Origin of the sequence: Streptomyces sp. NPDC015032 (assembly GCF_043080425.1) — a bacterium.
Taxonomy (GTDB): Bacteria; Actinomycetota; Actinomycetes; order Streptomycetales; family Streptomycetaceae; genus Streptomyces.
In genome coordinates, this window is record NZ_JBIBVN010000012.1 from 1 (window position 1) to 56869 (window position 56869).

The 56869-nt window shown below is 70.2% G+C and carries 52 protein-coding genes (1 of these 52 cut by a window edge); 22 read left to right on the forward strand and 30 right to left on the reverse strand.

The features are described 5' to 3' along the window. Positions 1 to 95: 95 nt before the first annotated feature. Entirely contained in the window at positions 96 to 395 is a 300-nt protein-coding gene (locus ACF08M_RS18755; RefSeq protein WP_327162597.1) for a DUF6342 family protein, read from the reverse strand. 337 nt (positions 396 to 732) lie between these two features. Between ACF08M_RS18755 and ACF08M_RS18760 the strand changes: the two genes are divergently transcribed. Beyond that, entirely contained in the window at positions 733 to 1365 is a 633-nt protein-coding gene (locus ACF08M_RS18760; RefSeq protein WP_392186355.1) for a hypothetical protein, read from the forward strand. Between the two features lie 199 nt (positions 1366 to 1564). After that, a complete protein-coding gene (locus ACF08M_RS18765) occupies positions 1565 to 2788 on the forward strand; it encodes an amidohydrolase (protein ID WP_392186546.1) in 1224 nt (407 codons plus the stop codon). A gap of 70 nt (positions 2789 to 2858) precedes the next feature. On the opposite strand, the gene ACF08M_RS18770 is transcribed toward ACF08M_RS18765, so the two are convergent. After that, positions 2859 to 3197, reverse strand: coding sequence for a hypothetical protein (locus ACF08M_RS18770; RefSeq protein ID WP_392186356.1), 339 nt, complete (start codon positions 3195 to 3197; stop codon positions 2859 to 2861). A 1112-nt stretch (positions 3198 to 4309) separates the two neighbouring features. Here ACF08M_RS18770 and ACF08M_RS18775 point away from each other — a divergent pair. From ACF08M_RS18775 to ACF08M_RS18800, 6 genes are all read left to right on the forward strand, one after another. Beyond that, positions 4310 to 5359, forward strand: a complete 1050-nt coding sequence (locus ACF08M_RS18775; RefSeq protein WP_392186357.1) for a BMP family protein — start codon at positions 4310 to 4312, stop codon at positions 5357 to 5359. A gap of 249 nt (positions 5360 to 5608) precedes the next feature. Continuing rightward, positions 5609 to 7195, forward strand: a complete 1587-nt coding sequence (locus ACF08M_RS18780) for an ABC transporter ATP-binding protein (RefSeq protein ID WP_392186547.1) — start codon at positions 5609 to 5611, stop codon at positions 7193 to 7195. After that, on the forward strand, positions 7192 to 8310 hold the full coding sequence (locus tag ACF08M_RS18785) for an ABC transporter permease (RefSeq protein ID WP_383853076.1): 1119 nt from the start codon (positions 7192 to 7194) through the stop codon (positions 8308 to 8310). The genes ACF08M_RS18780 and ACF08M_RS18785 overlap by 4 nt, the downstream gene beginning before the upstream one ends. After that, positions 8307 to 9575: an ABC transporter permease gene (locus tag ACF08M_RS18790; protein WP_392186358.1), complete on the forward strand. Its 1269-nt coding sequence runs from the start codon at positions 8307 to 8309 to the stop codon at positions 9573 to 9575. The genes ACF08M_RS18785 and ACF08M_RS18790 overlap by 4 nt, the downstream gene beginning before the upstream one ends. Further along, a complete protein-coding gene (locus ACF08M_RS18795; RefSeq protein WP_392186359.1) occupies positions 9572 to 9970 on the forward strand; it encodes a cytidine deaminase in 399 nt (132 codons plus the stop codon). Before ACF08M_RS18790 ends, ACF08M_RS18795 begins: the two co-directional genes overlap by 4 nt. Before the next feature lie 133 nt (positions 9971 to 10103). Beyond that, positions 10104 to 11381, forward strand: coding sequence for a thymidine phosphorylase (locus ACF08M_RS18800; protein ID WP_392186360.1), 1278 nt, complete (start codon positions 10104 to 10106; stop codon positions 11379 to 11381). A 182-nt stretch (positions 11382 to 11563) separates the two neighbouring features. Here ACF08M_RS18800 and ACF08M_RS18805 read toward each other — a convergent pair whose 3' ends face one another. Beyond that, the gene (locus ACF08M_RS18805) at positions 11564 to 14836 is read right to left on the reverse strand and encodes a S8 family serine peptidase (RefSeq protein ID WP_392186548.1); all 3273 of its coding nucleotides are present in this window, start codon (positions 14834 to 14836) and stop codon (positions 11564 to 11566) included. A 316-nt stretch (positions 14837 to 15152) separates the two neighbouring features. On the opposite strand from ACF08M_RS18805, the gene ACF08M_RS18810 reads away from it, so the two are divergent. After that, entirely contained in the window at positions 15153 to 15521 is a 369-nt protein-coding gene (locus ACF08M_RS18810; protein ID WP_392186361.1) for an STAS domain-containing protein, read from the forward strand. Between the two features lie 113 nt (positions 15522 to 15634). On the opposite strand, the gene ACF08M_RS18815 is transcribed toward ACF08M_RS18810, so the two are convergent. The 3 genes from ACF08M_RS18815 to ACF08M_RS18825 form a co-directional block, all read right to left on the reverse strand. After that, positions 15635 to 16624 carry a sigma-70 family RNA polymerase sigma factor gene (locus ACF08M_RS18815; protein WP_392186362.1) on the reverse strand — a complete coding sequence of 330 codons (990 nt, stop codon included), beginning with the start codon at positions 16622 to 16624 and terminating at the stop codon, positions 15635 to 15637. Positions 16625 to 16730: 106 nt separating this feature from the next. After that, positions 16731 to 17450, reverse strand: a complete 720-nt coding sequence (locus tag ACF08M_RS18820) for a L,D-transpeptidase family protein (protein WP_392186363.1) — start codon at positions 17448 to 17450, stop codon at positions 16731 to 16733. Between the two features lie 83 nt (positions 17451 to 17533). Continuing rightward, on the reverse strand, positions 17534 to 18850 hold the full coding sequence (locus tag ACF08M_RS18825; protein WP_392186364.1) for an MFS transporter: 1317 nt from the start codon (positions 18848 to 18850) through the stop codon (positions 17534 to 17536). 62 nt (positions 18851 to 18912) lie between these two features. On the opposite strand from ACF08M_RS18825, the gene ACF08M_RS18830 reads away from it, so the two are divergent. Then, positions 18913 to 19866, forward strand: a complete 954-nt coding sequence (locus ACF08M_RS18830; RefSeq protein WP_392186365.1) for a LysR family transcriptional regulator — start codon at positions 18913 to 18915, stop codon at positions 19864 to 19866. Between the two features lie 102 nt (positions 19867 to 19968). Here ACF08M_RS18830 and ACF08M_RS18835 read toward each other — a convergent pair whose 3' ends face one another. The 4 genes from ACF08M_RS18835 to ACF08M_RS18850 all read right to left on the reverse strand — a co-directional run bounded on the left by ACF08M_RS18835 (position 19969) and on the right by ACF08M_RS18850 (position 24892). Beyond that, positions 19969 to 20514, reverse strand: a complete 546-nt coding sequence (locus tag ACF08M_RS18835) for a hypothetical protein (protein ID WP_392186366.1) — start codon at positions 20512 to 20514, stop codon at positions 19969 to 19971. A 365-nt stretch (positions 20515 to 20879) separates the two neighbouring features. After that, complete coding sequence (locus tag ACF08M_RS18840; RefSeq protein ID WP_392186367.1) at positions 20880 to 22649, reverse strand: RICIN domain-containing protein; 1770 nt, start codon at positions 22647 to 22649, stop codon at positions 20880 to 20882. Between the two features lie 283 nt (positions 22650 to 22932). Beyond that, a complete protein-coding gene (locus ACF08M_RS18845) occupies positions 22933 to 23895 on the reverse strand; it encodes a helix-turn-helix domain-containing protein (protein ID WP_392186549.1) in 963 nt (320 codons plus the stop codon). 235 nt (positions 23896 to 24130) lie between these two features. Continuing rightward, positions 24131 to 24892: an alpha/beta hydrolase family protein gene (locus tag ACF08M_RS18850; protein WP_392186368.1), complete on the reverse strand. Its 762-nt coding sequence runs from the start codon at positions 24890 to 24892 to the stop codon at positions 24131 to 24133. 103 nt (positions 24893 to 24995) lie between these two features. On the opposite strand from ACF08M_RS18850, the gene ACF08M_RS18855 reads away from it, so the two are divergent. Both ACF08M_RS18855 and ACF08M_RS18860 read left to right on the forward strand, forming a co-directional pair. Continuing rightward, a complete protein-coding gene (locus ACF08M_RS18855) occupies positions 24996 to 26150 on the forward strand; it encodes an adenosine deaminase (protein ID WP_392186369.1) in 1155 nt (384 codons plus the stop codon). Between the two features lie 144 nt (positions 26151 to 26294). After that, the gene (locus tag ACF08M_RS18860; protein WP_392186370.1) at positions 26295 to 26612 is read left to right on the forward strand and encodes a hypothetical protein; all 318 of its coding nucleotides are present in this window, start codon (positions 26295 to 26297) and stop codon (positions 26610 to 26612) included. A gap of 74 nt (positions 26613 to 26686) precedes the next feature. Here ACF08M_RS18860 and ACF08M_RS18865 read toward each other — a convergent pair whose 3' ends face one another. The 5 genes from ACF08M_RS18865 to afsQ1 form a co-directional block, all read right to left on the reverse strand. Beyond that, a complete protein-coding gene (locus ACF08M_RS18865; protein ID WP_392186371.1) occupies positions 26687 to 26887 on the reverse strand; it encodes a PspC domain-containing protein in 201 nt (66 codons plus the stop codon). A 94-nt stretch (positions 26888 to 26981) separates the two neighbouring features. Next, on the reverse strand, positions 26982 to 27530 hold the full coding sequence (locus ACF08M_RS18870) for a VanZ family protein (RefSeq protein WP_392186372.1): 549 nt from the start codon (positions 27528 to 27530) through the stop codon (positions 26982 to 26984). Positions 27531 to 27626: 96 nt separating this feature from the next. Continuing rightward, positions 27627 to 28250, reverse strand: coding sequence for a GerMN domain-containing protein (locus ACF08M_RS18875; protein WP_392186373.1), 624 nt, complete (start codon positions 28248 to 28250; stop codon positions 27627 to 27629). Beyond that, the gene (locus tag ACF08M_RS18880) at positions 28247 to 29794 is read right to left on the reverse strand and encodes an ATP-binding protein (protein ID WP_392186374.1); all 1548 of its coding nucleotides are present in this window, start codon (positions 29792 to 29794) and stop codon (positions 28247 to 28249) included. The genes ACF08M_RS18875 and ACF08M_RS18880 overlap by 4 nt, the downstream gene beginning before the upstream one ends. Further along, positions 29791 to 30468, reverse strand: a complete 678-nt coding sequence (gene afsQ1 / locus ACF08M_RS18885) for a two-component system response regulator AfsQ1 (protein WP_206433404.1) — start codon at positions 30466 to 30468, stop codon at positions 29791 to 29793. Before afsQ1 ends, ACF08M_RS18880 begins: the two co-directional genes overlap by 4 nt. A 192-nt stretch (positions 30469 to 30660) precedes the next feature. Here afsQ1 and ACF08M_RS18890 point away from each other — a divergent pair, with 192 nt between their 5' ends. Then, entirely contained in the window at positions 30661 to 31431 is a 771-nt protein-coding gene (locus ACF08M_RS18890; RefSeq protein WP_392186375.1) for a SigE family RNA polymerase sigma factor, read from the forward strand. Positions 31432 to 31613: 182 nt separating this feature from the next. On the opposite strand, the gene ACF08M_RS18895 is transcribed toward ACF08M_RS18890, so the two are convergent. The 4 genes from ACF08M_RS18895 to deoC form a co-directional block, all read right to left on the reverse strand. After that, entirely contained in the window at positions 31614 to 32321 is a 708-nt protein-coding gene (locus tag ACF08M_RS18895) for a uridine kinase (protein ID WP_392186376.1), read from the reverse strand. 219 nt (positions 32322 to 32540) lie between these two features. Next, positions 32541 to 33458 carry an aldehyde dehydrogenase family protein gene (locus ACF08M_RS18900; RefSeq protein ID WP_392186377.1) on the reverse strand — a complete coding sequence of 306 codons (918 nt, stop codon included), beginning with the start codon at positions 33456 to 33458 and terminating at the stop codon, positions 32541 to 32543. Next, positions 33448 to 34902, reverse strand: a complete 1455-nt coding sequence (locus ACF08M_RS18905) for an aldehyde dehydrogenase family protein (RefSeq protein ID WP_392186378.1) — start codon at positions 34900 to 34902, stop codon at positions 33448 to 33450. The genes ACF08M_RS18900 and ACF08M_RS18905 overlap by 11 nt, the downstream gene beginning before the upstream one ends. 7 nt (positions 34903 to 34909) lie before the next feature. Further along, entirely contained in the window at positions 34910 to 35857 is a 948-nt protein-coding gene (deoC, locus tag ACF08M_RS18910; protein ID WP_392186550.1) for a deoxyribose-phosphate aldolase, read from the reverse strand. Between the two features lie 123 nt (positions 35858 to 35980). On the opposite strand from deoC, the gene ACF08M_RS18915 reads away from it, so the two are divergent. After that, positions 35981 to 36658: a PH domain-containing protein gene (locus ACF08M_RS18915; RefSeq protein ID WP_392186379.1), complete on the forward strand. Its 678-nt coding sequence runs from the start codon at positions 35981 to 35983 to the stop codon at positions 36656 to 36658. A 72-nt stretch (positions 36659 to 36730) separates the two neighbouring features. Here ACF08M_RS18915 and ACF08M_RS18920 read toward each other — a convergent pair whose 3' ends face one another. From ACF08M_RS18920 to ACF08M_RS18940, 5 genes are all read right to left on the reverse strand, one after another. Then, positions 36731 to 37744, reverse strand: a complete 1014-nt coding sequence (locus ACF08M_RS18920; protein ID WP_392186380.1) for a DMT family transporter — start codon at positions 37742 to 37744, stop codon at positions 36731 to 36733. Then, the gene (locus tag ACF08M_RS18925; protein WP_392186381.1) at positions 37744 to 38379 is read right to left on the reverse strand and encodes a TetR/AcrR family transcriptional regulator; all 636 of its coding nucleotides are present in this window, start codon (positions 38377 to 38379) and stop codon (positions 37744 to 37746) included. The genes ACF08M_RS18920 and ACF08M_RS18925 overlap by 1 nt, the downstream gene beginning before the upstream one ends. 169 nt (positions 38380 to 38548) lie before the next feature. Then, the gene (locus ACF08M_RS18930) at positions 38549 to 40198 is read right to left on the reverse strand and encodes a phospho-sugar mutase (RefSeq protein WP_392186382.1); all 1650 of its coding nucleotides are present in this window, start codon (positions 40196 to 40198) and stop codon (positions 38549 to 38551) included. 173 nt (positions 40199 to 40371) lie between these two features. Continuing rightward, complete coding sequence (locus ACF08M_RS18935; RefSeq protein ID WP_392186383.1) at positions 40372 to 41196, reverse strand: purine-nucleoside phosphorylase; 825 nt, start codon at positions 41194 to 41196, stop codon at positions 40372 to 40374. A gap of 101 nt (positions 41197 to 41297) precedes the next feature. Further along, positions 41298 to 41735 (reverse strand): gamma-glutamylcyclotransferase, encoded by a 438-nt coding sequence (locus ACF08M_RS18940; RefSeq protein ID WP_392186384.1) that lies wholly within the window; start codon positions 41733 to 41735, stop codon positions 41298 to 41300. Positions 41736 to 41995: 260 nt separating this feature from the next. Between ACF08M_RS18940 and ACF08M_RS18945 the strand changes: the two genes are divergently transcribed. Further along, entirely contained in the window at positions 41996 to 43435 is a 1440-nt protein-coding gene (locus ACF08M_RS18945; RefSeq protein WP_392186385.1) for an NAD(P)H-quinone dehydrogenase, read from the forward strand. A gap of 219 nt (positions 43436 to 43654) precedes the next feature. Beyond that, positions 43655 to 44632 (forward strand): DeoR/GlpR family DNA-binding transcription regulator, encoded by a 978-nt coding sequence (locus ACF08M_RS18950; protein ID WP_392186386.1) that lies wholly within the window; start codon positions 43655 to 43657, stop codon positions 44630 to 44632. A gap of 141 nt (positions 44633 to 44773) precedes the next feature. On the opposite strand, the gene ACF08M_RS18955 is transcribed toward ACF08M_RS18950, so the two are convergent. Together ACF08M_RS18955 and ACF08M_RS18960 are read right to left on the reverse strand one after the other, a co-directional pair. Beyond that, positions 44774 to 45373, reverse strand: coding sequence for a TetR/AcrR family transcriptional regulator (locus tag ACF08M_RS18955; RefSeq protein ID WP_392186387.1), 600 nt, complete (start codon positions 45371 to 45373; stop codon positions 44774 to 44776). Positions 45374 to 45547: 174 nt separating this feature from the next. Continuing rightward, the gene (locus tag ACF08M_RS18960; RefSeq protein ID WP_392186388.1) at positions 45548 to 47302 is read right to left on the reverse strand and encodes an acetyl/propionyl/methylcrotonyl-CoA carboxylase subunit alpha; all 1755 of its coding nucleotides are present in this window, start codon (positions 47300 to 47302) and stop codon (positions 45548 to 45550) included. Between the two features lie 410 nt (positions 47303 to 47712). Here ACF08M_RS18960 and ACF08M_RS18965 point away from each other — a divergent pair, with 410 nt between their 5' ends. Continuing rightward, positions 47713 to 48186, forward strand: coding sequence for a hypothetical protein (locus tag ACF08M_RS18965; RefSeq protein WP_392186389.1), 474 nt, complete (start codon positions 47713 to 47715; stop codon positions 48184 to 48186). 83 nt (positions 48187 to 48269) lie between these two features. Here the strand turns inward: ACF08M_RS18965 and ACF08M_RS18970 are convergent, their stop codons facing one another. From ACF08M_RS18970 to ACF08M_RS18985, 4 genes are all read right to left on the reverse strand, one after another. Beyond that, positions 48270 to 48881 carry a nucleoside triphosphate pyrophosphatase gene (locus ACF08M_RS18970; RefSeq protein ID WP_392186390.1) on the reverse strand — a complete coding sequence of 204 codons (612 nt, stop codon included), beginning with the start codon at positions 48879 to 48881 and terminating at the stop codon, positions 48270 to 48272. 111 nt (positions 48882 to 48992) lie between these two features. Further along, positions 48993 to 49121: a morphogenic membrane protein MmpB gene (gene mmpB / locus ACF08M_RS18975; RefSeq protein WP_018519111.1), complete on the reverse strand. Its 129-nt coding sequence runs from the start codon at positions 49119 to 49121 to the stop codon at positions 48993 to 48995. A 156-nt stretch (positions 49122 to 49277) separates the two neighbouring features. Next, entirely contained in the window at positions 49278 to 49487 is a 210-nt protein-coding gene (locus tag ACF08M_RS18980; RefSeq protein ID WP_392186391.1) for an acyl-CoA carboxylase epsilon subunit, read from the reverse strand. Positions 49488 to 49517: 30 nt separating this feature from the next. Further along, positions 49518 to 51110: an acyl-CoA carboxylase subunit beta gene (locus ACF08M_RS18985; protein ID WP_392186392.1), complete on the reverse strand. Its 1593-nt coding sequence runs from the start codon at positions 51108 to 51110 to the stop codon at positions 49518 to 49520. 156 nt (positions 51111 to 51266) lie between these two features. Here ACF08M_RS18985 and ACF08M_RS18990 point away from each other — a divergent pair, with 156 nt between their 5' ends. From ACF08M_RS18990 to hutH, 5 genes are all read left to right on the forward strand, one after another. Further along, a complete protein-coding gene (locus ACF08M_RS18990; protein ID WP_392186393.1) occupies positions 51267 to 52133 on the forward strand; it encodes a biotin--[acetyl-CoA-carboxylase] ligase in 867 nt (288 codons plus the stop codon). A gap of 343 nt (positions 52134 to 52476) precedes the next feature. Beyond that, on the forward strand, positions 52477 to 53649 hold the full coding sequence (locus ACF08M_RS18995; protein WP_392186394.1) for an adenylate/guanylate cyclase domain-containing protein: 1173 nt from the start codon (positions 52477 to 52479) through the stop codon (positions 53647 to 53649). Between the two features lie 127 nt (positions 53650 to 53776). Beyond that, a complete protein-coding gene (locus tag ACF08M_RS19000) occupies positions 53777 to 54589 on the forward strand; it encodes an enoyl-CoA hydratase/isomerase family protein (protein WP_392186395.1) in 813 nt (270 codons plus the stop codon). Positions 54590 to 54674: 85 nt separating this feature from the next. Then, entirely contained in the window at positions 54675 to 55838 is a 1164-nt protein-coding gene (locus tag ACF08M_RS19005; protein WP_392186396.1) for a diguanylate cyclase domain-containing protein, read from the forward strand. Between the two features lie 123 nt (positions 55839 to 55961). Next, positions 55962 to 56869, forward strand: partial view of a histidine ammonia-lyase gene (gene hutH / locus ACF08M_RS19010; protein ID WP_392186397.1) — the 5' portion only. Its footprint extends 643 nt past the window's final position; 908 of the gene's 1551 nt are visible here — the first part of the coding sequence; the start codon lies at positions 55962 to 55964; its stop codon lies off the right edge, out of view.

Below are 56869 nucleotides of genomic sequence, written 5' to 3' on the forward strand. Positions count from 1 at the left end.
AACAGGACCCTAGACAAGTCCCATCGTTGCAGGTCAGGAGCACTCTCCACTTATTTGATCAAGCGTCGAACACCGCACCTCGTGAAAGCGCGAGGCTAGTAGCCGAGGTCCTTCTGCTCGGTGATCAGGCGGCCGGCGATGTGCAGGTTGCCGTCGGAGTCGAGCACCGCGATGATTTTCTTAGTGGAGCCGTGGTGGGTCGTGAAGTAGATCTTGTCCGCCTCCTGCGAGGAGGAGTGGTTCGTGTTCACGGACAGCTCGATGCTCACCGGGGAGCTGATGAGCACGTCCTTCTTCGGCGAGGTCGGGTAGACCTGGTTCTGCCGCAGCTTGACGCGGCCGTGGGTGTCCCCCTCGTCCCAGTCGGACGCCACGCCGAGGTCGATGTCAGCCATGCGATTTCCCCTCCGGTTCCAGTGGACGAACTCTGCGGCCGGGCGTCACAGGACCTCCCGAACCGAGCCCAGAACCTACACAGTTCGTTCACATGGCGGCATCGCATCGCGGGACTATGGCTGATTTTCGTCCCGCTTCGTCGCGAAGTGGCATCAAGGTTCCGGAGCCACCAAAAAGCCCGAAAAGAGCTGTGACAGCTCCCCGGGATGACAGCTGGACCGACTCTCTCGGATCACCCGGCTGACCAGATGATCCGAAGGAAACGGCCTAGAACCAGGGTTTGTTGGGGGGAAGCCCCGATGGTGGGCAGGGTCGGCGGGGCACGAGCATCGACGGATGAAGACGATGCGGATGGCGACGGAGCGGCAGGGCGGGACGGCCGACACGGGCGGGGTGACGGTCACAACGACCCTCCTCGCGGGACCCGCCCTGATGGCGGGGTACGGAGTGGTGCGGCTGACCGGGCGCGCTGTCGGCGGTTACGGGCCCGGGGTGTGGTGGACAGCGGCGCATCTGCTGTTCCTGGCCGGGGTGCTCGCGTTCGTGCCGGTGTTCCTGGGGCTGCGGAGACTCGCCGGGGAGCGTGGTGGCAGGCGGGTCGCCGTCGAGGTGGCGGCCTGGGTTGGGCTGCTCGGGGCGGCGGCGGTGGCCGTCCAGGCGGTGATCGACCTGGCGGTCGGGTTCGTCGCGGCGGACGAGCAGGCCATGAGCGACCTGTTCGGGCGGGTGCAGGGCGTCCCCGGGGTGATGCCGTTGATCTACACGGTGGTGCCGATGCTGTTCTGGTTCGGGCTGCTGGGCCTCGTCACCCTGCTCGCGTTCTTCCGCCGGGACCTGGTCCGGGCGTGGGCTCCCGTGGCCGTGCTGGCCGGGACCGTGCTGATGGCCATGAGCCTGGATCTGCTGACGGCCGGAGCCCTGTGCATCGGGCTGGCGCTGTTCCCGGTACGCCGGGGACTGCCCGACTGACGGAGCCCCTCCGGGATGTCGTGCGGGTGGCGGGCGGCCGGGGTGACGGGTCAGGGAGCGAAATGGGCGAGTTTACCCACCCCGCCGTCACCTCACACGCCACGACGCAGTCATTTATTCGTCTATGTGGCTGAACTTTTCTTGTTTCATGGTCAGTTGACGAGGGAACGGGCTTACCCTTCACCAGGTGAACCAGTTGATGTCCCGTGATTCCGACGCCGAGCCGACTCCCCGCACCGAACCGCTCCCCGGCACCCTGCCCGAGGCCCTGCGCGCCGAACTGATCGCCTTCCGGCGCGATTTGCACATGCACCCCGAGCTGGGCAACCAGGAGTTCCGCACCACCGCGGCCATCAAGGCCCGACTGGAGAAGGCGGGGCTGGAACCACGGGTACTCGACACGGGGACGGGGCTCATCTGCGACGTGGGAAGCCGGGGCAGCGACACCCGGCCCATGCTCGCCCTGCGCGCGGACATCGACGCACTGCCGATCCCGGACACCAAGGCGGGCGTCGCGTACCGCTCCACCGTTCCCGACCGGGCGCACGCCTGCGGGCACGATGTCCACACCGCCTCGGTCCTCGGCGCCGGGCTCGTGCTCGCCGAGCTGGACCGGCAGGGGATGCTCCCGAACCCGGTGCGGCTGATCTTCCAGCCGGCCGAGGAGGTGCTGCCCGGCGGTGCGCCCGACACGATCGAGTCCGGGGCGCTGGAGGGTGTCGGGCGGATCATCGGGGTGCACTGCGATCCGAAGGTGGACGTGGGGCGGATCGGGCTGCGGGTCGGGGCGATCACGTCGGCCTGCGACCGGCTGGAAGTGTCGCTCGACGGCCCCGGCGGACACACCGCGCGGCCGCATCTGACCACCGACCTGGTCACCGCCGCGGCCAAGGTCGCCACCGAGGTGCCCGCACTGCTGGCCCGCCGGGTCGACGCACGGGCCGGGCTCGCCGTCACCTGGGGGCGGCTGGAGTCCGGGCACGCCTGCAACGTGATCCCGCAGCACGCCGAGCTCTCCGGCACCGTGCGCTGCCTGGAGCTGGCCGCCTGGCGGGAGGCGCCGGACCTGGTGCACGCGGCGATCGACGAGGTGGCGGGGATGTATGGCGCCAAGACGGTGATCGATTACGTCCAGGGTGTCCCGCCCGTCGTGAACGACGCCGCCGTGATCGAGCTGCTCGCCGCGGCGATGACCGCACGCCGCGGTTCGCCCGCGATTGAGGGCACCGAGCAGAGCCTCGGCGGCGAGGACTTCTCCTGGTACTTGGAACACGTCCCGGGAGCCATGGCCCGGCTCGGGGTCCGTACGCCCGGCGACACCGCCCGGCTCGACCTGCACCGTGGCGATTTCGACGCGGACGAGGAGGCGATCACGGTCGCCGTCGAGCTGTTCACTGCGGCCGCACAGCTGGACAGCCTCTGAGCCGGGATGGGCGGGAAGGTGCCCGCAATTTCGCGGGCACCTCCTATTCTTCAACCGCTCTCAACGGGCCTTAGATGCGAGTCCTGTTGACGCCGACCTTGAGGATGCCGACGTTGGTGTCGGTCGAGCACTTCGCACTGGACGTCTTCCCATTGCCCTTCCTCGGACCGTAAACAAACCATTGCTTTCCGTGAGGGTCGATGCAGGTGAGCTTCACCTGGGCACCTTCAAGGGGCCAAGGGAGCATTCCGGTGCACTTTGCATATCCCACGTTGGGAGAGGTTTTTGTGTACCACGTGTCGCAGTCGATGTCCTGAGTGCCGACTTCAGCTGCCGAGGCGCTGGGCGCGGTAATCAAGGATGCTACTGCGATCGCAGCGCCGAATGCTGAGACGAGTGCCTTTTTCAAGGTTGCCCTTCCATTTGTTTCGAACGCCTAGCGGGCCTGGCTAGTAATGGATGCGGGTGCTGAGCACTAAAGCCCTCATGATCGCCGGGGTATGCTCGAATGCCGCCCGCTTTCCACTCATTGCGTTCCCTGAGTGGTTCGCCCTGCCAGAGAGGTCGCGGTAGCCAGGGAGAGAAATTTAGCCGCTGTAGCTGACGCCGACCTTCAATACGCCAACATTCGTGTCGGTCGAGCACTTCCCCTTGGAAGTCTCGCCGTTCTTCTTCCAAGGGCCGTAGGCGAGCCACTGCTTCCCGTGGGGGTCAATGCACGTGATCTTCGCTCGGAACTTGTCGAACATTGCAATGTTGGTGCAGCGGGCGTTTCCGTAGTTGGGTGAGCTGTACGTGATCCACGTGTCGCAGTTCCCGACACTGCCGCCGGCGGAGGCGGCTGGCGCGAAACCGAATGACGCGGTCGCGAAAGTGAGGGCGAGGCAGGATGTGGTGAGTGCTCTTTTCACAGTTCCCCTTTGTGAAAGGGAGGCGCAGCGCGACTGCAGGAATCATCCGGAGTCCCCGTTCGGTCGGTCCGGTCGCGCAGGCAGGATTCTCGGAAAGTTGATTCCTGCTGCTCTGCGCATTCAGGATGATTGGCGCTGCGGCACCCCGAGTTGATCAGCTGGCGATCGATTTATATCAACTCTTTGCCGTCCATGGCAAGAAACTTTACCTTCGCACGCTTGCGGCATCTGCGGAATTTAGAATTCCGATTTTCCTGCCCGTTCGTGTTTCGAAACGCCCCCGGTTCGACGGTTCGCCCCTGATGTCCTCGGTCGGCCAGGAGTGCCCCCCGCGGTGACATGCGGTGGCCGGGCGGACCTCTGAGTGCCGTACCCCTGTCCTGGTCGGCCGATCAGTGCCTTCCGCGCCACGGGGTACCTTGTCGTAGAGCCGTTCATCGCCTCCGTGTAACTCGATGGCAACCACCTGTAGCCGGGCAGGTCGCCCCTCGTACGCGACGATCCGATAACAGCTTCCGTACAGGGCTTTATCTGACATCTACGCGCGTTACGATCGCCGCGAAACCAGCGCCGGAAGAGGCGCTTCGGTCAGGTTTGAAGGAGCCTTCCCTTGCGCCGGATCACCCGGATTGCCACCGTGGGCCTTGCGTCCGCGGCGCTTGCGCTCAGTGCCACCGCCTGCGGCGGTAAGTCCTCGTCGGATGCCGGTTCCGACTCCAAGGGAGCCAAGACCGCCCTCGCGTACGATGTCGGCGGTCGCGGTGACCAGTCGTTCAACGACGCCGCCTACGCCGGCCTGGTCAAGGCCGAGAAGGAGCTCGGCTTCAAGGGCACCGAGGCCGAGCCGTCGGACGGCGAGTCGGACGCCGACAAGGTGCAGCGCCTCACCACGCTGGCCCGCGCCGGCAACAACCCGGTGATCGGCGTCGGGTTCGCGTACGCGCCCGCCATCAAGAAGGTCGCGCCGAAGTTCCCGAAGACCACCTTCGGCATCATCGACGACGCCTCGGTGACCGGCAAGAACATCGCCAACCTGGTCTTCAACGAGGAGCAGGGCTCATACCTCGCCGGTGTCGCCGCCTCCAAGGTCACCAAGACGAAGACGGTCGGCTTCATCGGGGGTGTGGAGACCCCGCTGATCAAGAAGTTCCAGGCGGGCTTCGAGCAGGGCGTCAAGGACACCGACCCGTCGGTGAAGGTGCTGTCGCAGTACCTGACCCAGCCGCCGAACTTCGACGGCTTCTCCAAGCCCGACCTCGGCAAGGCCGCCGCCCAGGGGCAGCTCGACAAGAAGGCCGATGTCGTCTACTCCGCGGCCGGTCTCGCCGGCACGGGCTCGATCGAGGCCACGGCCAAGGCGGGCAAGTGGGCCATCGGTGTCGACTCCGACCAGTACGGCCAGAAGGGCCTGGCGGCCTACAAGGCGCAGATCCTGACCTCGGTCACCAAGGACGTCTCGGATTCCGTCCTCAGCCTGATCAAGTCGGTCAAGGACGGCAAGCCGCAGACCGGTGAGATCCGCTACGGCCTGGACAAGGAAGGTGTCGGCCTGGCCGGCTCCAACCCGGCCTTCACCAAGATGACCGAGGTCACCGCCGCTGTTGACAAGGCCAAGAAGGCCATCGTCGACGGCACGGTCACGGTCAAGACCACCCCGTAACAGCAACTGCCGTACGGCTGGCTTCCCGGGGCCCGGAGCGCGCAGTCCTGCCGCTCCGGGCTCACGGGGTGTTCATCGAAGAAGTTCCGCCCGTCTCAGCGTCCTGGGGCTCCCGGCAACAGCCGTACGGGCCCGGGACCGAGTCCTTCGCGATGCAGAGTGTGCTGTCTTACGATTCAGCAGTACTACGCGTGTAGACGGCCCTCCGGCGCGATAGCTTCACCCCGCCCCTGCCCCTCCGCCCCGCTCCTGTCCGGCCAAGGAGAGTGCGTCATCAACGCGTCCACCAGCCCCCCCGCCGTAGAACTGCACGGCATCACCAAGCGCTTCCCCGGCGTCGTCGCCAATCACGACATCGACATCACCATCCGTAAGGGCACGGTTCACGCCCTCGTCGGTGAGAACGGTGCCGGCAAGTCCACCCTGATGAAGATCCTTTACGGCATGCAGAAGCCGGACGAGGGCACCATCACGGTCGACGGGGCCGAGGTGGCGTTCGGTAGCCCGGCCGACGCCATCGCGCGCGGCATCGGCATGGTGCACCAGCACTTCATGCTCGCCGATAACTTCACCGTCCTGGAGAACGTGGTTCTCGGCGGCGAAAAGCTGCACGGCATCGGCTCCGCCGCACGCAAGAAGATCATGGAGATCTCGGACGCGTACGGTCTGGGGGTCCGGCCGGAAGCCCTCGTCGAGGACCTCGGCGTCGCCGACCGGCAACGCGTGGAGATCCTCAAGGTCCTCTACCGGGGCGCCCGCATCCTGATCCTGGACGAGCCGACGGCCGTGCTCGTTCCGCAGGAGGTCGACGCGCTCTTCGACAACCTGCGCGAGCTCAAGGCGGAGGGCCTGACCGTCATCTTCATCTCGCACAAGCTGGGCGAGGTGCTGTCCGTCGCCGACGACATCACGGTGATCCGCCGCGGCACGACGGTCGGCACCGCCGACCCGGCGAACATCACCACCAAGCAGCTCGCCGAGCTGATGGTCGGCAGCGAACTGCCCTCGCCCGAGACCCGGGAATCCACGGTGACGGACGTTCCGATGCTCCGTGTCGAGGATCTCGCGCTCGGCGTCACCGACCCGGACGGCGTGGTACGTGACGTGCTGGCCGGCATCGACTTCACCATTCACAAGGGTGAGGTGCTGGGCATCGCCGGGGTCGAAGGCAATGGCCAGACCGAGTTGATCGAGGCACTGATCGGCATGCGGGCCCCCGACAGCGGGGCGATCACCCTCGACGGCGACGACATCTCGCACGCCCCCACGCGCAAGCGCCGCGAGAGCGGTATCGGTTACATCCCCGAGGACCGGCACCGGCACGGTGTGCTGCTGGAAGCCTCGCTCTGGGAGAACCGGATCCTCGGCCACGTCACGGAGAAGCCCAACAGCCGAGGCTGGCTGCTGGACACCAAGGCGGCCCGCGCCGACACCGAACGGATCGTGCGCGAGTACGACGTCCGTACCCCGGGCATCGAGGTCACCGCGGCCTCCCTCTCCGGCGGCAACCAGCAGAAGCTGATCGTCGGCCGGGAGATGAGCCACGCTCCGAAGCTGCTGATCGCCGCGCACCCCACCCGCGGAGTGGATGTCGGTGCACAGGCGCAGATCTGGGACCAGATACGGCAGGCGCGCCGCGAGGGCCTCGCCGTCCTGCTCATCTCGGCGGACCTGGACGAGCTGATCGGGCTCTCGGACACCCTGCGCGTCATGTACCGCGGCCGGCTGGTCGCCGACGCCGACCCCGGCACCATCACCCCGGAGGAACTGGGCTCGGCCATGACCGGCGCCGCCACCGGTCATCTCGAGGCAGCACCGGAGGACGAGGCCCGATGAAGAAATTCGACAAGGACCGGCTGATCCTGGGCTTCGCCGGCCCCGTTCTCGCCCTGGTCGTCGCCTTCGCGCTCACCACCGTGGTGCTGCTCGCCTCGGGCAAGAACCCGTTCGAACCGTACAGTCTGATGTTCGACTCGGCGACGTACGCCGACGTACAGGTACTGATCATCAACCAGGCCGGTACGTACTACCTCGCCGCCCTCGCGGTCGCCATCGGCTTCCGCATGAACCTCTTCAACATCGGCGTCGACGGCCAGTACCGGCTCGCCGCGATGATGGCCGCGCTGGTCGGTGCGAGCGTCCATCTGCCGGGGCCGCTGCAGATCGCGCTGATCGTGATCGTCGCGATGCTGGTCGGCGCCTTCTGGGCGGGCATCGCCGGTTTCCTCAAGACCACCCGCGGGGTGAGCGAGGTCGTCTCGACGATCATGCTCAACTCCATCGCGACCGCCCTGATCGCCTGGCTGATCCTGCCGAAGAACTTCGGCGAGCAGCCCGCCGGCTCCAACAATCTGACCACCGGCGACATCCCGGAGTCCGCCTGGTTCCCCGGTCTGTCCATGGGCGCCGAGGCGGGAGAGATCTACGGGTTCACCTTCGTCGCGGCCGCCTGCGGTGTCGTCTACTGGTTCGTCCTGAACCGCACCCGCTTCGGCTTCGACCTGCGGGCCACGGGCGAGAGCGAGAGCGCTGCCCAGGCCTCCGGAGTGGACGCCAAGAAGATGGTGCTCACCTCGATGCTGATCTCCGGAGCCGTCGCCGGCCTCGCCGGCATGCCGACGCTCCTCGGAGACACGCACACGTACAGTCTCGACTTCCCGACCGGAATCGGTTTCACCGGCATTACCATCGCCCTGCTCGGCCGGAACAACCCGATAGGCATCGCGTTCAGCGCGCTGCTGATCGCCTTCCTGGACAAGACGTCCGCCTCTCTCGACCAGTTCGGGTACGAGAAGGAGATCGCCACGATCATGCAGGGCCTGATCGTGATCTCGGTCGTCGTCAGTTACGAACTCGTCCGCCGTTACGGAACCCGCCGCCAGCAGCAAAAGGTCGGCGAGGAGCTCGCCGCCGGTCATGCCCTCACGACCGAGAAGGAGGCCGCACTGTGAGCGCCAGCAAAGTCGCCGCCGCAAGCGTCGCCCCCAAGAAGGGCGGCGGTCGCCGCAAGCTTCTCACCCTGCCCGTCGTCCTGCTGATCATCGCGGGCGGGCTCGCCCTGGTCTCGCTGGTCCGCCTGATCAGCGGTGCCAACGACGTGACCTCCGTCGGCCAGGTCGCGGGCGCCCTCGAACTGGCCGTCCCCATCGGACTGGCCGGACTCGGCGGTCTGTGGGCCGAGCGAGCCGGCGTCGTCAACATCGGCCTCGAAGGCATGATGATCCTCGGCACCTGGTTCGGCGCCTGGGCCGGATTCCAGTGGGGCCCCTGGGTGGGCGTGCTGTTCGGCATCCTCGGCGGCGCCGTCGGTGGTCTGCTGCACGCGATCATCACCGTCACTTTCGGCGTGAACCACATCGTCTCCGGTGTGGCCATCAATATCCTCGCCGCCGGCCTCACCCGCTACCTCTCCAACTTCGCCTTCGACGGCGTCGAAGGCGGTTCCTCCAAGCAGTCCCCCCGCATCGACGCGATCGACAGAATCACCATTCCCGGACTGTCGGACTGGCTGATCGATCTCCAGCAGAAACACTGGTTCCTCGTCTCCGACATCGCCGGAGTCGTCGGTGGCCTGATCACCAACCTGTCCTGGCTGACCGTGGTCGCACTGCTGCTGATCCCCGGCACCTGGTGGGTGCTGTGGCGTACGTCGTTCGGTCTGCGGCTGCGCTCCTGCGGCGAGAGCCCCGTCGCCGCCGAGTCGCTCGGCGTCAACGTGTACAAGTACAAGTACATCGCCGTCGTGATGTCCGGCGGCATGGCCGGACTCGCCGGTGCCTTCCTCGCGATCGTCTCCACCGGCATCTACCAGGAGGGCCAGACGGGCGGTCGCGGATACATCGGTCTCGCCGCGATGATCTTCGGTAACTGGATGCCGGGCGGCATGGCGCTCGGCGCCGGCCTCTTCGGCTTCACCGACAGCCTCAAACTGCGCGGCGGTGCCGAGAACGTGCACGCGATGCTGCTGCTGCTCGCCATCCTGCTGGTCGTCGTGGTGTTCTGGCAGCTGTACCGGAAGAAGTACGTGGCCGCGGTGATCTCGGCAGCTGTCTCCGCGCTGCTCTTCACCTGGTACGCGCTGACGGACCAGGTGCCGAGCCAGTTCGTCGACGCCGCTCCCTACGTCACGACACTTCTCGTCCTCTCGCTCTCGGCGCAACGGCTGCGCATGCCGAAGGCGGACGGCCTCGTCTACCGCAAGGGCCAGGGCAAGTGACGGCCGCCGAGGAGGTCGACTGGGCGGCGCTGCGGAGCGCCGCACGGTCCGTGATGACCCGCGCGTACGTCCCGTACTCGCACTACCCGGTCGGCGCCGCGGCGCTCGTCGACGACGGGCGCACGGTCTCCGGCTGCAACGTCGAGAACGCCTCGTACGGCATCGGGCTGTGCGCCGAGTGCGGCCTGGTCTCCCAGCTGCACGCCACCGGGGGCGGCCGGCTGACCCACTTCACCTGCGTGGACGGGGCGGGCGAGATCCTGGTGCCGTGCGGCCGGTGCAGGCAGCTGCTGTACGAGTTCGGCGGCCCCGAGCTGGTCCTGGAGACGCCCGACGGACTGCGCACGCTCGACGAGATGCTGCCGCAGGCGTTCGGACCGGACCACCTGAAGTAGAGACCATTCGCGACAGCACCACCGTGGCCCTCCCGCCCGTCGGGAGGGCCACTCCCGTCTTCACCCTCTATGCGCGTAGAGTCATTCGGGACTCTTGCGTACCGTACGTACCGGCCGGAAGGACTCCCAGGACATGGACGCCATCTCCGTCATCCGCACCAAGCGGGACCGAGGCGAGCTGACCCCCGACCAGATCGACTGGGTCATCGACGCGTACACCCGCGGTGAGGTCGCCGACGAGCAGATGTCCGCGCTGGCCATGGCGATCCTGCTGAACGGCATGAACCGCACCGAGATCGCCCGCTGGACCGCCGCGATGATCGCCTCCGGTGAGCGGATGGACTTCGCGTCGCTCTCCCGGCCCACCACCGACAAGCACTCCACCGGCGGCGTCGGCGACAAGATCACCCTGCCGCTCGCCCCGCTGGTCGCCGCGTGCGGCGCCGCCGTGCCGCAGCTCAGCGGCCGGGGCCTCGGCCACACCGGCGGCACGCTCGACAAGCTGGAGTCCATCCCCGGCTGGCGCGCCCACCTCACCAACGAGGAGATGCTGAGCGTTCTGGACACCACCGGCGCGGTGATCTGTGCCGCCGGTGACGGGCTCGCCCCCGCCGACAAGAAGCTGTACGCGCTCCGCGATGTCACCGGCACCGTCGAGGCCATCCCGCTGATCGCCAGCTCGATCATGTCCAAGAAGATCGCCGAGGGCACCGGGGCGCTCGTCCTGGACGTCAAGGTCGGCTCGGGCGCCTTCATGAAGACCATCGACGACGCCCGCGAACTGGCCTCCACCATGGTCGCGCTGGGCACCGACAGCGGGGTGCGGACCGTCGCGCTGCTCACCGACATGGCCACCCCGCTCGGCCTGACCGCGGGCAATGCCCTGGAGGTGCGCGAGTCGGTCGAGGTGCTGGCCGGCGGCGGCCCGAAGGACGTCGTCGACCTGACCCTGGCCCTCGCCCGCGAGATGCTGGACGCGGCCGGGCTCAAGGACGCCGACCCGGAGAAGGCCCTCGCCGACGGCTCCGCGATGGACGTCTGGCGCCGGATGATCTCCGCCCAGGGCGGCGACCCGGACGCCACGCTCCCGGTCGCCCGTGAGCAGCATGTCGTGACGGCCCCGTCCACCGGCGTACTGACCCGCCTGGACGCGTACGACATCGGCGTCGCCGCCTGGCGCCTCGGCGCGGGCCGGGCCCGCAAGGAGGACCTGGTGCAGGCGGGGGCGGGCGTCGAACTGCACGCCAAGCCCGGCGACACGGTCACGGCCGGACAGCCGCTGCTGACGCTGCACACCGACACCCCGGAGAAGTTCGACTACGCGCTGAAGGCACTGCCCTCCTCGTACGACATCGCCCCGGCCGGTACGGACTTCACGGCCACCCCCGTGGTGCGGGAACGTATCGCCTGACCTGCGGCTCAGAGCGCCCGGCAGGAGACAGCCCCGCGGAAGCCTTTCCGGTGAGCTGAGAAGCGGCGCCGCGCCGGTCCCGGGCGTGCGCGAGCGGCCCGCCGGGGCGGAGGAATCCGTCCCGGCGGGCCGCTCTCGTGCGGTCGGTGCGCCCACTGGATCAGCGGCTCACCGGTGATCGCCTACTTGCCGAAGCAGGCGTTGTAGATCGTCACCGAGGACTTGTTGCCCTTCTTGTCCGTGACATCGGCCTTGTAGGAGAGGGACTTCCCCTTGGCCGGGTTCTTCACAGAGATCTTGCCCGACTTGACCGAAACCTTCTTCCAGGTCTTGCCGGAGTTGTAACTGACGTACACCGTCAGCGACTTGAGGTTCTTGCCGGCGGCGGAGCCCTGCACCTTCACCGGCACCGACGCGGTCCTGCCCGCGGTGACCTTGCCGTCCAGCGTCACATCGGGGGTGAAGCGGACCGTGGAGGCCGGCAGCGCGGTCAGGGCGCTGGTCTTCTTCGACCGGAAGGTCCAACTGGCGTCGATCCGGCTGGAGACGGCCGACACCTTGGGGGAGAGCCGTACGGAGGTCGTCAGCCGGTAGTCGGCCGCGCCGGACGGCACGGTGATGGGCTCGCCTTCCAGCGGGTTCGTGTTCTGGACGAGCTTGGCACCGTTGCGGTACAGCACGGTCTTGACCGAACTGTATTCCATGGCACCGAAGTTGCCGCTGCCGTCGGTCGAGAGCGGCAGGTCCGGGACGAGGCTGTTGCCTTCGCGGGAGATCCCCAGCTCGGGGTCGAGCGCGGGGCCGAACACCGCGGTGTTGGCCTTCTTGGCGTAGGTCTTGCCGCCCTTGAGCCCCCGCAGCATGTCGAGGTTGTACACCCCGTCGATGTCCGGGATGCCGTCCGCGTCCACCGCGCCTTCCTGCATGAAGTCGAAGCTCCACTTCACGTTGTCGGCGGTGGACACATACGCGGCGACGGTGCCCGGCAGCTTGTGCATGGACCCGATACCCCAGGCGCCGGACGAGCCGGGAAGCAGGCCGAACCCCGTGATCTCACCGGTCTTGCCCTTGACGGACGCGCCGAGACCGAGGTTCACCCTGGCCATCTGACCGGCGGTGAACTTCCGCTTGTACCCGGTCGCGGCCTGGGTCACCCGACCGCCGACCGAGATGTCGTACCGGGTCGTGGCCCCCTTGGTCCAGGTGCCGACCCACTGCTGGGTGAGCGAGCCGTCCGTCACCTTCGGGCCCAGGTGCGCGGTGCGCATCCCCCGGTACGACGTCAGGTACCAGCCGTAGCCGAAGCTGGCGTCCTTGTTCTCGGACTGGATCTCGGGCGCGGCCAGGAGGTCCTTCGTGCCGGTGGTGGGCAGGGTGATCTCCACCGGCTTCGTCGTGCGCGCGTCGAGGGTCACGCTGGTGTTCTTGGTGATGTCCAGCTTCGGCTGGGACAGCCAGTCGGTGCCCTTGGTGCTGTCCTCGGGGTCGGTGTAGACGGCCGTGTTGAGCATGTAACCGCCCTTGGGCACACGGATCTTCGCTGTGCCGCCGTCGCCCGTCGGGTGGAGCAAGGTGCCGAGCGCCGGGCCGGAGAGGCCGGCCAGGTCGTTCTCGTAGAACGTGGCGGGCTTGCCGTCGCGTCCGATGACCTTGAGGGTGAGGTCGTACGACTCGATCTCGCGCTCGACCGCGGCCGCGGTGCGGACGGTCTGGCCGCCACCGGTCCCGACGACGTACGCGGAGTAGGAGCCGTCGGCCGTGCCGCCGAGCTTGGTGTTCACGGTCAGCGGTACGTCGGCGGTGCCGCCCGCGGGGACGGTCACCTTGTCGGCGCCGAGGGTGAAGAAACCGGCCGGGGCGGGCTTGCCCTTCGGGCCGGTGGCCGTGACCGCGAGGTCGAGGGTGATGTCCGTCGTGCCGAGGTTGCGGTACGTCACCGTCTTGGTCACCGGGGCGTCATCGGTGTGCGGCCACTGCTGCACGCCGAAGTTCACCGAGACCGGGTCCGCGACCACCGTCTGGGCGATCGCCCGGTCGACGGCGATCCGGCCCGAGCCCTGCTCGAACGGGGTGTACGCGCCCGGCTTCGTCGAGGCCGTGAGTGCGCCCTTGAGCTCGGCGTACTTCCACTCCGGGTGCTGCTGCTTGAGGAGCGCCGCGGCGCCCGCGACATGCGGGGTCGCCATCGACGTACCGGAGATCGACAGGTAGCCCGGCGGGTTCTGCCCGACCTCCTGGTCGATGGCGGAGCCGGGTGCGGCCGCCGCCGTGATGTCCACGCCGGGTGCGGTCACATCGGGCTTGATCGCGCCGTCGCCGATGCGCGGGCCGCGGCTGGAGAAATCGGCCAGCTTGTCGTTGTCGTCGACCGCGCCGACGGTCAGCGCGGCGTCCGCGCTGCCCGGGGAACCGACCGTACCGGCATCGGCGCCCTCGTTGCCCGCCGCGATGGCGAACAGGACGCCCTTGTCGGCCGACAGCTTGTTGACCGCCTCTTCGAGCGGATCGACCTCGGGGGTGTCGCTGCCTCCGAGGCTCAGGTTGATGACGTCGGCGCCCTGCGCGACCGCCCACTCCATCCCGGCCAGGATGCCGGCGTCGTCGCCGAAGCCGGTGTCGTCGAGAACCTTGCCTTCCAGCAGCTTGGCGTCCGGCGCCACGCCCTTGAACTTCCCGCCCGACTTGGCGCCGGTACCGGCGGCGATCGAGGACACGTGCGTGCCGTGCCCGACCCGGTCCTTGGTGTCGGGCGAGGAAGTGAAGTTCTTCGCCTCCAGGATCTGGCCCTTGAGATCCGGGTGGGTGGCGTCCACACCAGTGTCCAGGACGGCGATCTTGACGCCCTTGCCGGTGTAGCCGGCCTTCCAGGCGCTCGGCGCGCCGATCTGCGGCACGCTCTTGTCGAGGCTCGCCCTGCGTACACCGTTCAGCCAGACCCGGTCGATACCGGCGGCCGTGGTGCGCTGGGCACCGTGCGAGGACTTGCTGGTGAGTGCCTGCCAGATGTCCTTCGCGTCGCGCGTCGGGGTGGTCACCGACTCGGCGTTCAGGGTTTTCAGGGTCTGGTCGACCCGGGTGGCGCCCGCGTCACGGACCTCCGCCTTCGCCGCCGTGGCACGGGCGCCCCGGTAGGCGACGATCAGCTTCAGGCCGGCCTGCTGGGCCCTGCGGTTCTCCGCGCGGTTCAGCTCGGTGACGTCGAACAGCCGGCGGTCCAGCTTGCCGGAGCTGATCAGCCGGTGTGCGTCGGCCGGGATGAGCAGGGTGTGCCCGTCCCGCATCTGACGCTGCACGGGTATGTGTTCGCGCCCCTTGGCGGGCTGGAAGGCCATGACCCGGCCCTTGGCGTCCATCAGGACGCGGTCGCCGGTGATCAGCGTCAGCTGGTGCCGGTCCACGGACTTGGTGCCGGTGGACCGGGCGGCATCGGGCTGTGCCACGGCCGGCGTGGTCATACCGGCTGCGAGCGCCACGGCGGCTGCCGTGGCGATGGTCGAAACACACGCGTTTCTCACGTGTTTGCGCAACTCTCCCCCTGGAGAATCAGGCGGCCCGCCGAGGGGCCACTGGTCAGTCGGCACCGACGGGACGCCGGTGCGGACCGGTTCATCTACCTAGAGGGGGAATTGATCGAGGGGGTTCACAAGAAGATCACAGGCGACTGGAGTTGACGGATATTCACTGGTGAACGCGAGAGGCCGATGGCGGCCGAGGGGCGTGTGCGGCGGGGACGACGGGGCACGCACCGGGAAACCATGGAACCAGCCAGCGATGAGTTTCGGCCGCCGGACCGGTCTCCCTGATGTGGAAGCCATGATCCCGATCGTTCTTGTCGTCACCGGGCACGTCACACGGGACACCGTGCCGGGACTCTGTGCCGAGCTGGAGTCACTGCTGTACGGCCCCGACGGCGCCGTCCGCGATCCGGACGCCGAGGTGGACTGCGATGTGGGCGGGGTCGCGCAGGTGGATCTGGCCCTGGTCGAGGCGATAGCCCGGCTGGGGCTCGTCGCGCGCCGGGCGGGCGGCAGACGGCTCCGGCTGCGCAAGGCACCGCCCGAACTACGGAGCCTGCTCGACCTGGTGGGGCTGGCCGATGTGGTGGACGTACGGTGCGTGGCCGGGGACGGCGGAGCCTGAGCGGGAATGCGGCCCCTCCGTTCCTCGACGACCAGGACGACCAGGGCGTGGTGGGCCGGGCCGTTCGGGGGCTGGACGTACGCCGCGCCTCACGCCGCGCCTCACGCCGCGCCTCACGCCGGGTCCGCGTCGAGGTGATCCGGCAGACCGAACAGCGGGAACCAGCGCGGTGTGTCCAGGAAGCAGTGCATCCCGGTGATGGTGCCCTCCGAGATGTCGATGACCTGTACCGCCCACGGCACGAACCCCGGTCCGTCCGGATTCGGCTTGTAGTGCGCGAACGCCGGGGCGCCGTTCGCCTCCGTCGCCACCAGCCGCGAGCCCGCGCAGCCGGCACCGAGGGAGAGCATGAAGCCGGTGATGTCGTCGTGCCCCCGGAGCCAGAGGTCGAACGGCGGCATGGTCATCACCGCGTCCTCATGGAGCAGCGCGGTCAGCGCCGCCATGTCGTACCCCTCGAAGGCCGCGACGTAGCGTTCGAGGAGCTTGCGCTGCTCCTCGTCGAGAGGATTCGTGGTGTCGACGGCCTGGCCCTCGTGTTCCCTGAGGGTGGCCCGCGCCCGCTGGAGGGCGCTGTTGACCGAGGCGACGGAGGTGTCGAGCAGCTCGGCGACCTCGCTCGCCCTCCAGGCCAGCACCTCGCGCAGGATCAGCACGGCCCGCTGCTTGGGCGGCAGGTGCTGGAGCGCGGCCACGAACGCGAGCCGCACCGACTCCCGGGCCACCGCGGCCTCCGCCGGGTCGGCCGGGGTGGGCAGGATCCGCCCGTCCGGCATCGGCTCCAGCCAGGTGTTCTCCGGGAGCGGGCTGAGCGCCGCCTGGGCGAGCGGTGTCGGGCCCGTCAGATCGACCGGACGGGCCCGCTTCTTGCCCGCGTTCAGCATGTCCAGACAGACGTTGGTGGCGATGCGGTACAGCCAGGACCGCAGTGAGGAACGTCCCTCGAACTTCTCGAAGTTGCGCCAGGCACGCACCAGCGTGTCCTGCACCGCGTCCTCCGCCTCGAAGGCCGAGCCGAGCATCCGGTAGCAGTAACCGGTCAGCTCGACCCGGTGTGCCTCCAGACGGCTGTCGATGTCCGCCGCCGCTGTCAGATCACTCATCGCTCCACCCCTGTTGCGCTGTGACACCGCTCACTTCAGCACTTCGGAAGCTACCGCAGGCCACTGACAACGGGGGTGGGAAGTGCCGAAGCGGCGCATACTCAGGTCACGTTCCGGGCTTGCGCCCGTACACGTATACGTCGTCGCCGTTCCTCAGCAGGTTCCAGTAGGACTTCGCGTCACCGGGCCGCATGTTGACGCAACCGTGCGACCCCGGAGGGTTCCACATCTTCAGGCCCACCGAGTGGAACGCCTGCCCGCCGTCGAAGAACTGGGCGTACGGCATCTGCACGTGGTAGAGCGTCGAATAGTGGTTGATGTGCCGCATGTAGATCTTCTTCGACCCGGTGCGGGTCTCGTACTTGTCCCGCCCGGTCCGTACCGGCACCGGACCGAACTTCAGCTTGCTGCCGTCCTGGATCCAGCTCAGCTGCCGGGTCAGGTCCACACACGCGATGCGCCCCTTGTTGGTGGGGCACTTCTTGGCCTTGTTCGGGTTCTTGCCGGCCGCCTTCTGGGCCGTGAGCGTCTTCATCGTGCGCCAGGTGACCGGCCCCGCGTAACCGATGTCGGGGGTGACCCCGTAGGTGCGCTGGAACGACCGGATCGCCTTGCAGTCGGCGGCGGACTGCTTGCCGTCGGCCGGCCGGTGCAGATACTTCTCGACCTGCTTCTGGTACGGCCCGGTGGACGTCGTGCAGGCTGCCGCCGCCTGCGCGGATCCACCGGTGCCCAGGACGAGGACGGGCACCGCCGTCAGACCGGCGACGGACAGCGCGAGCGCGCGCCGCGCCCGGACCCCCCTCGTGTTCCCTGCGATTCTCATGTACCCCAGCTCCCCTTCGCGCCGTGAGGTGATTCCGCCTGCTAGACGCGCGTCGGGGAGTGGATGGTTGTGCGTCGAATGTCTCAGTTCTGTACAGAGGCCACCGTCACCGGCCGACGACGCCCGGCGCGTGCGGCCCGCGAGCCGTACAGCGTGACCGAGACGACACCGAGGACCGCGAGCAGCCCCAGCGACACGGTCCCGGCCCAGCCTCCGGCGTGGAAGGCGACCGCGCCGAGCGTGCCGCCCGCGCTGGAGCCCAGGTAGTACGCGGACTGGTAGAGCGCCGACGCCTGGGCCCGGCCCTTCGTCGCCGTACGGCTCACGGACGAGGAGGCGACCGCGTGGCCGGCGAAGAAGCCCGCCGTGATCAGGACCAGGCCGAGGAGTACGGCGGCCAGCTGGTCGGCGAGCGAGAGCAGCAGACCGGCGGCCGTGGTGGAGACGGCCAGGTACAGCGCGCCCCGGCGGCCGAGCCGGGCGACCAGCTTGCCGGCCGCCGCGGAGGAGACCGTACCGACGAGATAGACCAGGAAGATCGAGCCGACGACGCCCTGCGGGAGGTTGAACGGCGCCTCCACCAGGCGATAGCCGATGACGGTGTAGACCGCGCCGAACACCGTCATGAACAGCGCGCCGATCGCGTACAGCCGGCGCAGCAGCGGATCGGCCAGGTGGCCGCCCACGGTCCTGGCGAGGGCCTTCGGGTTCAGCGAGCCGGGGGTGAAGTGCCGGGCCCTGGGGATCATGAAGTGGAAGACGGCCGCGCAGGCGACGGCGAGCAGCCCAACCGCGCCGAGCGCCGCCCGCCAGCCCCACAGCTGGGCGATCCAGCCGGTGAGGATACGGCCGCTCATCCCGCCGATGCTGTTGCCCGCCACGAACAGCCCGATCGCGGCGACCAGCGCCTTCGGCCGTACCTCCTCCGCCAGGTACGCCATCGCGGAGGCGGGCAGCCCGGCCAGCGCCGCGCCCTGGACGGCGCGCAGCGCGATCAGCCAGCCCAGCGAGGGGGCGAAGGGCACGAGCAGCCCGACCAGTACGGCGACCGTCAGTGACGCCGTCATCATCTCCCGCCGTCCGAACCGTTCGGAGAGCGCGCTCAGCGGCAGTACGCACAGCGCCAGTGCGCCCGTCGCCGCGGAGACCGTCCAGCTGGCCTGTCCGGCCGTGGCGCCGAAGGAGGCGGAGACGGCGGGCAGCAGGGCCTGGGTGGAGTAGAGGAGTGCGAAGGTCGCGACACCGGCGGCGAAGAGCGCGAAACTCATCCGGCGGTAGCCGGGGCGGCCGGGTTCGAGACGGTCCAGTCCGGCGGGGCCGGTGGTGGCGGCGGCGACGGGCGACGGCTGGGGCGAGGCGGCCACGGTGAGGGTGGACGCCCCGGTACTGGCAGGAGACATGGTTCGAAAGTAGGCCGCTCGGTTTCATGCGTCCAATGCACGAACTCGCGATAATCAATCCCATGGTGCATGAACACAGCTCACAGCCCCGGCTGTCACCCAGTAGTTACGAAGAAGACATTCGCGCCGTCCTCGCGCCGCGACTGGCCCACTTCGAGGCGGTGGCCCGCCACGAACACGTCACCCGTGCCGCGCATGAGCTCGGCGTTCCGCAGTCGACGCTCTCGCGGGCGATGGTCAGGCTCGAACAGGACCTGGGAGTCGCCCTGTTCGCCCGCAAGGGCCGCACCGTCTCCCTCACCCCGGCGGGCCGCACTTTCCTGGGCTCCGCCGAACGGGCCCTCGCCGAGGTCGAGAAGGCCGCCGACTCGGTTCGGGCCGACGCCGACCCGGCCACCGGCAAGGTCGCCTTCGGCTTCCTGCACACCATGGGCTCCGAGACCGTGCCCGCCCTGATCCGCGCCTTCCGCGCCGACCACCCCCGGGTCCGCTTCCAGCTCGTGCAGAACTACGGCGAGGCGATGATCGAACGCCTCCGGGCCGGCGGCCTCGACCTCTGCCTCACCTCACCCGTCCCGGACGCCCCCGACCTGGTCGCCCGCCGCCTCGACGAACAGCGGCTGCGTCTGGTCGTCCCGGAGGACCACCGCCTCGCCTCGCGCCGCCGTATCCGCCTGGCGGAGGCCGCCGACGAGAAGTTCGTCACCCTCGAACCCGGGTACGGCCTGCGGCGGATCACCGACGACCTGTGCGCGGAAGCGGGCTTCGCACCACGTGTCGCCTTCGAGGGCGAGGAGGCGGAGACCCTGCGCGGCCTGGTCGCGGCCGGCCTCGGTGTCGCCCTGCTGCCGCCGCCCGCCGTGGCCCGCCCCGGCGTCGTCGAACTCACCGTCACGGCCCCGAGAGCGGCCCGCGAGATCGGCGTCGCCTGGCTGGACGGCCACCCGGACACCCCGCCGGTGGCCGCCTTCAAACGCTTCCTGCTGTCGAGGCGGGGACACCTGCTGCCGGACTGAGAGCCTGTCGGGTGACCTTCGATCGGGTAGCGGACGCGGTCTGGTGCGTGCGTGCCAGGGCGTGGCCGCCCGATCAGAGGTCACCCGACAGGCTCTGAGGCGTCACCGTCCGGCCGGCGACCTGCCGCCGGCCGCGCCCACGGCCCGCTCGAAGTACTCGTGTTCACGCGACCCGTCCGGCGCGTCGAGGACACCGAGGCCGCGGTCGGCGAACGGCCGGAACAGCCGCCCGTGCCGGAGCAGGGTGTCGAAGGCGGGGTCGTCGGAATCCTTGATGGTGGCCAGGGGCAGCGTGCGCGAGGCCCCCACAGTCATCGTCACCGCCCACCAGGCGATGTCGTCCTCCTCGACCGGGAGCGGAGTGAACCGGATGCCGCCCACCTCCGCCCAGGCCGCACGCCGGCGGCTCCAGGGCCGGACGACCGTGATCCCGGCGTCGTCCAGGCGCACCGCGAACAGGCCCCGCAGCGCGAAGTGCAGCACAACCGGCAGCACCAGGCACATCGGAAAGAACCATGTCGTCGGATGTTCCCCCAACGCTCCGGAGACACCCGCGACGGTGACCGACACCCAGACGAAGGCCGTCTCGGCGCACAGCCACCGCACCAGCGGCGGCCCCTCCAGCGCACGCATTCTCACCGCGGTCACGACGGCATCACCGGCCATGTCCCGGAAGCACTGGTACGTGTGCAGCAGACCCCGGCGCTCATGAGCCCCCTCAAACCATCGCTGTTCGTGGATGTTCAGCGTGTGATCACCATACGAGTCGCGGTGACGCGGCGGCATGGGTGCTCGTACTCAACTTCCTCCCCGGCTTCCTCCGCCGCCGGGCGAGGAGGCCCGGTGGCCGCGGTACGGCCGGCTCGCGCCTCCTCAGTGCCGCAACGACCTCCCGAACCCCGCGGCCGGCGGCATCCGCAGCCCCAGCGGGGGCATGTGCTGCCGGACTGAAGGGACGTGCTCGCGGCGGCCCGCCGGGTTTTCCGGCGGGCCGTCGCAGGAGCGTGTTCAGGTCACACCTTGGGGGCGGTTTTGGAGATGATCCAGTGCTCGTCCTGTGCGCCGTTACAGGTCCACTGGATGAGCTGGCTGCCCTTGGTGGCGGCGGAGCCCAGGCCCAGGCACTTGCCCGAGTAGACGTTCCGCAGCTCGTGGGTGTCCTGGTCGTACCACCACTTCTCGTCCACCTTGGAATTGCAGGTGTACTGGATCATGCCCTTGCCGTTGGCGAGGCTGCTGCCGGTGCCCAGGCACTTGCCGGAGTACCTGTTCTGGATGAAGTAGGCGGGTTTGCCGTTGTTGTCCTTGGTCTCCTCGAACACCCAGAGCTCGTCCTCGGATTTGTTGCAGCCCCACTGGATGACCGGCTTGCTGTTTTCGACCGTGCTGCCGACGCCCGAGCACAGCTTGCTGTAGTCGTTGTACAGGTACTGGCGGTTGTCGGCCTTCCGCGGCAGCAGGGAGAAGATGACGCGCTTGCCGTCCTTCTCGTTCATGCCCCACAGACGGCCCGAGGAGAACGAGAAGGACAGGTTCTGGGTGAGGGGCGGCGTGCGGGTGAGGATCGATACGGGGCCGTCCGGCACGGCCTCCCAGATGCAGTAGTAGGCAGATGTGTCCACGGGGTTGGTGACTTTCATGTACTTCGTGTCGCACATGGCCGACATGTAGTAGTGCGTGCCGTCGGTGGCCACGCCCTGCAAGCCGTGGACAGGAGCCTCGTAGGCGGCCGTCGCGCTGACGGGTGACGTACCACCCTCACCGAGGTGTTCGATAGGCCAGCGGATCACGTCCACAGGGTCGGGGCGCTCGGCATCCCCGTAGCGTCCGGAGACCAGGCGCGGCGGTGACGTGCTGCGGTCCAGGCTCAAGGCGCTCAGGCACGCTATGTCTCCGTCACAGAACATATTGGACCGTTTGTTCGGCTTGGCCGTGTCCTGTTGGGCCTTGGTGCGGTTCGAGTAGCGGGCGACCATGGGCAGGGCCCACTGGTGGTACTCGGCCGAGGACGTGCCGCCCACGATGCCCGACTTCTCGGAGATGGAGTTGACCTTCCACAGGTGGTCGAGGTCGTAGATCTGCAGTTCGCCGCCGTTGGCCACGAACAGCCTGTTCCCGTACCAGACCATGCCGTCGGCGTGGACGTCGCCGACCGAGGTGAACTGGGGGTCGGCCCGGCTGCCGGTGGGCCGGACGAGCAGGACGTGCCCGTAGGTCCGCTCCGTGCCGTTCGATTCGAGGATGGAGATGCGGGCCTTCTTGTTGCGGTCGGAGCCCTTGACGCCGTAGTACCAGGTCGCCATGTACAGGTGGTGGCCGTCGACCGTGCCGCTCGCGTCCGCGTCGTGGGAGGCGGTGAAGCCCTGCGGATGCCAGCCTTTGGCCCAGGCGTTGGTCTTGTCGTCCGTCTCGTCCCAGCAGAAGCCGTTGTACTTGAACAAGCCGTTGATGCCGGTCGTGTGGCACAGCGAGCGGCCGATGTGCTGCTTCGACTGGGCGACGCTCAGCGGGGAGACCCGCGTCACGACACCCTTCGCCTCGGCCCCCTCGATCACCGAGCGTGCCGTCTGGCCCTCGTCAACGCCTGGCATCTCCCGCGGATGGAGAACGAAGCCGGATGCCGGCTTGCTCTTGAATATCCCGCCCTTGTCCTTGATCACGATGGTCTTGTCTTCGGCAGCGACCGCCTGCTGGGCGCCCGATACCAGCGCCGCCAACGAGGACAGAGCGACCAGCGCCGCTGTGATCCGTCCTCTTCGACGGTTCCGTTGCTTGGCAATCATGTGGCCGGACCTCAATTTATCGGTGAAATCGACGCAAAGTGTGATCGATTTGTCTTGAACGGATACGTTGTGATGGTTCGTCGGATCGCGGTGTGACGTGGAGAAGAGGGCGATCGGCGTGGGCCGGGCGGGGTGAACAGTCCGGGTTCGGGCTGGGACGCAACGTGGGCTCGACGACCCGGCGGGACACCCGGGCCCGTTTTCGTCACGAACGTCCTCCAGGATGCCGACTTGAGGCGGTCAGGTCGTTAGCGCTGAGTGCACAACTGTGTTCGCAATGGGTTCACTTGCGGTACTGGAGGGCTTGGTGCCGGTGGTCCTTGGGCGTGGTGCCGTAGGCGGCGCGGTAAGCGCGGCTGAAGTCGGCTGCGCGAGTGAATCCCCAGCGGGCGGCGACGGCGTGGATGGGTGTGGCGCGGAGCGCGGGATCGGTGAGGTCGCGGCGGGCCGCCTCCAGACGCAGGCGGCGTATCCACGCGGCGACGGTGACGTCTTCGTCCCGGAAGAGGCGGTGCAGGTAGCTGGTGGAGATGTGGTGTGCGGCGGCAATGGCGCTCGGGGTGAGGTGCGGGTCGTGCAGGTGCTCTCGGATGAACGCCTGGATGCGGAAGGTGAGGGCCCGCTGGCGGGTCTCCGGGGGCAGGCGGTCGCCGGCTTCGAGCAGATGGGCGAAGAGCGCGGCGACGAGCGGGGTCGCGATGGAGGCCAGCCGCGGCCGGTCGGAGGGCTGGTACGTGGCCGAGTCCGCGATCAACCGGGTGAGGAACTGTGCCAGCAGGGCACCCATGCCTTCCCGGGCCGACACCGGCGCTCCGACGATGCGGCCGGCCATGTCGTGAGGCAGTGGCAGCAGGGCCTTGGGAACCTCCAGCGCCACGGTCTGGACCGCTTCCCCGGTGCTGTAGACGTCGTTCGGCAGCGACGACGAGTTGATGAACAGGTCGTACGGCTTGTACTCGGTCTCCCGGTGCCGCCACACGCCTGCCCCGGTCCCGCGTACGACGAGTGACAGGTGGTACGCCTCGGGGTCGGACTGACGGATCAGCTTCGGCGTGCGCCGGAACACCAGTGGCTGGAACGTGGCAGACCACACGGTGACGGCACCGAGGTCCAGCACGCGCTGGGAGGCCCGGAAGTCGTCGGTGTGGTCGCTGCGCAGTTCCATGGGCGCATGGGTACGGCCCAGGAGCTCGGTCCAGTAGGTGAACCGGTCCGCCGCGGACACGTCTTCGCTGCGGAACACCATCTCGTCCAACAACTGTCCTTTCACCGTTTCTGAAACCGCGGGTCACATGCTCTTCGGGGGATGGCGAGGCAGCAGAACGCGCCGGTTCCACTCGCGCCGGGCGGGTGCCGAAGGATCGCTCACGCTGACGACCTGCGGAACACGGGCTGTTCGACAGGCGGTCGCCGTCCGGTCGTCCGCGTGGCCTCCGCGCACCCGCTCCACGGGCCGTTACCCGCCCCCGCCCCCGGCCTCCTCAGTGCCGCAACGATCTCCCGAACCCCGCGGCCAGCGGCATCCGCAGCCCCAGCGGGGGCGGCGCCGCCAGGGCGTCGGTGACCGGGCGGGCGTAGGCGCGGCCGAAGAGCGAGCCGCGGACGAAGTCCGTTGCCAGGGCCGCCACTTCGGCCCGGTGCTGGCGCAGTGAGTGGCCGTCGGAGTGGACCTCGAAGCGGCAGGTGTCGCGGTTGGCCTTCTTGGCCCGTGCGGCCAGCCGGAAGGAGAGTTCGGGGTCGGTTCGCGCGTCGTTCGTGCCGTGGACGAGCAGGACCTGCCGGCCGAGCAGGTGCTTCACCGGTTCCGGTTCGTCCGTGGTGTTCTCGGGCAGCCAGGGGGCCATCGCCAGGACGGAGCCGACCGCCGCGTGGCCGCCCGCCCGGAGCGCGGCCCGGCCGCCCATGCCGTGGCCGGCGAGGCACACGGGGACGTCGCCGTAGCGTCGTACGACCTCGTCCACCGCCCATCGGGCGTCCGCCGCGAGCTGCGCGTCGGTCGCGTTCCAGCCGCGGCAGCGGTACCGCACGACATGCGCGGCGAGCCCGTCCTCCCGGCCCGCGCGGGCCAGCGTCCGGGCCAGCGGCAGCTGGAGTGCGTACGAAAGGGGAGAGGGGCGGCGGTGCGATTCGGCCTCGCCGTCCGGGAGCAGCAGAACCACGCCGCTGACCGCAGTTGGTGCTCCGGCCGTCCTGACGGCCCGTCCCAGCCTCGCGGCAGGCAAGGGGAGTGCGCGCTGTGCCATGACAGAACAGTGTCAGAAGGACAGGTGTCCTCCACCCGTATTCGCGGTCACTGTTACGCATCGGCGAGGGACAATCTACGCGCGTAGGCGCTAGAGTGCCCCAATGATGAGCCCGACCCTCCATATGCCCGGTTACAACCAAATCCGACGCGCCCCCAAGGTCCTTCTCCACGACCACCTCGACGGCGGTCTGCGCCCGGGAACGATCGTCGACCTCGCCCTCGCGAGCGGATACGACGGACTCCCCGAGACCGAGCCGGACAAGCTCGGCAGCTGGTTCCGCGAGGCGGCCGACTCCGGGTCGCTGGAACGCTACCTGGAGACGTTCGCGCACACCTGTGCCGTCATGCAGACCCGCGACGCACTGGTCCGGGTGGCCGCCGAGTGCGCCGAGGACCTGGCCGCGGACGGTGTGGTCTACGCCGAGGTGCGGTATGCGCCCGAGCAGCACCTGGAAGCCGGGCTGAGCCTCGAAGAGGTCGTCGAGGCGGTCAACGAGGGCTTCCGGGAGGGCGAGCGGCGGGCCCGCCGGGACGGGCACCGCATCCGCGTGGGCGCCCTCCTCACCGCGATGCGGCACGCCGCCCGCTCCCTGGAGATCGCCGAACTCGCCAACCTCTACCGCGACCAGGGCGTCGTCGGCTTCGACATCGCGGGCGCGGAGGCGGGCTTCCCGCCCACCCGGCACCTCGACGCGTTCGAGTACCTCAAGCGCGAGAACAACCACTTCACCATCCACGCGGGCGAGGCCTTCGGCCTGCCATCGATCTGGCAGGCCCTCCAGTGGTGCGGCGCCGACCGGCTCGGCCACGGCGTCCGCATCATCGACGACATCGAGGTCACCGAGGGCGGCGCCGTGAAGCTCGGCCGCCTCGCCTCCTACGTACGGGACAAGCGCATCCCGCTGGAACTGTGCCCGACCTCCAACCTTCAGACCGGCGCCGCCGCCTCGTACGCCGAGCACCCCATCGGGCTGCTGCGGAAGCTGCATTTCCGGGTCACCGTGAACACGGACAACCGGCTGATGAGCGGTACGACCATGAGCCGTGAATTCGAGAAGCTGACCGAGACATTCGGATACACGCTCGATGACATGCAATGGTTCACCGTCAACGCGATGAAATCCGCGTTCATTCCTTTTGATGAACGTCTGGCGATGATCAATGACGTGATCAAGCCCGGATACGCCGAGCTGAAGTCCGAGTGGCTCTTCGAGCAGACCGCTACGACCAGCGCTTCTTCCGCCTCAGCGGGCTGATCCGCGCTTCCGGGCCACGGCCGGGACGGCGAAATCGAGGTTGCTGCCCAGCTGTTTTCCGTGTTGGGCATGTTTGCGGGACCGGTAGTGGGCTGACTACGTTTCGGAGCCGCTCACACCCCCTTCCTCAAGGATGAATTTCACATGAAGCAGTCTGCTGTCAGGAATCTCGGCGTCGCCGCTCTCGGTGCCGCTTTCGCCGCTGCCGCCGCGGGCACCGCCTCCGCCACCGCGCTGCCGACCGAGGCCGCAACCACCGCCCTGCCGGTCGCCGGCTCGGCGCTGGGGACCACGACCGAGTCCCTGCCGGTCCAGGACACGGCCACCAAGCTCCTCGGCACCGGCCAGCAGAAGCTCGTCGGCGACGCCGCCACCCCGGTCAAGGGCCTGCTCGGCGGCCTGCCCGCGGGCGGCCTGAAGACCAGCGGTCTGTCGACCAGCGGCATCCCGCTCGGCGGCTGATCCCCGTACACATGCCTGTGGGGCGGACACCCGGACCGGGTGCCCGCCCCACAGGCATGTGGTGCGTACGTGAATCACCAGGCGGTGGACGCCGTCTTCTCCGACGGGAACAGCACCCACAGCGCCAGGTAGAGCAGGAACTGCGGCCCCGGCAGCAGGCAGGAGACCAGGAAGATGATGCGCATGGTTCCCGCGGAGGTGCCGAAGCGCCGTGCCAGCGCTGCGCACACTCCGCCGATCATGCGTCCGTCGCGGGGGCGGGCAAGTCCGGCCATGGTGGGCTCCTTCGCGAACCGTTACCGAGGGAGCAGCTGGGTTGTGCTCCCGATGTATCCATGGTCGCCGGGCGAACGGGGGCAAAGCGTCGCTCTACGGTGCGATACCGACCCTGGGAATCGTCGGGGTCGACCCCTGGGCCGCCTCGTCCCTGGGGTGGGGCATCACCCTGATCCGGCGCTGCTTCCTACGGCGCAGCCGCGCCCGGCCCATGGGCACGACCAGCAGATGGGCGAGCGCCATCCCGGTGGTGTTCAGCAGCAGTGAGTCGACGTCGACGACCTGCCCCGGTACTCCGGTCTGCGCCAGTTCGATGGTCAGCGAGATGAGCGACCCCGCCGCGACGGTACGGGCCAGCGAGGCCCATGGGGAGACGAACAGCCGGCCACCGGCCATCGGCAGCAGGACGCCCAGCGGGGCGAGCAGCAGCAGCCCCTCACCGATGCGGCGGGTGGCCTCGACCGGACCGAGGGACAGGTCGGCTCTGATGCCGGCGAGCGGCTGGAGATTCGAGGCGGTTGTCCACGGCACGTCGAGCGGACGCAGCGTCAGCCACCCGACAAGCAGCAGATGCGCGAGGAGGAGCGAGACTCCGGCCGCGCGGAAGCGGATGACAGTTTGACTGTCAGAACCTTGACGCACGCTCCCCAAGACGCGCCGGGCGGCAGGATCGGTTCCGCTCGCCCCGAACCGGGCCCGGCCCCGGGCAAGGAGGACCGGCCCCGGCCCTCCTCCCGCTCAGGCCCCCGTTTCCGTTCCCGTTCCCGGCGTCGGTACGGTCTTCGGCCTGGCCTTCATCTCCGAGGTGCACAGATATGCGCGCGGCGGATATTTCCCGGGCCCGGCCAGCGTCACCCTGCCGTCCGGGGCGAGCGTCTTGCTCTCCGCGTACGTGCACACGATCTGCGCCAGCGCCTCGGCCGGCAGGTCCTCGGGCTGCTTGCTGAGCCGCAGCGTGCCCTGACGGTCGCCGACGTGGGCCGGGCCGATCCGCAGGGCCGCCGGTACGGCGGTGGAGTAACCGGCCTGCCGCTCATCGGCGGGCGGCTTCTGCTCCAGCTCCTCCAGGAGGGCCTGCGCGATCCGGACCTGGTCCGACGCCGTCTCGTCGACGTGCACCGTGCGGTCCACCGTGACCAGTTGCGAGGAGCAGACCAGATAGATCTGCACGGGGATGCCCCGGAACGCCTGGGTGGCGATGTCCTCGGCGGACATCGCGCACGGCACCTGGGACGGCGCGGCCCCGGCGTCCACCGGCACGGAGGTGGTCCTGATGCCGCAGCCCGCGGCCAGCACGGCCGCGGTCACGGCACCGGCCAGCGCCACGGCCGGACGGCGCCCCCGGCGGTTGCTGCCCCTCACGTCGCGTCGCCCTCCTCGTCCTGGACCCCCGTGTCCTGATCCCCGTCCCGCCCGGCGGAACGGGTGAGTTGCTCGGCGTCGCGCGGCAGTCGCAGTACGAACACCGCACCGTCGCCGTCCGGTGAGTTCGAGGCCGTGATGTCACCGCCGTGGATGTGCGCGTTCTCCATGGCGATCGACAGGCCCAGACCGCTGCCCTCGGAGCGCGGGCGGGAGGCACTGGCCTTGTAGAACCGGTCGAAGACATGCGGCAGGACGTCCTCGGGGATGCCGGGGCCGTGGTCACGGACCCCGATGACGAGCTCGTCGCCCTCGGTCCGTACCGCGACCCGTACCGGCGAACCGCCGTGCTTGAGCGCGTTGCCGATCAGGTTCGCCAGGATCACATCGAGCCGGCGCGGGTCGAGGCGGACCATCATGCCCCGCTCGGCGTCCAGGTCCACCGCGTCCAGCCAGGCACGGACGTCGATGCAGGCGGTCACCTGGTCGGCGACGTCGACCGTGTCGAGGACGAGCCGGGCCGTCCCCGCGTCGAAGCGGGTGACCTCCATCAGGTTCTCCACCAGGTCGTTCAGGCGCCGGGTCTCGCTCACCACCAGACGCACCGCGGGCGCGATCATCGGGTCCAGAGTGTCCGCCTCGTCCTCCAGCACCTCGGTGACGGCGGTCAGCGCGGTGAGCGGGGTGCGCAGTTCGTGCGACATGTCGGCGACGAACCGCCGGCTCGCCTCGTCCCGCGCGCTCATGTCCGCGACCCGCTTCTCCAGCGAACTGGCGGTCCTGTTGAACGTACGGGAGAGATCGGCCAGTTCATCGGTGCCGGACACCGCGAGCCGGGTGTCGAGCTTGCCCTCGCCGAGCTTGCGGGCGGCGTCGCCGAGCCGCTGCACGGGCCGCAGCACGGTCGTCGCCGCGGCCTGCGCGAGCAGCGCGGAACCGATCAGGGCGAGCCCGGTGGCGATCCCCAGCGACCAGGCGAGGGAGTTCAGATCCTGCCGCTCCTGGTCGAGGGACTTCAGCATGTAGCCGGCCGGGCCACCGCCGATGATCTTCGTACCGCCCACCAGATACGGCGTACCGCGGATGCTGGTCCGCTGCCAGAACAGGTGGTACTCGTACTTGTTGCCCGCTTCGACCCGCTGCTTCTCGTTGACCGCCTTCTGCAGCGACAGCGGCACGTTGTCGAGCGTGAAGGTGTCCAGATCGGAGTTGCCGACGATCGGCTTGCCCGTGTCGCGCTCGTCGACCAGCAGCACGCTGTAACCGGGCGAACTGCTCGCCATCTGCACGGCGGCATTCTGCAGATCGTCCTTGGTGGGCCGCAGCGGCAGCGACGCCGCCCGGTTCTGCATCTCCTGGCGGAAGTCCCCGAGCGCAGAGTCCTGGGTACGCGTCAGTACGGCCTCGCGATTCAGCCAGTACGCGATCCCCGAGGCGGACACCGCGGCGGTCAGTGCCACCAGTCCGAACACGACGACGAGACGCAGTCGCAGACTCGTCCAGCGGAGTCCGGCGAGCAGGCTCCGCCTGGCGACATCACTCACTGAGGCGAATCCAGCCGGTAGCCCACGCCCCGAACGGTACGGATCAGGGTCGGCGAGGACGGTACGTCCTCCACCTTGGCGCGCAGCCGCTGCACACAGGCGTCCACGAGCCGGGAGTCACCGAGGTAGTCGTGCTCCCAGACCAGCCGCAGCAGCTGCTGCCGCGAAAGGGCCTGGCCCGGCCGGCGGCTCAGCTCCAGCAGAAGTCGCAGCTCGGTCGGCGTGAGCTGCAGATCCTCGCCGTTCTTGGTCACGGTCATCGCGGAACGGTCGATCACCACGCTCCCGAAGGACGCGGAGTCGGTGGACTCGCGCTCGCCGCGGCGCAGCACCGCCCGGATACGGGCGTCGAGCACCCGGCCCTGCACGGGTTTCACCACATAGTCGTCGGCACCGGACTCGAGCCCGACCACGACGTCGATGTCGTCGCTGCGCGCGGTCAGCAGAATGATCGGCAGCTGGTCGGTGCGCCGGATGCGCCGGCACACCTCGAAACCGTCGATGCCGGGCAGCATCACATCCAGCACGATCAGATCCGGCCGCTGCTCACGCAGCAGTTTCAGGCCGTCCTCTCCCGTCGCCGCGGTGGCCACACGGTGGCCCTGGCGTGACAGCGAGAGTTCGAGGGCCGTGCGGATGGCGTCGTCGTCCTCGATCAGCAACAGGAAAGGCACGCTGGTCATTCTGACTCATGGGGGAGCCCCAGTTCGACAGTTGGTGCCGACTCATACATCCGGCACGCCGCGGACGCATCGACGGCAGGCCCTGTGACAGGGCTGTGACAGACGGGGGACAGCGTGATGAAACTGCCCCGGCAAGCTCATTGGCACAAGGAACGGACGGACTCCACCGATGGGGGGCGCGAGATGAACGCAATTCAGCGAAGCACCGCAAGCGCAGTTGTCACGCGTCTCCACGACGTCGGCCGGAGCACCGAGAAGTCCGGCGCGGGAGGGCGGGGGTGCGTTCGTGGCGCCGGGCGTCAGCACACGTCGTACATGACGATGGTTGACGCTCCTGCGGGGGGCAACGGGGGAATCGGCGGGGGAAGCAACGGGGGACCCGCGTACGGGGAGGCCCTGGGGGAGCGGAAGTCTCCGGCGCAGGCCGACGACGCCGAAACGGCGTTCACGGCCTACGTCCGGGAGCGCCGCGCCTCCCTGTACGCAACCGCCTACCACCTGACCGGTGACCGGTTCGAGGCCGAGGATCTGCTGCAGAGCGCCCTCTTCTCGACGTACCGGGCTTGGGACCGGATCAGCGACAAGGCGGCGGTCGGCGGCTATCTGCGCCGCACCATGACCAACCTGCACATCAGCGCCTGGCGCAGGCGCAAGCTCAACGAGTACCCGACCGAGGAGCTGCCGGAGACGGCGGGCGACACGGACGCGATGCGCGGCACGGAACTGCGCGCCGTGCTCTGGCAGGCGCTGGCGCGGCTGCCCGAACTCCAGCGCACGATGCTGGTCCTCCGGTACTACGAGGGCCGCACCGACCCGGAGATCGCGGCCATCCTCGACATCAGTGTCGGCACGGTGAAGTCGAGCATCTGGCGGTCGCTCCGCCGGCTGCGCGAGGACGAGGTCCTCAGCTTCGGCCGTGACGAGGAGGAGTCCTTCGGCGAGCTGGTGGCCTGAGGGGACGGGGGAACGACCGGGGGATGGGGACACGGGGGCACAGGGGACACGGGGGAGAGCGGGGCCGCTGCTTCGGGGGGAGACGGCGGTGCACGGGGGAGTGCTGCGGGGTCGGACGGGCCGGGGGGCCTGTCCGACCCCGTCGGCGTTTGAGGAGGGGGAATTGGGGCCCGGGAGGTCCGCTACGCCGTGCCCCGTGCCGCGGGCGCCCGCCGGCACCGCCCCGCCGCCGCTGCGGCCAGGCGGCCCAGAGCCTCCTCCTTGCCGCACGGATGGGCGCCCAGTGCCGTCTGCCGCGCCACGATCCGCCGCTCCGCCCGCATCAGCCGCCACCCCCGCCGCAGCAGGAACGGCACCGACTTGCGGCCCTCGCGCAGATCCCGCAACAACCGGCGGCGGAACGTCGTCGTCGGACGGCCGCGCAGGCACAGCGCGTCCGCGAGCACGCCCAACTCCTGGCACCGTTCGACTATGTCCGCCGCGAAGATGCCCTCGGCCACGAACAGCGGCGTGCGGTCGATGTGGAAGGCCTCGCGGTCGACGCGGGAGCTCGTGGCGATGTCGTACACCGGGACGTCCGTCCGCCCCGTGCGGCACAGCTCCGTGATCGCGGCGACCGCCGCATCGGCGTCCCAGGACTGTGCGGAGTCCCAGTCGATGTCCGTACCGCCGGGCACGAGCGGCAGGGTGGGGTCGTCGCCCTCCTTGTAGAAGTCGTCCAGGCGCAGCACCGGCAGGTCGGTGCGGGAGGCGAGGGAGGACTTGCCGGAGCCGGAGGGGCCCGCGAGCAGCACGACGCGGGTCGGGAGCGGTTGGGAATTCACAGGACACGAGTGTGAGGCATTGACCCGCGCAGGGGATCCCCCGGAGGCCGGGTTGGTATCGAGCATCACATCTCAACTACTCTACGTATTCACAGGATTGCTCGGTCGGCCCCGCAGTAGGGTGCGGCGGCACCGTGGGACTGGCGGCAGCGGCGCTGCACGGCTGAGACGGACCCGGCCGGACACCGGGACACGGACACGGCCCGTTCCTCCGGGAGTTCCGGAGGAACGGGCCGCGCTCGTGCGGTCAGTACGCGCTCATGCGGTCAGGCCGGGCTCGTGCGGTCAGTACGAGGTTCCCGAGACGCCCAGTGCGCCCGTCGGGTGCCAGACCGTCTTCGTCTCCAGGAAGGCCGTCAGGCGGTGGGTGCCCGGGTCGGCGGACCAGTCGAAGGCGGCGCCGTTCTCGTCCACAGGGTGTGGACGGACGACGCGCTTCAGGTTGTCCGCCGCCGCGATCTCCAGCTCCTTCGCGAGCGCGGCATCCGCCCCGGTGAGGTCGATGGCGTTCACGTCCTGGTGGGACGCGAGCGGCGCCGCGATCTCCGCCGTCCTCCCGGACAGGATGTTCACCACACCGCCCGGCAGGTCGGAGGTGGCCAGCACCTCGCCCAGGGACAGGGCCGGCAGCGGGGAGTCCGCCGAGGCCACGACGACCGCCGTGTTGCCGGTCGCGATCACCGGGGCGATCACCGAGACCAGGCCCAGGAACGACGACTCCTGAGGTGCCAGGACCGTGACCACACCGGTCGGTTCGGGCGTGGACAGGTTGAAGAACGGGCCCGCGACCGGGTTCGCCCCGCCCACGATCTGGCCGATCTTGTCGGTCCAGCCCGCGTACCAGACCCAGCGGTCGATCGCCGCGTCGACCACGGCCGCCGCCTTGGACTTCGACAGGCCCTCCGCGTCCGCCACTTCCCGGACGAACTGGTCCTTGCGGCCCTCCAGCATCTCCGCGACGCGGTAGAGGATCTGGCCGCGGTTGTACGCGGTGGCGCCCGACCAGCCGCCGAACGCCTTCCGCGCGGCCACGACCGCGTCACGCGCGTCCTTGCGGGAGGACTGGGGGGCGTTCGCCAGCCACGTGCCCTTCGAGTCCGTCACCTCGTACACCCGGCCGCTCTCGGAGCGGGGGAACTTGCCCCCGACGTACAGCTTGTAGGTCTTGAACACGCTCAGACGGTTCGGACGGTTATCGGACATCGAGGTACGCCTCCAGGCCGTGGCGGCCGCCTTCGCGGCCGAAGCCCGATTCCTTGTAGCCGCCGAAGGGCGAGGTCGGGTCGAACTTGTTGAACGTGTTGGCCCAGACGACGCCCGCCCGGAGCTTGTTCGCCACCGCGAGGATGCGGGAGCCCTTCTCCGTCCAGATGCCGGCCGAGAGGCCGTACTGGCTGTTGTTGGCCTTGGCGACCGCCTCGTCGGGCGTACGGAACGACAGCACGGAGAGCACCGGGCCGAAGATCTCGTCGCGGGCGATGGTGTGCGCCTGGGTGACGTTGGTGAACAGCGTCGGGGCGAACCAGTAGCCGGACGAGGGGAGCTCGCAGGGGGCGGACCAGCGTTCGGCGCCCTCCGCCTCGCCCGTCTCGGCGAGCGCGGTGATCCGGGCGAGCTGCTCCGCGGAGTTGATCGCGCCGATGTCGGTGTTCTTGTCCAGCGGGTCGCCGAGCCGGAGGGTGGACAGCCGGCGCTTCAGGGCGTCCAGCAGCTCGTCCTGGACCGACTCCTGCACGAGCAGGCGCGAGCCCGCGCAGCAGACCTGGCCCTGGTTGAAGAAGATGCCGGTGACGATCCCCTCGACGGCCTGGTCGATCGGGGCGTCGTCGAAGACGATGTTGGCGCCCTTGCCGCCCAGTTCCAGGGTGGCCTTCTTGTCCGTACCGGCGATCTGCCGGGCGATGGCCTTGCCGACCGCGGTCGAGCCGGTGAAGGCGACCTTGTCGACGCCCTCGTGCTCGACGAGGGCCGCGCCCGCGTCCCCGTAGCCGGTGAGGATGTTCACGACACCCTTCGGCAGACCGGCCTGGCGGCAGATGTCCGCGAAGAACAGCGCGGAGAGCGGGGTCGTCTCGGCGGGCTTGAGGACCACGGTGTTGCCGGTGGCGAGCGCGGGGGCGATCTTCCAGGCCAGCATGAGCAGCGGGAAGTTCCACGGGATGATCTGGCCCGCGACGCCGAGGGGGCGGGGGTTCGCGCCGTATCCGGCGTGGTCCAGCTTGTCGGCCCAGCCCGCGTAGTAGAAGAAGTGCGCCGCGACCAGTGGGAGGTCCGCATCGCGGGTCTCCTTGATCGGCTTGCCGTTGTCGAGGGTTTCGAGAACGGCGAGCTCGCGGCTGCGCTCCTGGATGATCCGGGCGATCCGGAAGAGGTACTTGGCACGCTCGGCGCCGGGCAGCGCCGACCACTTCTCGAACGCCTTGCGGGCCGCCCGCACGGCCCGGTCGACGTCCGCGGCGCCGGCCTGCGCGACCTCGGAGAGCACCTCCTCGCTGCTCGGCGAGACCGTCTTGAAGACCTTGCCGTCGGCCGCTTCGGTGAACTCGCCGTCGATGAACAGGCCGTACGAGGGGGCGATGTCGACGACCGAGCGCGACTCGGGGGCGGGCGCGTAGGCGAATGCAGATGTCTGCTTGTCGATAGTCATGGGGTTCTCAGTCCACCGTCACGTAATCGGGGCCGGAGTAGCGGCCGGTGCTGAGCTTCTGGCGCTGCATCAGCAGATCGTTCAGGAGGCTGGAGGCGCCGAAGCGGAACCAGTGGTTGTCCAGCCAGTCCTCGCCCGCGGTCTCGTTCACCAGCACCAGGAACTTGATCGCGTCCTTGGAGGTGCGGATGCCGCCGGCCGGTTTCACCCCGATCTGTACGCCGGTCTGCGCCCGGAAGTCGCGTACGGCCTCCAGCATCAGCAGTGTGTTCGCCGGGGTGGCGTTCGTCCCGACCTTGCCGGTCGACGTCTTGATGAAGTCCGCGCCCGCCAGCATCCCGAGCCACGAGGCGCGGCGGATGTTGTCGTACGTGGACAGCTCGCCGGTCTCGAAGATGACCTTCAGCCGGGCGCTGCCGCACTCGGCCTTCACGGCCAGGATCTCCTCGTACACCTTCAGATAGCGGCCGGAGAGGAAGGCACCCCGGTCGATCACCATGTCGATCTCGTCGACCCCGGCCGCCACGGCGTCGCGGACATCCGCGAGCTTGACGTCGAGCGCGGCGCGGCCGGCGGGGAAGGCCGTCGCCACGGACGCCACCTTCACGCCGGAACCGGCCAGCGCGGCGACGGCGGTCGCCGCCATGTCGGGGTAGACGCAGACCGCCGCGGTGCGCGGGGTCGTGCGGTCGGTCGGGTCGGGATGGACGGCCTTGGCGGCGAGAGCCCGGACCTTGCCCGGGGTGTCCGCGCCTTCCAGCGTCGTCAGGTCGATCATCGAGATGGCCAGGTCGATGGCGTACGCCTTGGCCGTGGTCTTGATCGAACGGGTTCCGAGCGACGCGGCGCGCGCTTCGAGGCCGACGGCGTCGACGCCGGGCAGCCCGTGCAGGAAGCGGCGCAGCGCACTGTCGGACGCGGTCGCGTCGGAGAATGCAGGAGCTGTGGTGGGCATGGTCACCACATGAGCATATCTACGCGCGTAGCGACATGTACAGGGGGCCCGGTCCTCCGAGGGTCGCACAGCACCGGGGCGGCCGCTCCGGCACCCCTTGCGTACGTCAGGCAGAATCGCCCCATGACAAGCCCCACACCGCCCGCCGAGCCGACCTATGCCGACCGGACCTTCCGGTCGCCCGCCGGGATCGTCGGGGGTGTCCTGCTGCTTCTCCTCGTCTGCTGGATCGGCGGGGACGCCGTGTTCCGGGGCCACGGCTGGGTGCCCTGGCTCGCGCTGGCCGGGCTGCTGACCGCGGTGCCGCTGGTGGTGGCGTTCACACTGCGGCCCGTCGTGTACGCCAACGAGCAGCGCATCCGGATCCGTAACCCGTTCCGGACGATCACCATGCCGTGGACCGAGGTCGCGGACCTGCGGGCCGGGTATTCGAGCGAGCTGTTCACCGAGGGCGGCGCCAAGTTCCAGCTGTGGGCGGTACCGGTGTCGCTGCGGCAGCGGAAGAAGGCGGCCCGTCAGCAGTCCCGGCAGTCGCTGGACGACCCGTACGGCCGGACCTCCGTGCACGCCGACGTCCGCGACAGCCAGTCCCGCCTGGCGACGGCCGACCAGACCATGGCGGACCTGCGGGAGCTGGTGGAGCGGGCGAAGGCGGGGGCGTCCTCGAAGGCTTCCGCGGCTTCGGAGGCCAAGGCTCCCGCACCCTCGGAGGCTTCGGTCTCGGTGCGCTGGGCGTACGAGTTGATCGCGCCGGCGGTGGTGGGTGCGGTGCTGCTGGTGGTGCTGCTCGCGATCGGCTGAGGCCGGGGGAGCGCGCGTACGGGCGTCACTCCGCCGCCCGCACCGGCCGTTCGCGCTCCTGCGCGTTCCGTGTCATGCCCATTCGGCGCCCGGCGCCCTGCGCCCGGCGGCCGCGGGTCCGGGCCCGCCGGGCGCGGTCCCGGCCTCCTGCGGCACGGTGGGAAGGCGTCGGCGCCGGGAGGGAACGGTCAGGACGCCGAGGCAGGCGATGACCAGCACGATGCCGGTCCAGCCGAGGGCGGGCAGGTGCTCGCCCACCACCAGGACCGCGAACACGGCCGCCACGGCGGGCTCCAGCAGGGACAGGGTCGTCGCGGTGCTGACGGGAATGCGGGACAGGCCGAATCCGAACAGGACGTACCCGGTGAACATCGGCACCAGCGCCATGTAGACGCCGACGCCCGCGTTCGTCCAGGAGGCGAGCAGCGGCGCGCCGGTGGCCACCAGCACCGGCACGAGCATCAGCCCGCCCAGCCCGAACACCGCTCCCATGGCCGCGCGCGAGGTGATGCCGCGCGTGATGAGGCGGTGCGCCGCCCACGCGTACACGGCGTAGGTCACGCCCGCGACCAGCCCGAGCCCGACGCCGGTGACGGTCTGTCCGGCGGAGCCCGCACCCGTTCCGGAACCTGCCCGTGCGGCCTCGGCCACACACAGCAGTACGGTGCCGGCCAGCCCCAGGGCGGCACCGGCCATCCATCGTCGGGTCAGCCGCTGCCGGTCGACGATCCGCTCGATCAGGGCGGACGCCAGCGGGGCCGAGCCGATGGAGACGACCGTCCCCACCGCGACGCCGGCCAGATGCATCGAGGTGTAGAACGCCAGCGGGTACAGGGCCACGCCCGTTCCCCCGACGAGCACGATCCGCCACTGCGTCCTCAGTTCCATGCGGAACGACGCGATGCGGCGCCCGGCCATCAGCGCCTGCAACAGGCCGCCCAGGCCCATCGCCGCCGCGCCGATCGCCAGCGGCCCGACCTGCGGCGCGAAGGTCGCCGCGGTGCCCGTGGTGCCCCAGAGCACCGAGGCCAGCAGCACGGCGAGCGCGCCCGCCCCCGGTCCTGCGGCGCGCCCGGCATGCCGCATCACAGGCCGTCCACCAGGCGCTCGGCCATGTCGCGTGCGTGCCGCATGCGTGCGCCGTCTCCTTCGAGCCCGGCACGCACGATGGCTCCTTCGAGCAGGAACGCCAGGTGCTCCGCCACCGTGCGGGCCTCGTCGTCGCGGCAGGGCAGCAGCTCCCGGAGGTGGGCGGCAAGCAGGCTCTCGACCTCCTCCTTGTGGCGGCGCACCACTGCCCGGCCCTCGTGTCCGGTGGGCAGCTCGGCGGCGGCGTTGAGCAGCCCGCAGCCCCGGAAGCCGTGCGCGTAGGCGAGATCGGCGTGGTCGGCGTAGGCGTCGAAGACGGCCAGTACGGCCGCCCGCGGGCCCTGAGCGTCGGCCAGGCGCCGCTGGTAGAGGCCGAGCCACTCCTCGTGCCGGGCCTGGAGGTAGGCGCGGACGAGGTCGGCCTTGGAGGCGAAGTTGTTGTAGAGGCTCATCTTCGCCACACCGGCCTCGGCCGTGATCGTGTCGATCCCGGTCGCCGCCACGCCGTCGGCGTAGAACCGGCGCGCCGCGGCATCGAGGATCCGCCCGCGCGCGGGCCCCTGCCGCCGCTCCACCGGTTGTTTGCCCGGCCCTTTCGCCGGCCGCTTCCCAGTGGCCCTCGCGTCGGTCATGGCTGCCCCTCTCGGAGATTAGGTAGACCAGTCTACCTAATTCGCGGCATGGGCTCGGATGCTGCCCCGGGAGGCCCGGGGCAGCTCCTTGCGTTCCAGTGGTTGTCGCAACACCCCAGTTCAGGGGGGCGCGAGGGACTTCAAGATCCGGGCCGTCCGCCGCGACCGGTCAGATCCCGGCTGCCGCCGCCAGGTCCCGCTTGATTCCGGCGAGCAGTTCCGCGCCCCGCATACGGGCCGCCGGCAGCGCGTCCGCCGAAGCGACCGGCACCACGACCTCCAGGTAGCACTTGAGCTTCGGCTCGGTGCCGCTCGGGCGGACGATCACCCGGGCGCCTTGGAGGTGGTAGCGCAGCCCGTCGGTGGGCGGCAGCTGTGCGGTGCCCCGCGAGAGGTCCTCGGCCGAGGTGACGGGAAGTCCGGCGAGCGCGGTCGGGGGTTGCTCGCGCAGTCGGCGCATCGCGTCCGCGATGACCGACAGATCCTCCACCCGGACCGACAGCTGGTCGGTCGCGTGCAGTCCGTGGTCGACCGCGAGGTCGTCGAGGAGGTCCAGGAGCGTACGCCCCCGTTCCTTGAGCACGGAGGCGAGTTCGGCGACGAGCAGCGCGGCCGTGATGCCGTCCTTGTCGCGTACGCCGTCCGGGTCGACGCAGTAGCCGAGCGCCTCCTCGTACCCGTACCGCAGGCCGTCCACGCGGGCGATCCACTTGAAGCCGGTCAGCGTCTCCTCGTGGCCGAGGCCCGCCTTCTCGGCGATCCGGCCGAGCAGCGAGGACGACACGATCGACTCGGCGAGGACACCGGTCGCGCCCCGGTCCACCAGATGGGCGGCGAGCAGTGCCCCGACCTCGTCGCCGCGCAGCATCCGCCAGCCGCCCTCGGCGGAGGGGTCCGGGACGGCGACGGCGCACCGGTCGGCGTCCGGGTCGTTGGCGATGACGAGGTCGCAGTCCGTACCCCGTGCGGTGGCGAAGGCGAGGTCCATCGCGCCGGGCTCTTCCGGATTGGGGAAGGCGACGGTCGGGAACGCCGGGTCGGGCTCCGCCTGCTCGGCGACGAGCACGGGGGCCGGGAACCCGGCACGGGCGAAGGCGGCGGTGAACACGGACGTGCCGACGCCGTGCATCGCGGTGTACACGACCCGGGCGGTGCGCGGCGAGCCGGTGGCGAGCACGGCGTCCGTACGGGCCAGATAGGCCGCCAGGACCTCGTCGCCGAGGACCTCCCAGCCGTCGTCGGGGCGGGCCACGCCGTCGAGCGGGCCGACCGCGGCGATCGCGGCGGCGATCTCGCCGTCCGCCGGGGGGACGATCTGCGAGCCGTCGCCGAGGTAGACCTTGTAGCCGTTGTCGCGGGGCGGATTGTGGCTGGCGGTCACCTCGACTCCCGCGACGGCGCCCAGGTGCCGGATGGCGTACGCCAGCACGGGGGTGGGCAGCGGGCGGGGGAGCACGGCCGCGCGCAGGCCCGCGCCAGTCATCACGGCGGCGGTGTCGCGGGCGAAGTCGGCGGACTTGTAGCGGGCGTCGTACCCGATGACGACGAGCCCGCCGGTCCGGCCCCCGGCCTTGAGGTAGGCGGCGAGTCCGGCCGCGGCGCGGATGACGACGGCGCGGTTCATCCGCATCGGCCCGGCCCCCAGCTCGCCGCGGAGCCCGGCCGTGCCGAACTGCAGCGTGCCGGCGAACCGCGCGGCCAGCTCGTCGGCACTCCCGGCGGACCCGGCTTCGATGAGCGCCGCGAGCTCGTCACGGGTCTCGGGGTCGGGATCCTCCGCGAGCCACGTCCTGGCCTGCGCGATCAGCTCCTGCTGCACGGTGTCCGCCTTTCTGGCTTTCTGGCTTTCTGGCTTTATGGGGGGTACGGGGGGCCGCTGTCCCCGGACCCCCTCCTCGATCACCGGAGGGGCCCGGTCCTGCCGGGTGCGGCGTGCGCGCCGGCCTCACCGGCCGTCCGGGGTGCGGGGTCCGGGGCGGGCCCCGGTTCGGCTCAGATCCGTTCGAGCACCCGCGCCAGCAACGTGCCCATCCGCGTGGCGGAGTCCCGCCCGGCCTGCAGCACCTCTTCGTGGTTCAGCGGCTCCCCGCTCAGCCCGGCCGCCAGGTTCGTGACCAGCGAGATGCCGAGCACCTCGGCCCCGGCCTCCCGTGCGGCGATCGCCTCCAGCACGGTGGACATGCCGACCAGGTCGCCGCCCATGGCCCGGACCATGCCGATCTCGGCCGGCGTCTCGTAGTGCGGGCCGGGGAACTGCACGTACACACCCTCTTCGAGGGTCTCGTCGACCTCCTTGCACAGCGCGCGCAGCCGCGGCGAGTACAGATCGGTCAGGTCGACGAAGTTGGCGCCGACGATGGGGGACGCCGCGGTCAGGTTGATGTGGTCGCTGATCAGGACCGGCTGCCCGGGGCGCATGCCCTCGCGCAGGCCGCCGCAGCCGTTCGTCAGCACGACGGTCCGGCAGCCCGCGGCGACGGCGGTGCGGACCCCGTGCGCGACCGCGGCGACGCCCCGGCCCTCGTAGAAGTGCGTGCGGCCGAGGAAGACCAGGGCACGCTTCGCACCGATCCGGTACGAGCGGATCGTGCCGCCGTGTCCCTGCACGGCGGGCGCCGGGAAACCGGGCAGGTCGGTCACCGGGAACTCGGCCTCCGGAGCGCCGAGCGCATCGCTCGCGGGCGCCCAGCCCGAACCCATCACGAGCGCGACGTCGTGGGTCTCGGCACCGGTCAGCTCGCGCAGGCGGGCAGCGGCGTCGGCGGCGGCGGCGTACGGGTCGCCCTGGATGTTGTCCGGAATAACTGATGCGTTCACGCGGATGAGGGTAGCCGGTGATTCCCTACGCGCGTAGATGCCCATGCGCAGAGCCTGCACACGCTTCCTCGTACATTCACACAAAAGCGCTGGTCGACGGGTCAGCAGGGGCGCTTGCGCAGTTCCATCACATAGTCGTGCGGTGCGCCCGCGGACTCCGCGGCGTCCGCGATCTCGCCCAGGTAGCGGGCGGACGGCAACCCGCCCTCGTACCCGTTCAGCACATACATCCAGGCCGGCTCCTCGCCGTCCAGGGTGTGCACCCGTACGCGCATCCGCCGGTAGACGTCCAGGCCGACGCCCTCCCACCGGTCCATGGAGTCCTCGTCCATCGGCGCGATGTCGTAGAGCGCCACGAAGACCTGGGAACGGGGGGCCTCCACCACCGTGGCGAGCGCGCCTTCCCAGCCCATCTGCTCCCCGCCGAAGGTCAGCCGCCAGTCGTTGAGCCAGCCGGTGCCACGCAGCGGGGAATGCGGTGCGCGGCGCGTCATCAGCCGCGCGTCGAGGTTGCCGGCGTACGCGGCGTAGAGCGACATGGGGTCGAGAGTACGGGAGGTCGTGGCCGGAACGTCGATTCCTGTGAGGAAGACCCCGTACGAGGTTCCGCTTCCGTCCGGGAACCCGGCCCCGGAGCCCCGCGCCGTACGCCCCGGTGCCCGTATGGAGGGCCCCGGAGCGAAGCGCTTTGGCGCGTGCGGGACAATGAAGTACGTACTGCATTCCCCGGGGCGGCCCCCCGGACCCCCGGCCGGGGCAGCAGACGGCCGCGGGATGACACACGCGAGGCGGACTTTTCGTGACCCGGATCGTGATCATCGGCGGCGGACCCGGCGGGTACGAGGCGGCATTGGTGGGCGCCCAGCTCGGCGCGGAGGTGACCGTCGCCGACTGCGACGGCCTCGGCGGCGCGTCCGTGCTCACCGACTGCGTGCCCTCGAAGACGCTGATCGCGACGGCAGAGGTGATGACCACCTTCGACTCCTCGTACGAGGAGCTGGGCATCATCGTCGCCGACGACACGCCGCACATCGAGCAGGCGGCCCGGGTCGTCGGTGTCGATCTCGGCAAGGTCAACCGGCGTGTGAAGCGCCTGGCGCTCGCCCAGTCCCACGACATCACCGCCTCCGTCACCCGCGCCGGCGTACGCGTGATGCGCGGACGCGGCCGCCTCGACGGCCTCCAGGCCGCCGACGGCTCCCGCACGGTCGTGGTGACCGCCGCCGACGGCACGGAGGAGAGGCTCACCGCCGACGCCGTGCTGATCGCGACCGGTGGCCACCCCCGGGAGATCCCGGACGCACTCCCCGACGGCGAGCGCATCCTGAACTGGACCCAGGTCTACGACCTCGACGAGCTCCCCGAGGAGCTCATCGTGGTCGGTTCCGGTGTGACGGGTGCCGAGTTCGCGGGCGCCTACCAGGCGCTCGGCTCGCGCGTCACCCTCGTCTCGTCCCGTGACCGGGTGCTGCCCGGCGAGGACCCGGACGCGGCCGCCGTGCTGGAGGACGTCTTCCGCCGCCGCGGCATGAACGTCATGGCCCGCTCCCGCGCCGCGGCGGCGAAGCGCGTCGGCGACCGGGTCGACGTCACCCTGGCCGACGGCCGGGTCATCTCCGGCTCGCACTGCCTGATGGCGGTCGGCGCGATCCCGAACAGCGCGGGCATGGGGCTGGAGGAGGCCGGTGTCCGGCTGAAGGAGTCCGGCCACATCTGGACCGACAAGGTCTCCCGCACCAGCGCCCCCGGCGTGTACGCGGCCGGTGACGTCACCGGGGTCTTCGCCCTCGCCTCGGTCGCGGCCATGCAGGGCCGCATCGCGATGTACCACTTCCTCGGGGACGCGGTGGCCCCGCTGGACCTGAAGACGGTCTCGTCGAACGTCTTCACCGACCCCGAGATCGCCACCGTCGGCTACACCCAGGCCGACGTCGACGCCGGCAAGATCGACGCCCGGGCGGTCAAACTGCCGCTGCTGCGCAACCCGCGCGCCAAGATGCAGGGCATACGCGACGGCTTCGTCAAGATCTTCTGCCGGCCCGGCACCGGCATCGTGGTCGGCGGCTGTGTCGTCGCGCCGCGGGCGAGCGAACTCATCCATCCGATCTCGATCGCCGTCGACAACAATCTGACGGTGGAACAGATAGCAAACGCCTTCACCGTGTACCCGTCGCTGTCGGGATCGATCGCGGAAGTGGCCCGTCAGTTGCACACCCGTAAGAGCGCGGGCGAGGCGTAGGCGCCTCCGGGAACCCGGCGGTACCCCGCAACTCGCCGCGGTCGGACGGTCGTCCGTCCGCCGTCCGTCCGCCGTCCGTCCGTCGTTCCGGCCGTCGGGCGATCAGTACGGAACAACAATGGGGCCGTCTATACCACTTGGCGGCCCTGCATATGTACAACTTCTGGTATTCGGTGCAAACCGCTGAAAACGCTCGAGCGTCACGTTACTGTCAGTTCTGTGTTCGCTGCAGAACGTCGTCAGTTGATCCTCGAAATGGTGCGTGCCAACGGGGCGGTATCGCTCCGTGAGCTCGCCCGCGTCGTCCAGACCTCCGAAGTGACCGTACGGCGGGACGTGCGGGCGCTGGAGGCAGAAGGACTCCTCGACCGCCGGCACGGCGGTGCGGTCTTGCCGGGCGGTTTTACGCGGGAGTCCGGCTTTCCGCAGAAATCCCATCTCGCCACCGCGGAGAAGACGGCCATCGCCGACCTGGCCGCCGGCCTCGTCGAAGAGGGCGAGGCCATCGTCGTCGGTGCCGGGACGACCACGCAGGAGCTGGCCCGCCGGCTCGCGCGGGTCCCCGGTCTGACCGTCGTCACCAACTCGCTGCTGGTCGCCCAGGCGTTGGCCCATGCCAACCGGGTGGAAGTGGTGATGACCGGCGGCACACTGCGCGGCTCCAACTACGCCCTGGTGGGCAGCGGCGCCGAGCAGTCCCTCCAAGGGCTGCGGGTATCGCGCGCGTTCCTCTCCGGGAGCGGCCTCACCGCGGAACGCGGCCTCTCCACGTCCAACATGCTCTCGGCGAGCGTGGACCGGGCCCTGGTGCAGGCCGCGGCGGAGGTGGTGGTCCTGGCGGACCACACCAAGCTCGGCTCCGACACCATGTTCCAGACGGTGCCGACGGATCTGATCACCCGCCTGGTGACGGACGAACCGCCCGGCCACGACGAGCGCGCCGCCACCGAGCTGCAGGCCCTGGCGGATCAGGGGGTGCAGATCGCGGTGGCCGGCGCGGGCAGTGGCTCCGCACCGGCAGAAGCCCTTCCGCCGGGCCGTCAGCCCCGCCGCGACATGCCGCTCCCCGGTCAGCGCCGGACGCGTGGCGGCCCCGGGCAGCCGGGGTCGCAGCAACTCCGGAGCGCGGCGGCGCTGGCGGAACAAGGGCAGGGACCGGGGGACCGGGCGAGGGTGGCGGACCTGCGGCGCCGGTAGGAGCGGATGTACGGCTGCGAAGCCGGCGCCACCGGCGATCGAGGCACAGGTCCGGGACGGAGCCTCGGACCTGGGAAGGGGCGGGCAGAGGAACGGTCCCGGCGCAGCGACCCCGCACCGCACACGCACCCCCGCGCCCCCTCAACCGCCTTCTGCCGCAGGCCCCTTCAGCCCTTGCAAGGTCAGTGTCAGCAGTCGGCCCGCCAACTCCGGGTCGTCCGGCGCCTGCTCCGCCGCCAGCGCGATCGCGTTCGTCAGCTGCATCAGGTCGTCGATGGACACGTCCGCCCGCACGGCACCGCTCTCCTGGGCCCGCGTCAGCAGGGCCGCCCCCGCCTCGCGCAGCGGCACATTGCACTGCGAGAGCGCGGAAGTCTCGTCCCGCGACGTCGACATGAGTGCCTGGGCGAGCCCGCGGTATTCACCCGCATGGCTGATGATCGCGCCCAGCCACTCCACCAGGCCCGCACACGGCCGTTCCGCCCCCGCCAGCTCGTGGGCACGGGAGATCAAGGAGGTCAGGGCCTCCTGGAAGACGGCGTTCATCAGCGCGTGCCGGCTGGGGAAGTGCCGGTACAGCGTGCCGATCCCGACGCCCGCGCGGCGTGCGATGTCTTCGAGGGACGCGTCGGTGCCGTGGTCCGCGAACGCGGTACGGGCCTCGCACAGCAGCCGGTCGTAATTACGGCGCGCGTCGGCGCGCATGGGCCGGGCCGGCGTCCGTGCCGTGCTCATCGCCATTGCGCAGTCCTCCCTCTCTTCCGCCCCAGGGTCCAGGATGCCATCGCGGATCCGGAGGGGTGACGTCCGCCGAGGGGCGACGCACGACGGGCCCCCGTGGCCCCGGAGCCGTACGGCTCCGGGGCCACGGGGGCCCGGTGGAAGAACGGGTGCCGGCTCCGGCCGGCCGGCCGGTCAGTCCTTGATCTCGCAGATGACGGCGCCGGAGGAGACCGAGCCACCGACCTCGGCGGCCAGTCCCTTGACGGTGCCGGCGCGGTGCGCGTTCAGCGGCTGCTCCATCTTCATGGCCTCCAGGACGACGACGAGGTCGCCCTCCTGGACCTGCTGGCCCTCCTCGACGGCGATCTTGACGATGGTGCCCTGCATCGGGGACGCCAGGGTGTCGCCGGAGACCGCGGATCCGGACTTCTTCGCCGCGCGGCGCTTGGGCTTGGCGCCCGCCGCGAGACCGGTACGGGCCAGGCTCATGCCCAGCGACGAGGGCAGCGAGACCTCAAGCCGCTTGCCGCCGACCTCGACGACCACGGTCTCGCGACCGGCCTCCTCCTCCGCCTCCACGTCGGCGGCGGCGGTGAAGGGCTTGATGTCGTTGACGAACTCGGTCTCGATCCACCGGGTGTGCACCCGGAACGGGTCGCTGGTGAACGCCGGGTCGGCGACGACCGCGCGGTGGAACGGAATGGCGGTGGCCATGCCCTCGACATCGAACTCGGCCAGGGCGCGCGCCGCCCGCTGCAGCGCCTGCTCACGGGTCGCACCGGTCACCACGAGCTTCGCCAGCAGCGAGTCCCAGGCGGGGCCGATGACGGAACCGGACTCCACGCCCGCGTCGAGGCGGACGCCGGGGCCGGTCGGCGGGGCGAAGACGGTCACGGTGCCGGGAGCCGGCAGGAAGCCGCGGCCCGGGTCCTCGCCGTTGATCCGGAACTCGAAGGAGTGTCCGCGCACGGCCGGGTCGTCGTAGCCGAGCTCATCGCCGTCGGCGATGCGGAACATCTCGCGTACGAGGTCGAGGCCGGTGACCTCCTCGGTGACCGGGTGCTCGACCTGGAGGCGGGTGTTGACCTCCAGGAAGGAGATGGTGCCGTCCGTGCCAACGAGGAACTCCACGGTGCCCGCACCGACGTAACCGGCCTCCTTGAGGATGGCCTTCGATGCCGCGTACAGCTCGGCGTTCTGCGCCTTCGAGAGGAACGGCGCGGGGGCCTCCTCGACCAGTTTCTGGTGGCGGCGCTGGAGCGAGCAGTCACGGGTGGAGACGACGACGACGTTGCCGTGGGTGTCGGCCAGACACTGCGTCTCGACGTGGCGCGGCTTGTCGAGGTAGCGCTCCACGAAGCATTCGCCCCGGCCGAACGCCGCCACGGCCTCACGGACCGCGGAGTCGTACAGCTCCGGGATCTCCTCCAGCGTGCGCGCCACCTTCAGCCCGCGGCCACCGCCACCGAAGGCGGCCTTGATCGCGATCGGCAGCCCGTGCTGCTCGGCGAACGCCACGACCTCGGCGGAGCCCTCGACCGGGTCGGGCGTGCCGGCCACCAGCGGGGCACCGGCGCGCTGCGCGATGTGCCGGGCGGCCACCTTGTCGCCGAGGTCCCGGATCGCCTGCGGCGGCGGGCCGATCCAGGTCAGGCCGGCGTCGAGCACGGCCTGGGCGAATTCGGCGTTCTCCGACAGGAAGCCGTATCCCGGGTGGATCGCGTCCGCCCCGGAGTCCTTGGCAGCCTGGAGCACCTTGGCCATGTCCAGATAGCTGGCGGCCGGGGTGTCACCGCCCAGGGCGAATGCCTCGTCGGCCGCACGCACATGCAGAGCGTCGCGGTCCGGGTCGGCGTAGACGGCCACGCTCCCGATCCCGGCATCCCGGCATGCCCGAGCAACGCGGACAGCAATTTCGCCACGGTTGGCGATGAGCACCTTGCGCACGATGGCTCCCTCCTTGAAACAAGCTGAGTTTAGGGACAACCGACACGGCCCTACGACCCGTCCCCAATGGTGAGCTTGCCCACACGGAGTGTGATTCGAGCCTTGCTCAAGTCGCGAAATCCCTTGTGGCACCACGGTACGCCGGGTTTCATGACCGCACAGTAGCCACGAGGTGTGGTCCAGGTCTCTGTTCACGCACGCAGCCACGTTCGGCGTTTCTTTGTCGAGTCCCCACTAATGGGCGAACGATTCTTTGCCCGACGCACTAGTGCTGCCACAGGGGGGCGCAGGGAAAGCGCACGGACGCGCGCGGGCGGGGCGGAGCCGGGGTGAAGGCCGGCCGGACTCTTGTCCCGCGCGTTACCCATTAGTAGGGTCCGCGCTATCGCACGTACTGCAGGTAACAGGGGGTGAGCACCGTGGTGCGCAGACCGGTGGCGTTCGTGGCCGCGATCGTGCTGTTCGTGGAAGCCGTGGGCGTCGTGTTCATCAACGGGGTTCTCGCGACGGTCGTCAAGAACCAGGACATGTCACTGGCCGGGCTGGACCCCGCCGCCATGTCGAACGGCACCTGGGCGATGGGCGGCGTCTTCGGCCTGTACCTGCTGCTGTGCGGACTGGTCCTCCTGCTCACCGGCATCCGCGACCGGGTCCCCGGCCGTATCGGCCGCATCGCCCTCATCGCCTGCGCCGTGGTGCACGGGGTGCTGGGCGCGCTGACGGTCGGTCTGGTCGGCTGGGGCGCGTTCGCGTTCATGATGGTGGTGCTCGGGCTGATCGTGCTGACGCTGGTGGCGTACGGCCCCGGCCCCGGCCCCGAGGCGGGACCGGGGGCCGACCGGTCCGCGGGCGATGCCGAGCCGAGCACGCCGGCTCCGATCTGACCCGGACGGTGCGAAGGGCCCGCCCTGGGTGATCCACCCGAGTGATCGGGCCCCGGGTGATCCGCCCGGGACATCGGTCCGGCTCAGACCCAGAGCTCGGTGACGGAGATCCCCAGCTCGCCCAGCAGCTGGCGCAGCAGCGGCAGCGAGAGCCCGATGACGTTGCCGTGGTCGCCCTCGATGGAGTCGACGAACGGCGCCGAGCGGCCGTCCAGGGTGAAGGCACCCGCAACGTGGAGCGGCTCTCCCGAGGCCACGTAGGCGGCGATCTCCGCGTCGGTCGGTTCACCGAAGCGGACGGTCGTGGAAGCGGTCGCCGAGGCCGTACGCCCGGTCGCGGTGTCGATCACGCTGTGGCCGGTCCGCAGCACCCCGGCGCGGCCGCGCATGGACTTCCAGCGGGCGGTGGCCTCCTCGCCGTCGGCCGGCTTGCCGAGCGCCTCGCCGTCGAGTTCGAGCACCGAGTCGCACCCGACGACCAGGGCACCCGCCGCCTCCGCCCGGCCGGCCACCGCGGCGGCCTTGGCCTCGGCGAGCACGAGGGCCAGCCCGGCCGGCGTCGGGGCGTCGAGCGCGTCCTCGTCCACCCCGCTGACGATCACCTCGGGCGCGAATCCGGCCTGCCGCAGAAGACCGAGACGGGCGGGGGAGGCGGAGGCGAGCACGAGACGGCGCTGATCAGTCATACGCGCCATCGTAGAAGGAGCCGGGCGGCGGCCGGCCCGCCGGGCGACAATCCGGGCGTCCGGCGTCCGGCATCCGGCGTCCGAGGCCGGGTCCTGCGCGGAGCCCCCGTGAGGTGCCCCTCACCGCGTCCCGAGCACGAGCATCGCGACCACCATCGCGAGCGCAAGCACCAGCCCCGCGCGACGCATCATGTCCTGGGCGTCGCGCAGTTCCTTCGGCGGCTTGTTCTCGGGGTCGGACCACAGCATGGAACCGATACTGCTGCGGTGGCGTATGCCGCGCCTGAGTACGGGTACTCAGGCGCCCTGGTGCGTACGGACCAGAATCGCGCCCGGACGCACCGGAGGTCCGGCCCCCGTACGGGCCGGACCTCCAAAAACGTGTGCGAACGGGTGGGTCCGCGACTACCCGGGCCAGTACGTCCGCGCCCAGGCCCGCGGCCCCGGCAGACGGCGCTCGCGCCGGGCGATGCGCCCCGGGTCGGACCACTGGCCGGGCAGCGCCGGAGTGCCGGACGCGGCACCGGACGCCGTCGCCGCGGCGCGCGCCCGGACCACCGCGAGCGCGGCGGCCAGCTCCTCCGGGGTCGGGTTGCCCCGTACGACCTTGATCATGGGCAGAACCTTTTCTGGAGGGGATGTTGCCTAGAGGGGGATGTTGCCGTGCTTCTTCGGGGGCAGCGACTCCCGCTTCGTGCGCAGCTGGCGCAGCCCCTTCGCGATGTGGGCGCGGGTGTCGGACGGCATGATCACCGCGTCGACGTAGCCGCGCTCGGCCGCCACGTACGGGTTGAGCAGCGTGTCCTCGTAGTCGGCGATCAGTTCGGCGCGGGTGGCCTCCGCCTCCTCGGGGTCCGTGACGGCGGCGATGGTGCGGCGGTGCAGGATATTCACCGCGCCCTGGGCGCCCATGACGGCGATCTGCGCCGTCGGCCAGGCGACGTTGATGTCGGCGCCCAGGTGCTTGGAGCCCATGACGTCGTACGCGCCGCCGAAGGCCTTGCGGGTGATCACCGTGATCAGCGGGACGGTCGCCTCCGCGTAGGCGTAGATCAGCTTGGCGCCGCGGCGGATGATGCCGCCGTACTCTTGGTCGACGCCGGGCAGGAAGCCCGGGACGTCGACGAAGGTCAGCACGGGCACGTTGAACGCGTCGCAGGTGCGGACGAACCGGGCCGCCTTCTCGCTCGCGTTGATGTCCAGGCAGCCCGCGAACTGCATCGGCTGGTTGGCGACGATGCCGACCGGATAGCCCTCCACACGCCCGAAGCCGGTGAGGATGTTCGGCGCGAACAGGGCCTGGGTCTCCAGGAACTCGCCGTCGTCCAGCACGTGCTCGATGGCGGTGTGCATGTCGTACGGCTGGTGCGCCGAGTCCGGAATGAGGGTGTCGAGCTCGCGGTCCTCGTCGGTGGTGGCGAGATCCGCCTCCTCCGGGAAGGCCGGTGCCTCGGAGAGGTTGTTCGAAGGGAGGTACGACAGCAGCGACTTGACGTACTCGATGGCGTCCTTCTCGTCGCCCGCCATGTGATGCGCCACGCCGGAGGTGGTGTTGTGGGTGCGGGCGCCGCCGAGCTGCTCGAAGCCGACGTCCTCACCCGTGACGGTCTTGATGACGTCGGGGCCGGTGATGAACATGTGCGAGGTCTGGTCGACCATGACGGTGAAGTCGGTGATCGCGGGGGAGTAGACCGCGCCACCCGCGCACGGCCCGACGATCAGCGAGATCTGCGGAACGACGCCCGAGGCGTGCACATTGCGACGGAAGATCTCGGCGAACAGGCCGAGTGCGACGACGCCTTCCTGGATGCGGGCACCGCCGCCGTCGTTGATGCCGATGACCGGGCAGCCGGTCTTCAGCGCGAAGTCCATCACCTTGACGATTTTCTCACCGTAGACCTCGCCGAGCGAGCCGCCGAAGATGGTGAAGTCCTGCGAGTAGACGCAGACGGGGCGGCCGTCGACCGTGCCGTACCCGGTGACGACACCGTCCCCGTACGGGCGGTTCTTCTCGATGCCGAAGTTGGTGGAGCGGTGCCGGGCGAATTCGTCGAGCTCCACGAAGGAACCCTCGTCCAGCAGGAGGTCGATCCGCTCGCGGGCGGTCAACTTGCCCTTCGCATGCTGCTTCTCGACCGCGCGTGCGGAGCCCGCGTGCGTCGCTTCGTCGATTCGGCGTTGCAGGTCCGCGATCTTGCCCGCGGTGGTGTGGATGTCGATCTCTGCCGGCTCGGACATCGGGTGGCGGCTCCCTGCCTGGTCACGGGGGACGACTGTGCTGCTGATCAGCTGCTGAACACCCGCTGATCAGGTACTGGACACCTACTCATCCGTAGCGTATCGGCGTGGATACGGTTCGGCAGTGCGTCGTTTGCCACACCTAGTCTGGCTTGCATGACACCTTCGGATGCGCCTCACAGCCGCTGGTCGGACCTGGACCGGCCGCCCCTGAACGTTCCCGCGCTGCGCCGCGGGCTGCTGCGGCCGGGCGGGCTGTGGACCGCGCTCGACGTCGTGGAGACCACCGGGTCCACCAACTCCGACCTCGCGCGTCGTGCGGCGGAGGGACTCGCCGAGGGCGCCGTTCTGATCGCCGAGGAGCAGACCGCCGGCCGCGGCCGGCTGGACCGCACCTGGACGGCTCCGGCCCGTTCGGGCCTCTTCTTCTCCGCCTTCCTGACGCCGGGCGACGTCCCGGTCGGGCGGTGGGGCTGGCTGCCGCTGCTCGCCGGCGTCGCGACGGCCACCGGCCTGGCTCGCGCCGCCGGTGTCGATACGGCCCTGAAGTGGCCCAACGATCTCCTTGTCACCGTGGCGGGCGAGGAGCGGAAGACGGGCGGCATCCTGGCCGAGCGCGCCGGGAACGGCGTCGTCGTGGGCATCGGCCTCAACGTCTCGCTGCGCGCCGAGGAGCTCCCGGCACCCACGGCCGGCTCGCTGGCCCTGGCCGGGGCGGTCTCCACCGACCGGGAGACGCTGCTGCGGGGCGTACTGCGCTCGCTGGAGCACTGGTACGGCCAGTGGCGCGCGGCGGACGGCGACGCGGCGGCGAGCGGCCTGCAGGAGGCGTACACGGCGGGCTGCGCGACGCTGGGCCGGACGGTACGGGCCCAGCTGCCCGGCGACCGCACGCTCACCGGCGAGGCCGTGGCGATCGACGGCGACGGCCGGCTGATCCTGTCCACCGACGACGGCCTCCAGGAACCCGTTTCGGCGGGCGACATCGTGCACCTGCGAGGGGCCGGGGGCGGCCTGACCTGAGGACGCGGGAGCGGTCGCCGCGGTACGACCGCCCCCGGAACCGCGGCAGGGGCGGCCGCGGTGTCCCGGCCCGCACCCGTGCCCGCACGGTGTGCACGGGTGCTCGCGGCGTCTTTGCTCCGGCCCGTGCCCCGGCTCACCCGGGGCACGGGACCACGCCCTCCTGGAAACCGCCCACCTGCTGAAACCACCGACGCCCCCGGCTCGTCCGGGAGCATTCCCGGACGTCCCGGAAACGTGGGAGACGTGGGAGACGTGAGCCACGGCACACCTGCCGTATCGTTGAGGCGATCCACCGACAGATCGGCAGGGCAGTGCGCAGGGAACGGGCAGGAGGCGGCTGGTGACCGTCGACGACACGACCTCCGGTGCGGGCGCGGAGCCCCCGTCGGAACCCTCGGTCCACCCGACGCCGCATCACGAAGTCGACCATACGGCGGAACCGACCGATGATCCCCTCGCGATCCGGCTGGAACAGCTGATCCTGGGCGCCGACCGCCGCTACACGCCTTTCCAGGCGGCCCGTACCGCCGGTGTCTCGATGGACCTGGCCTCCCGGTTCTGGCGGGCGATGGGCTTCGCCGACATCGGACAGGCCAGGGCGCTCACCGAGGCCGATGTGCTGGCACTGCGCCGGCTCGCCGGCCTCGTCGAGGCGGGACTGCTCAGCGAGCCGATGGCGATCCAGGTGGCCCGGTCCACCGGACAGACCACCGCCCGGCTGGCGGAGTGGCAGATCGACTCCTTCCTGGAAGGGCTGACCGAGCCGCCCGAGCCCGGAATGACCCGCACCGAGGTGACGTACCCGCTGGTCGAGCTGCTCCTGCCGGAGCTGGAGGAGTTCCTGGTGTACGTGTGGCGGCGCCAGCTCGCCGCCGCCACCGGCCGGGTCGTGCAGGCCGCCGACGACGAGGAGATGGTCGACCGTCGCCTGGCCGTCGGCTTCGCCGACCTCGTCGGATTCACCCGGCTGACCCGGCGGCTGGAGGAGGAGGAGCTCGGCGAACTGGTCGAGGCGTTCGAGACCACCTGCGCCGACCTGGTCGCCGCCCACGGCGGCCGGCTCATCAAGACCCTCGGCGACGAGGTCCTCTTCGCCGCCGACGACGCGGGCACCGCGGCCGAGATCGCGCTGCGCCTGATCGAGGCGATGACCCAGGACGAGACGATGCCCGCGCTGCGCGTCGGCATCGCGTTCGGCACGGTCACCACCCGAATGGGCGATGTCTTCGGTACGACGGTGAACCTCGCCAGCCGGCTGACCTCCATAGCGCCGAAGGACGCCGTGCTGGTGGACGGGGCGTTCGCCGAGGAGCTGACCCGCACCGGCGACGCGCCGGCCTCCGAGGCGCGGGCGGCGGAGGAGGCCGCGGTCGCCGAGAAGGAGCGTCAGGAGGGCGTGGAGCCGGTGTCCGTGCCCACGTACCGCTACGGACTGCAGCCGATGTGGCAGCGCCCGGTGCGCGGCCTCGGTGTCGTGGAGCCCTGGCTGCTGGCGCGCCGGGGCACGTCCTGAGCCGGTCCCGGCCCCGGGCGCGGACTCGCTCCGGTCCCGGGGCCGGCTCCGTCCCGGCCCGGGACCGTTGTCCGGGGCGCCCCATAGGATCCCTCCGGTAACGCTCGTTAACCGGAGGGGTGCAGTCATGACCGTCATGTCCGAGCAGCGGTTCGGGGAATACGTCGCCGTACGGGTCCACGAGGGGCAGGAGCACGTCGCCGAACTGGTTCTGGACCGGCCGAAGGCGATGAACGCGGTGTCCACGGACATGGCCCGCTCGATCGCCGCCGCCTGTGCCGCACTCGCCGCCGATCCGGGCGTACGGGTCACCGTCCTCACCTCCAGCCATGAGCGGGCCTTCTGTGTGGGCGCGGACCTCAAGGAGCGGAACTCCTTCACCGACGCCGAACTGTTGCGCCAACGCCCCACCGCCCGCGCCGCGTACACCGGCGTGCTCGAACTGCCGATGCCGACGATCGCGGCCGTCCACGGCTTCGCGCTCGGCGGAGGATTCGAGCTGGCCCTGTCCTGCGATCTGATCGTCGCCGACCGCACCGCCGTGGTGGGCCTGCCCGAGGTGTCCGTCGGTGTCATTCCGGGCGGCGGCGGTACGCAGCTGCTGCCGCGGCGGATCGGTGCGGCACGCGCCGCCGAGCTGGTCTTCACGGCCCGGCGGGTGGAGGCGGCCGAGGCGCGCGACACGGGGCTGGTCGACGAGCTGGTGGAGGCGGGGCGGGACCGGGAGGCCGCGCTGGCGCTCGCGGGCCGGATCGCGGCCAACTCCCCGGTGGGGCTGCGGGCCGCCAAGCGGGCGCTGCGGCTCGGGCACGGCCTCGACCTGCGGGCCGGTCTCGAAGTGGAGGACGCCGCCTGGCGGTCGGTCGCCTTCTCCGGCGACCGGGCCGAGGGCGTGGCCGCGTTCAACGAGAAGAGGAAGCCGAACTGGCCCGGCGAGTAACGTTGCGTGTTCAAAGAGACACGCAGCGAATATTGTCGGTGCCCCAAACTGATCAAATCACCACAAAACTACATAAGCTGTAGCGATGGGTGGTGATGATGCGCGGCTGCGGGCCGTGGTTTCGCTTGCACAGACGATGGCGGCGGCACACACCCCGCGGGGGTCGTGGCGAGCGGCTGCGCTGGGGGCGTGCGAGGCGTTGGGCGGCAGCTTCGCCGCGCTCTCCGTGTGGGAGCGCGGCCCGGGGCGGCTGCGCGTGCTGGTCAACGCGGGCGAACGGGCCGAAGGGGAGGAGGAGTTCCCCGAAGACGAGGCGTACCCGGTGCACCAGTTCCCGGAGATCACCGAGTTCCTGCACGAACGGTGGGCCGGTGGCGGCGAACCGGACGCCTGGGTGGAGACCACCGACGGTCCGGTGGGCGGGATGCCGTGCGCCGGGGTGCGCGGGTACGGCCGCGGGTACTGCGAGCAGCGGGTGGCCGCGCTGCGCCGGCGCGGGCGCGGCTGCTGCGTGGTGGCGCCGATCGTGCTGCACGGGCGTGCCTGGGGCGAACTGTATGTGGCCCGCCCGGTGGGGGAGCCGGTGTTCGGGCGGGAGGACGCGGACTTCGCGACCGTGCTGGCCTCGGTCGTCGCCGCCGGGATCTCCCAGAGCGAACGGCTCGAAGAGGTCCGCAAGCTCGCCTTCACCGATCCGCTCACCGGGCTGGCCAACCGCCGGGCCGTCGATGTACGGCTCGACGAGGCGGTGGAGCGGCACCGGGCGGACGGAGCCGTGGTCAGTCTGGTCGTATGCGACCTCAACGGTCTCAAGCGGGTCAACGACACTCACGGCCATGCGGTCGGGGATCGTCTGCTGGAACGTTTCGGCTCGGTGCTGTCCCGTTGTGGGGCCATGCTGCCCGGTGCGCTCGCGGCCCGGCTGGGCGGCGACGAGTTCTGTCTGCTCGCGGTGGGGCCGGAGTCGGACGACGTGATCCGGGTGTCCGGTGAACTCTGTGAACGGGCAGCCGAGTTGGAGCTGGGCGACGGGGTGGCGTGCGGGATCGCCTCGACCGGCGATCCGATCGGTCCGGTGGTGTCGGCGCGGCGGCTGTTCCGGCTGGCGGACGCGGCCCAGTACCGGGCGAAGGCGGCCCGTTCCACCGGACCGGTGGTGGCAGGGCGCGACGGCGAGGTGATCCGGCTGGCCGACGCGCCGCCCAGGTCCCCGCACGACCGCCGCCATCTGCGCGGCAGCCGTCCGTGACCGCACCGGCCCCGCACCGGCGGGGCCGGTGCGGGCGGGGCCGTCATCGTGTGACAGATCGGTAAGGGGTCAACCGTACGACCACTAGTGACATGAAGGGATTCAGTCCGTACGCTTCTGAATATGGATATGCACACAGTCGTGGTGGGGACGTCCGGTACCACCGCCCAGGACGTCATCGCCGTGGCCCGCGGCAACGCCCGCGTCGAGCTCTCCGCGGCGGCCGTGAGCGCACTCGCCGCCGCCCGCGAGATCGTGGACGCGCTCGCCGCCAAGCCCGAGCCGGTCTACGGCGTCTCCACCGGCTTCGGGGCGCTGGCCAGCCGGCACATCGGTCAGGACCTCCGCGGCCGGCTCCAGCGCAACATCGTTCGCTCGCACGCCGCCGGCATGGGGCCGCGGGTCGAGCGCGAGGTCGTCCGCGCCCTGATGTTCCTCCGGCTGAAGACACTGGCCTCCGGGCGCACCGGCGTACGGCCCGAGGTCGCGCAGACCATGGCCGACGTCCTCAATGCGGGCATCACCCCCGTCGTCCACGAGTACGGCTCGCTCGGCTGCTCCGGCGACCTGGCCCCGCTCTCCCACTGCGCACTGACGCTGATGGGCGAGGGCGACGCGGAGGGCCCCGACGGCACCGTGCGCCCCGCAGGCGAACTGCTCGCCGCCCACGGCATCACCCCGGTCGAGCTGCGCGAGAAGGAGGGCCTCGCCCTCCTCAACGGCACCGACGGCATGCTCGGCATGCTCGTCATGGCCCTCGCCGACCTGAGGAACCTCTACACCTCGGCCGACATCACCGCCGCCCTCTCCCTGGAGGCGCTGCTCGGCACGGACAAGGTCCTCGCCCCGGAACTGCACGCCATCCGCCCGCACCCGGGCCAGGGCGTCAGCGCCGACAACATGCTGCGGGTGCTCGCCGGATCCGGCCTGACCGGCCATCACCAGGACGACGCCCCACGGGTGCAGGACGCCTACTCCGTGCGCTGCGCGCCCCAGGTCAACGGCGCCGGACGCGACACCCTCGACTACGC

Bases quoted from the DNA above. Each gene is read 5' to 3' on its own strand.
- ACF08M_RS18925 (WP_392186381.1), bottom strand. From the start codon at position 38,379: ATGACCGACGCGAGGGCCACTGGGAAGCGGCCGGCGAAAGGGCCGGGC.
- ACF08M_RS18940 (WP_392186384.1), bottom strand. From the start codon at position 41,735: ATGTCGCTCTACGCCGCGTACGCCGGCAACCTCGACGCGCGGCTGATG.
- ACF08M_RS18955 (WP_392186387.1), bottom strand. From the start codon at position 45,373: ATGGCGATGAGCACGGCACGGACGCCGGCCCGGCCCATGCGCGCCGAC.
- ACF08M_RS18860 (WP_392186370.1), top strand. From the start codon at position 26,295: ATGAAGCAGTCTGCTGTCAGGAATCTCGGCGTCGCCGCTCTCGGTGCC.
- ACF08M_RS18755 (WP_327162597.1), bottom strand. From the start codon at position 395: ATGGCTGACATCGACCTCGGCGTGGCGTCCGACTGGGACGAGGGGGAC.
- ACF08M_RS18830 (WP_392186365.1), top strand. From the start codon at position 18,913: ATGGTGCATGAACACAGCTCACAGCCCCGGCTGTCACCCAGTAGTTAC.
- ACF08M_RS18865 (WP_392186371.1), bottom strand. From the start codon at position 26,887: ATGGCCGGACTTGCCCGCCCCCGCGACGGACGCATGATCGGCGGAGTG.
- ACF08M_RS18765 (WP_392186546.1), top strand. From the start codon at position 1,565: ATGTCCCGTGATTCCGACGCCGAGCCGACTCCCCGCACCGAACCGCTC.
- ACF08M_RS18760 (WP_392186355.1), top strand. From the start codon at position 733: ATGAAGACGATGCGGATGGCGACGGAGCGGCAGGGCGGGACGGCCGAC.
- ACF08M_RS18785 (WP_383853076.1), top strand. From the start codon at position 7,192: ATGAAGAAATTCGACAAGGACCGGCTGATCCTGGGCTTCGCCGGCCCC.
- ACF08M_RS18980 (WP_392186391.1), bottom strand. From the start codon at position 49,487: ATGATCAAGGTCGTACGGGGCAACCCGACCCCGGAGGAGCTGGCCGCC.
- ACF08M_RS18850 (WP_392186368.1), bottom strand. From the start codon at position 24,892: ATGGCACAGCGCGCACTCCCCTTGCCTGCCGCGAGGCTGGGACGGGCC.
- ACF08M_RS18825 (WP_392186364.1), bottom strand. From the start codon at position 18,850: ATGTCTCCTGCCAGTACCGGGGCGTCCACCCTCACCGTGGCCGCCTCG.
- ACF08M_RS18810 (WP_392186361.1), top strand. From the start codon at position 15,153: ATGAGTTTCGGCCGCCGGACCGGTCTCCCTGATGTGGAAGCCATGATC.
- ACF08M_RS18820 (WP_392186363.1), bottom strand. From the start codon at position 17,450: ATGAGAATCGCAGGGAACACGAGGGGGGTCCGGGCGCGGCGCGCGCTC.
- ACF08M_RS18805 (WP_392186548.1), bottom strand. From the start codon at position 14,836: ATGACCACGCCGGCCGTGGCACAGCCCGATGCCGCCCGGTCCACCGGC.
- mmpB (WP_018519111.1), bottom strand. From the start codon at position 49,121: ATGCTGTGGTCCGACCCCGAGAACAAGCCGCCGAAGGAACTGCGCGAC.
- ACF08M_RS18840 (WP_392186367.1), bottom strand. From the start codon at position 22,649: ATGATTGCCAAGCAACGGAACCGTCGAAGAGGACGGATCACAGCGGCG.
- ACF08M_RS18985 (WP_392186392.1), bottom strand. From the start codon at position 51,110: ATGTCCGAGCCGGCAGAGATCGACATCCACACCACCGCGGGCAAGATC.
- ACF08M_RS18900 (WP_392186377.1), bottom strand. From the start codon at position 33,458: ATGTCCGATAACCGTCCGAACCGTCTGAGCGTGTTCAAGACCTACAAG.
- ACF08M_RS19005 (WP_392186396.1), top strand. From the start codon at position 54,675: ATGGGTGGTGATGATGCGCGGCTGCGGGCCGTGGTTTCGCTTGCACAG.
- ACF08M_RS18845 (WP_392186549.1), bottom strand. From the start codon at position 23,895: ATGGTGTTCCGCAGCGAAGACGTGTCCGCGGCGGACCGGTTCACCTAC.
- ACF08M_RS18970 (WP_392186390.1), bottom strand. From the start codon at position 48,881: ATGGCGCGTATGACTGATCAGCGCCGTCTCGTGCTCGCCTCCGCCTCC.
- ACF08M_RS18815 (WP_392186362.1), bottom strand. From the start codon at position 16,624: ATGAGTGATCTGACAGCGGCGGCGGACATCGACAGCCGTCTGGAGGCA.
- ACF08M_RS18905 (WP_392186378.1), bottom strand. From the start codon at position 34,902: ATGACTATCGACAAGCAGACATCTGCATTCGCCTACGCGCCCGCCCCC.
- deoC (WP_392186550.1), bottom strand. From the start codon at position 35,857: ATGCCCACCACAGCTCCTGCATTCTCCGACGCGACCGCGTCCGACAGT.
- ACF08M_RS19000 (WP_392186395.1), top strand. From the start codon at position 53,777: ATGACCGTCATGTCCGAGCAGCGGTTCGGGGAATACGTCGCCGTACGG.
- ACF08M_RS18915 (WP_392186379.1), top strand. From the start codon at position 35,981: ATGACAAGCCCCACACCGCCCGCCGAGCCGACCTATGCCGACCGGACC.
- ACF08M_RS18920 (WP_392186380.1), bottom strand. From the start codon at position 37,744: ATGCGGCATGCCGGGCGCGCCGCAGGACCGGGGGCGGGCGCGCTCGCC.
- ACF08M_RS18855 (WP_392186369.1), top strand. From the start codon at position 24,996: ATGATGAGCCCGACCCTCCATATGCCCGGTTACAACCAAATCCGACGC.
- ACF08M_RS18895 (WP_392186376.1), bottom strand. From the start codon at position 32,321: ATGCTCGATACCAACCCGGCCTCCGGGGGATCCCCTGCGCGGGTCAAT.
- ACF08M_RS18890 (WP_392186375.1), top strand. From the start codon at position 30,661: ATGAACGCAATTCAGCGAAGCACCGCAAGCGCAGTTGTCACGCGTCTC.
- ACF08M_RS18800 (WP_392186360.1), top strand. From the start codon at position 10,104: ATGGACGCCATCTCCGTCATCCGCACCAAGCGGGACCGAGGCGAGCTG.
- ACF08M_RS18990 (WP_392186393.1), top strand. From the start codon at position 51,267: ATGACACCTTCGGATGCGCCTCACAGCCGCTGGTCGGACCTGGACCGG.